The organism is Streptomyces sp. NPDC006602, assembly GCF_042870385.1.
In the GTDB taxonomy this organism is placed as follows: Bacteria; Actinomycetota; Actinomycetes; order Streptomycetales; family Streptomycetaceae; genus Streptomyces.
The window spans coordinates 1-56,508 of sequence record NZ_JBIAHG010000022.1; the positions used below are offsets into that span (position 1 = coordinate 1).

The following is a 56,508-nucleotide window of genomic DNA, read 5'->3' on the forward strand; positions in this document are numbered from 1 at the left end:
ACGCCCGGTTACATTCCGAACCCGGAAGCTAAGCCTTACAGCGCCGATGGTACTGCAGGGGGGACCCTGTGGGAGAGTAGGACGCCGCCGAACAATTTTTGGAAGGACCCCTGGTCCCCAGCGTTCAGCTGGGGCCAGGGGTCCTTTTTGTTTTTCCGGAGCGCGCCGGGTACTCGGCTGCGCGAGAATGACTTGCAGTACCGAAGACAGGAGTCACCCATGTCCACCAACTCTCCCGACGACCGACCGGAGCGCGACCAGCGGCCACGGGACAGTGGTGACCGGGGCGACCGCAGCGACCGGGGTGACCGAGGCGGTTCCCGCGGAGAGCGGGGCGGCCCCCGCCGCGGCAACGACCGCCGGGACAATGACCGTGCCGGTTCCGACCGTGGCAGCAATGACCGCGGCAGTTACGTCCGTCGAGATGATCGCCGTGATGGCGGTGACCGTGGAGACCGCGGTGGCTTCCGCCGTGATGACAATCGCGGCGGGCAACCGCGCCGTGACGACAGTCGTGGAGGGTTCCCGCGCCGGGACGACCGCCGTGACGACAGTCGTGGAGGGCTTCCTCGCCGAGACGACCGCCGTGATGACCGTCGGAGCGATGACCGTGGGGACCGCGGTGGCTTCCGCCGGGACGACAACCGCGGTGGGTACAGCGGTGGTCGGCGTGACGATCGGCGCGACGACAGCCGTGGGTCCCGCCCGGCGTTTCACCGCGACGACCGTCCCGCCGGCCCGCGCCGCGACGACCGTCCCGCCGGCCCGCGCCGCGACGACCGTCCCGCCGGCCCGCGTCGGGATGACCGTTCCGCTGGGCCGCGCAGGGACGACCGTCATGCTGGGCCGCGCAGGGACGACCGTGACCGTGGCTTCCGGCGAGACAGTGACCGTCCCTCCTTCCGCCGTGACGGTGACCGTCCTCCCTTCCGCCGTGACGACCGCCCCGACCGTGGGGATCGTGTAGAGCGTCGGGACGACAACCGCGGTGGGTTCAGCGGTGGTCGGCGTGACGACCGCCGGGGTGATGACCGTGGCGGCTTCGGTCGCCGCGATGACCGGCGTGACGATCGTCGTGATGACCGCCGTGACAGCGGTGACCGTGGTGGTTTCCGTCGTGATGACCGTGACCGTGACCGTCCCGCCTTCCGCACCGATGACCGTGACCGTGGTGTCCGCCGTGACGATCGTGGTGACCGTGGCGATCGCGGTGGTTTCCGCCGTGACGACCGGCGTGACGATCGCCGTGATGACCGTCGGAGCGACGACCGTGGGGACCGCGGTGGTTTCCGTCGCGACGACCGGCGTGATGATCGGCGCGACGACAGCCGTGGTGACCGGGGCGGTGAGCGGGGTGGATTCCGTGGTCGCGATGACCGTGGCGGCCCCGGTGGGCCCCGGCGCGACGACCGTGGTGGACGTCCCGGCGGCTTCCGTGGTCGTGACGACCGGCGCGGCGGTGACGACCGGCGTGGTGGCGGGCGTTTCCGGGACGAGCGCGACCGGGACAGGGAGCCGATCAGGCGGCTCCCGATCCCCGAGGACGTCACGGGCGAGGAGATCGACAAGGACGTACGGCAGGAGCTTCAGAGTCTGCCGAAGGGGCTCGCCGAGGACGTCGCCAAGAACCTGGTGATGGTGGCGCGGCTCATCGACGAGGACCCCGAGACGGCCTACGCCTACTCGAAGGTGGCCCTGCGGCTGGCGTCGCGCGTCGCTGCCGTACGAGAGGCCGGCGGGTTCGCGGCGTACGCGAACCAGAAGTACAGCGAGGCGCTCGCGGAGTTCCGGGCCGCGCGGCGGATGACCGGCGGTGTCGACCTGTGGCCCGTCATGGCGGACTGCGAGCGTGGGCTCGGGAGGCCGGAGAAGGCGCTGGAGATGGCCGGGGCGCCCGAGGTGCACAAGCTGGACAAGGCCGGGCAGGTCGAGATGCGGCTCGTCGCGGCCGGCGCCCGTCGGGACATGGACCAGCTCGACGCGGCCATCGTGACGCTGCAGAGCCCCGAGCTGGCCTCCAACTCCGTACAGCCGTGGACCGCGCGGCTGCGGTACGCGTACGCGGACGCACTGCTGGCGGCCGGTCGTGAAGGTGAAGCACGGGAGTGGTTCGCGAAGGCCGCGGAGGCCGACAAGGACGGCAGTACGGACGCGTCGGACAGGCTTGCCGAGATGGACGGTGTGGAGTTCGTCGACGCCTTCGACGAGAGTGAGGCGGAGGCCGAGGCGGAGGCTGAGGAGGACGTTGCGTCCCGGGAAGCGCCCGCGCAGGCCGTCGAGGTCGCTGCGGTTGCTGAGGACTCCGTGGACTCCCAGGACTCCGAGGCAGACCAGGACGACGACGAGGCCGACGAGGACGACCACAAGGACTGACGTTCCTGAGTGAAAGGGCGGGACCCCATGACCGGGGTCCCGCCCTTTCGCATGTCATGCGTCCAGCGCGCGCAGTACCAGGCCCGAGGCCGGCTTCGGGCCGAACGACGTCGACTTGCGGGGCATCGTGACGCCCTGTCGGGCGAGGTCGCGTACGACCTCCTCGAGGACCGGGTGCATCAGGACCGCCGTACCGCCGTCGCGTTCCGCTTTGTCGACCGTGGCGGCCGTGTCGTGGATGTAGGCGATGTGGGCGGGGGAGTCCTCGGGGATGTGCCAGACGTGGTCGAGGAGGGTGGCGTGCAGGACCGTGGCGTCCAGGGTGCGCCAGGCCGACGGGCGGTCCGCGGGGATCGTGCGGGCCAGCAGGGCCGGGTCCGGGCGGTCGACGAGGTGGAAGGCGCCGTCGCCGGCGAGCAGGAAGGCGTTGCCCGCGCAGGCCGCGTCGGCCAGGGCTTCCAGTGCCTCGGCCAGCGGGATTTCCAGGCGGCGGATGCGGAAGAGGTCCTCCAGGGGCGCCAGGGCCGCCGTGACCGGCAGGCCGTGCAGGAGGCGGTGGATGGCGCGGACGCGCAGGGGGTAGTGGGCCGTGTCGACGAGGAGGACCAGGCCGTAGTCCCAGGCGCTGGGAGAGGGGTGCTCCGCGCGTAGCCGCCGGTAGGTGGCCCAGCGGTGGTGGCCGTCGGCGATCAGGGCCTGGTGGTGGGCCAGGTCGGCGCGGACGCGGGCCAGGTCGGCGGGGTCGGTGACCGACCACAGGCGGTGGCTGAAGCCGTCCTCCGTGGTCGTCGCCAGCAGCGGCGGTAGTGCGGCCGTGCGCTCGACCACCTCGGCGGTGACGGACGCCGAACCGTTGCCGCGGTACGTCAGAAGCAGGGGCTCCAGGTTCGCGGAGGTGGCGCGCATCAGGGCGGCGCGGTCGGCGACGACGTGCGGTATGACGTCCTCGTGGGGCAGGACCACGCCCTCCGAGGGCTCCGACAGGCGCAGGGCGCCCATGATGCCGCGCTGGAGCAGGCCTTCGCCGTCGCGCTGTTCGTAGACGTACAGGCCCGGTTCGGTGTCGGTGGTCAGGACGCCCTCGGACAGCCAGCGGCGCAGGGTGTCGGCGGCTTGTTCGTTGCGGACACTGGGCGTGGCGGCCTGGGGCAGGATCAGCCGGACGATGTTGTACGGGTCGGCGGACTGGAGGTGGTGCAGGCCGTCGGGGCGGACCACGACGTCGTACGGCGGGGAGGTCACGGCGGCCAGGCTGCCGACCCGGTCGGGGTCGTAACGCAGGCCACGGAACGGGGTGAGCTCCAGGCCTCGGCGCGCCGTTGCTTCCGAGTGACCCGCTGTGTTCATCCCGGCATCGTACGTGTGTCAGTGGCATGCGCGATGATCGGGGGAAAGCGAGTGAACGAGGAGCGATGCGGAATGAGCCAGGGCGTCAGGACGAAGCCCGAGGGCAGTGGTCAGGCCCTGAGCGAGGCGTACGACACGGCCCTGCTCGACCTGGACGGGGTGGTGTACGCGGGCGGCAACGCGATCGCGTACGCGGTCGAGTCGCTCGCCACCGCGCGGGCGGGCGGGATGCATCTCGCGTACGTCACCAACAACGCGCTTCGGACGCCCGACGCCGTTGCCGACCACCTCACCGAGCTGGGCATACCGACGGGGGCGTCGGACGTGATCACCTCCGCGCAGGCGGTCGCCCGGCTGATCGCCGAGCAGGTGCCGGCGGGTGCGCGGGTGCTGGTGATCGGTGGGGAGGGGCTGCGGGTGGCGTTGCGCGAGCGCGGGCTTGAGCCGGTGGAATCGGCGGATGACGATCCTTTGGCGGTCGTGCAGGGGTACGGCGGGCCCGAGTTGCCGTGGGGGCGTTTCGCGGAGGCGTGTTACGCCATCGCGCGCGGGGTGCCGTGGTTCGCGTCCAACACGGATCTGACGATTCCCAGTGCGCGCGGGATCGCGCCGGGCAATGGCGCGGCGGTGGAGGTCGTACGCATCGCCACGGGTGCCGAGCCGCAGGTGGCGGGCAAGCCGTTGCCGCCGATGCACCGGGAGACGGTCCTGCGGACCGGGGCGAAGAGGCCGCTGGTGGTCGGGGACCGGCTGGACACGGACATCGAGGGCGCGTTCAACGGAGACGTGGACTCGCTGCTCGTCCTGACCGGGGTGACGGACGGCCGGCAGTTGCTCGCCGCGCCGCCGCAGCACCGGCCGACGTATGTCGACGCCGATCTGCGGGGGATGCTCACCGGGCAGCCGGAAATCACCGAGCAGGGTGACGGCTTCCGGTGCGGTGGGTGGACGGCGCGGGCCGGCGCCGAGTTGCTGGAACTCGACGGTGACGGCGAGGCTCTGGACGGCTTGCGCGCGCTGTGCGCGGCGGCCTGGACGGCGGCCGGTGAAGGTGTGTGCGAGCTGGACGGGGGGAAGGCGCTGGCACGACTGGGTTTGTGAGCCGTCGGGATGTCTACCCGAGCGGGGGCTCGACGGAGGCTCGTACCTGTGAGCCTATGGCCCTGCGAGCGTCCTGCACGGAATCGTGGCTGAATGCGAGGGTAGGCTAACCTAACTGCGTGTTGGTTGACAGTCCTCCCGAACAGCGCGCGGAGACCGCCCCCGCGCCACCGACCCGCCGGGCGATACGTGCTTTTGGGCTGCTCGTCTCCCTGCTGATCCTGATGCTCGTCGCGTTGGCGAGCATCGCGATCGGGGCGAAGGCGTTGTCCATGGGGCAGGTCTGGCACGGCCTGTTCCAGGACTCGGGAACCTATGGCGACGTCGTGGTCGCCGACCGGATCTCACGGACCGTGCTGGGACTGCTCGCCGGTGCCGCCCTCGGCCTGTCCGGGGCCGTGCTCCAGGTGCTCACGCGCAACCCGCTGGCCGATCCGGGGCTCCTCGGCATCAACGCGGGTGCGTCCGCCGCGGTCGTCACCGCCATCACGTTCTTCGGTGTCACCTCGCTGAGCGGCTACGTCTGGTTCGCGTTCGTCGGTGCGGCCGCGGTCGGGGCGCTGGTCTGGTTCCTCGGCGGCAGCCGGGGAGCGACACCGGTGCGCCTGGCCCTCGCCGGCACCGCGATCAGCGCCGCGCTCTACGGCTACCTCCAGGCTGTGATGATCATGGACGACGTGGCCCTGTCCAGGATGCGCTTCTGGACCGTCGGTTCGCTGGGCTCGGCGACCAACTCGGCCGTCCTGCAGGTGCTGCCGTTCCTCGCGGTGGGCACCCTCCTCGCGCTGACGCTCGCCCGGCCCCTGAACGCCATGGAGATGGGCGACGACACCGCCAAGGCGCTCGGCGCCAATCTCAACCGCACCCGGGCGCTGGCCATGCTCTCCGCGACCATGCTGTGCGGGGCGGCGACCGCCGCGTGCGGGCCGATCATGTTCGTAGGGCTGATGGTCCCGCACGTCGTACGGTCCTTCACCGGGCCCGACCTGCGCTGGATCCTGCCGTACGCGACCATCCTGTCGCCCGTGCTGCTGCTCGGTGCCGATGTCATCGGCCGGATCGTCGCCCGGCCCTCGGAGCTCCAGGTCGGCATCATCACCGCGATCATCGGCGGTCCGGTCTTCATCTATCTCGTACGACGGCGGAGGACGGCGCAGCTGTGAAGACCAACCGTGCCATCAGGACGCCGGGCGGGCTCTCGCTCCGTGTGGACCTCCGTGCCGTCACCGTCGTGGGCCTGCTGCTGCTCGCCGCGCTCGCCGCGAGCGTCGTGCTGATCGGTACCGGCGACTTCCCGATCCCTGCCGCCGACGTGCTGAAGACGCTCGCCGGCGACGGCAACGCGGGACAGGAGTTCATCGTCAACGAGCTGCGGCTGCCGCGGGTCCTCGTCGGGCTCCTGGTCGGCGCCTCGCTGGGGGTCGGGGGTGCGCTGTTCCAGGCCATCTCCCGCAATCCGCTGGGCAGTCCGGACGTGCTCGGGCTCGGGCAGGGGGCCACGGCCGGTGCGCTCGTGATGATCGTGCTGTTCTCCGGCAGCTCGCTGCAGGTCACCCTCGGTGCGCTCGTGGGCGGTCTCGCGACCGGGTTCGCCATCTATCTGCTCGCCTGGAAGCGGGGTGTACATGGTTACCGACTGGTCCTGGTCGGTATCGGTGTCTCCGCGATCGTCACCGCGATCAACGGCTATCTGCTCACCATGTCCGACATCGTCGACGCCGCCCGTGCGGTCGTCTGGATGACCGGATCGCTCAACGGGCGTGACTGGGACCAGGTCTGGCCGCTGCTCACGCTGTGCGCCGTGCTCGTGCCGCTCGTCCTCGCCAACGCGCGCGGGCTGCGGATGATGGAGATGGGCGACGACGTGTCGTACGCCCTCGGGGTGCGTGTCGAGCGCGTACGGATGCTGCTGCTGGTCGCCGCCGTGCTGCTGACCGCGACCGCCACCGCGGCCGCCGGACCCGTCAGCTTCGTGGCGCTCACCGCGCCGCAGCTGGCCCGCCGGCTGACCCGCTCCCCCGGCCCGAACCTGCTGCCGTCCCTGTGCATGGGCGCCGCCCTCCTGGTCGCCGCCGACTGGATCTCGCAGCGGACCTTCGGCGCCGACCAGGTGCCCGTCGGCGTGGTCACCGGTGTCCTCGGCGGCCTCTACCTGCTGTGGCTGCTGGTCACCGAGCGCAGGGCGGGCCGGATATGAGCCCGCGGAAGCCGCCGACGAGCCCGCAGCAGGAAACCCGGCCCGAGACGCGCGGCACGGCGAACGAGAACACCCGAAGGAGCCCTGTGAACCGCCTGTCCGCCGAGAACGTGACTCTCGCCTACGACCAGCGGGTCATCGCGGAGGAACTGTCGGTCGAGATACCCGACAACTCCTTCACCGTGATCGTCGGCCCGAACGCGTGCGGCAAGTCCACGCTGCTGCGGGCGCTGTCGCGGATGCTGAAGCCGAACCAGGGGCGGGTGCTCCTCGACGGCAACGTCATCCAGTCGATGCCGGCGAAGAAGGTCGCGCGCACCCTCGGGCTGCTCCCGCAGTCGTCGATCGCGCCCGACGGCATCACCGTCGCCGACCTCGTCGGCCGCGGCCGCTATCCGCACCAGGGCATCCTGCGCCAGTGGTCCACCGAGGACGAGCGGGTCGTACAGGAGTCGATGACCCAGACCGGGGTCGCCGAACTCGCCGACCGGTATGTCGACGAGCTGTCCGGCGGTCAGCGGCAGCGCGTGTGGATCGCGATGGCGCTCGCTCAGCAGACGCCGCTGCTGCTCCTCGACGAGCCGACGACCTTCCTCGACATCCAGCACCAGATCGACGTCCTCGACCTGTGCGCCGAGCTGCACGAGGAGCAGGGCCGCACACTGGTCGCGGTGCTGCACGACCTCAACCACGCCGCCCGGTACGCCACGCACCTGATCGCCCTGAAGGACGGCCGGATCATCGCCGAGGGCGCTCCGAACGACATCGTCACCGCCGGCCTCGTCGAGGAGGTCTTCGGGCTGCGCTGCCAGGTCATCGACGACCCGGAGACGGGGACGCCGCTGGTGGTGCCGGCGGCGCGGAAGGCGCGTACGGACGCGAAGGCCGACCTGGCGAAGGTGGCCGCTACAGAAGCTTCCTGAGGTGGAACAGGTCCCGTAGGGCCGCCTCCAGCTTCACCCGGCCCGAGCCCCAGGCCTTCGCGAAGTTCAGCTCGCCGTCGACCAGGGCCACCAGGTCGTCACCGGCCATGGTGAGTCTGATCTGGGCCTTCTCCGGCGGCGGGCCCTGCAGCGTGTCGTGGACGACGATCCGGCCGCCCGCCATGCGGCCGACGAACGTGATGTCCAGGTCGGTGATGCGGCAGCTGACCGAACGGTCCAGGGCGGCGGCCGTGGCGGCGTCGCCCTCGGCGGTCTGCATGTTGTCCGAGAGCTTCTCGAGTGCGGCGCGGCACTCCTCGATCGTGGCCATCGCGCTCGACGGTACCGCAGCGGTTCGAGGTAGCGTCTGGGCATGAACGACTCGGTTCCGGAGACGGAGACCTCCCAGGAGACGGCTCAGGCGCGGGCCGAGTACGACCCCGCCGCCCCCGCCCCGCTGGACGTGCCCCGCACGTCCACCGGCAACGCCGAGGTCGACGCCCAGCTCGAGCGGCTGGCCGATGCCGACCACCTCGCCACCGACGGACACGTCGAGGTGTACGAGGATGTACATCGGGGGCTGCGCGACGCGCTCACCGCGCTCGACGCCCGCCCGGGACCTCCGGCGCCCCCATCGCCGTACGGGAACAGGAGCTGAACCCAAGGTGGCAGGAGTCGCACGCCGTCGTCTCGACGCGGAGCTGGTCCGCCGGAAGCTGGCGCGCTCGCGCGAGCATGCGAGTCAGCTGATCGCCGCCGGGCGGGTCAGTGTCGGCAAGACCGTCGCGACCAAGCCCGCCACGCAGGTGGAGACCGCCGCGGCGATCGTGGTCGCGGCCGGCGACGGCGATCCCGACTACGTCTCGCGGGGCGGTCACAAGCTCGCCGGTGCGCTCAAGGCGTTCGTACCGGAGGGGCTGGTTGTCGAGGGGCGGCGGGCGCTGGACGCCGGTGCGTCCACCGGCGGTTTCACGGATGTGCTGCTGCGCGCGGGGGCCGCGCACGTCGTCGCTGTCGACGTCGGGTACGGGCAACTCGCGTGGTCTCTGCGGAGCGATGAACGCGTCACCGTCAAGGACCGTACGAACGTACGCGAGTTGACGCTTGAAGTGATCGATGGGGAGCCTGTGGATCTTGTCGTGGGGGATCTGTCCTTCATCCCGCTCGGGCTGGTGCTGCCCGCCCTGGTGCGGTGCGTGAAGCCGGACGCCGATCTGGTGATGATGGTCAAGCCGCAGTTCGAGGTGGGGAAGGAGCGGCTGGGCAGTGGGGGAGTCGTACGGAGTCCGCAGCTGCGCGCCGAGGCCGTGCGGGCGGTGGCCCGGCGGGCGTGGGATCTCGGGCTCGGCGTGAAGGGTGTCACCGCCAGCCCGTTGCCCGGGCCGTCCGGGAATGTCGAGTATTTTCTCTGGCTGCGGTCGGGTGCACCCGAACTGGACCCGGCCGACGTCGATCGTGCAGTGGCGGAGGGGCCGCGTTGACCCAGAACCGAGCTCGTACTGTTTTCCTGCTCGCCCACACCGGGCGGCCCGCGGCGATCCGCAGCGCCGAACTGGTGGTGAAGGGGCTGCTGCGCGAGGGCATCGGCGTGCGCGTCCTGGAGGCGGAGGCGCTGGATCTGCCGCTGCCGGAAGAAGTGGAGCTCGTCAAGGAGGCGACTCCGCAGTGCCTCGACGGGTGCGAGTTGCTCATCGTGCTGGGCGGTGACGGGACGCTGCTGCGCGGCGCCGAGTTCGCCCGTGCGTCCGGAGTGCCGATGCTCGGCGTCAACCTCGGGCGGGTCGGATTCCTCGCCGAGGCCGAGCGGGACGATCTCGACAAGGTCGTCGAGCGGGTGGCGACGAAGGCGTACGAGGTCGAGGAGCGGATGACCGTCGACGTCGTCGTGCATCGCAACGGCGACATCGTGCATACGGACTGGGCCTTGAACGAGGCGGCCGTGCAGAAGGCCGGCGCCGAGAAGCTGCTGGAAGTCGTGCTGGAGATCGACGGGCGGCCGGTCACCGGGTTCGGGTGTGACGGAATCGTGCTGTCGACTCCCACCGGTTCGACGGCTTACGCGTTCTCGGCGGGCGGGCCTGTGGTGTGGCCCGAGGTCGAGGCGTTGCTGATGGTGCCGATCAGTGCGCACGCGTTGTTCGCGAAGCCGTTGGTGACGTCGCCGGATTCTGTGCTGGCGGTGGAGGTTCTGCCGCATATCCCGCCGGGTGTGCTGTGGTGTGACGGGCGGCGGACTGTGGAGTTGCCGCCGGGGGCGCGGGTCGAGGTGCGGCGGGGGGCTGTGCCGGTGCGGCTGGCTCGACTGCATCACGCGTCGTTCACCGATCGGCTTGTGGCGAAGTTCGCGTTGCCGGTTTCTGGGTGGCGGGGGGCCCCGCACTAGCGCCGCCGGAGGGGGTGCGGGGTTGTTCACGCGGCTGCGGACCGGATGTGGCTTCTCGCGCCCACGCGGCGGAGCCGCATATCGATACAGCCCCGCGCCCCTGAGTACGTCCACTCACCTGGGTGACATGCGAGGTCGGTGCGCATTCGTTACCTGCACCTTCACATGTCAGGGGCGGGGGCCGTCGCACTTCCCCTCCCTGACCTCGTAAGGTCGTGTCCGTGTTGGAGGAGATGCGGATACGGTCGCTCGGAGTCATCGACGATGCGGTCGTCGAGCTGTCGCCGGGGTTCACCGCTGTCACGGGTGAGACGGGTGCGGGCAAGACCATGGTGGTCACCAGCCTCGGGCTGCTGCTCGGTGGGCGGGCCGACGCGGCGCTCGTGCGGATCGGGGCCAAGAACGCGGTCGTGGAGGGGCGGATCAGCATGTCCCCGGACGCCACGGCCGCCGTACGGGCCGAGGAGGCCGGCGCGGAGCTCGACGACGGGGCGCTGCTGATCAGCCGTACCGTTTCCGCCGAAGGGCGGTCCCGGGCACACCTGGGCGGGCGCAGCGTGCCCGTGGGGGTGCTTGCCGAGCTCGCCGACGAACTGGTGGCCGTGCACGGGCAGACCGATCAGCAGGGGCTGCTGAAGCTGTCCCGGCAGCGGCAGGCGCTGGACCGGTACGCGGGGGACGCGGTCGCCGGGCCGTTGGCCAAGTACACCGAGGCCTATCGGCGGCTGCGGGCCGTCTCCGTCGAGCTCGAGGAGATCACCACGCGCGCGCGGGAGCGGGTCCAGGAGGCCGACATGCTGCGCTACGGCCTCGACGAGATCGCCGGCGTCGAGCCGCGCGCCGGGGAGGACGTGGAGCTGGCGGAGGAGGCGGAGCGGCTCGGGCACGCGGAGGCCCTGGCGTCCGCCGCCACGGCCGCTCACGCCGCGGTTGCCGGTAATCCCGAGGACCCAGAGGGCATCGACGCCGCCACGCTCGTGGCGGGCGCGCAGCGGGCCCTGGACGCCGTGCGGTCGTACGACCCGGCGTTGGCCGGGCTCGCCGACCGGATCGGGGAGATCGGGATCCTGCTCGGTGATGTGGCGGGGGAGCTCGCCGGTTACGCCGACGACCTGGACGCCGATCCGCTGCGGCTGGCGGCCGTCGAGGAGCGGCGGGCCGCGCTGACCGCGCTGACGCGGAAGTACGGAGAGAACGTCGCCGCGGTGCTCGACTGGGCGGAGCGCAGTGCCGCCCGGCTCACCGAGCTGGACGGCGACGACGAGCGGATCGGGGAGCTGACCGCCGAGCGGGACGCGCTGCGGACCGAACTGGGCGGGCTGGCGCAGGCGTTGACGGACGCGCGCACGGAGGCCGCCGAGCACTTCGCCGCCGCCGTGACCGCCGAGCTGGCCTCGCTGGCGATGCCGCACGCGCGCGTGTCCTTCGACATCCGGCAGACCGAGGATCCGGAGGGTGTCGAGGTCGGCGGGCGCGCGGTCGCGTACGGGCCGGCCGGTGTCGACGAGGTCGAGCTGCTGCTGGCCCCGCATCCGGGGGCGCCGCCCCGGCCGATAGCCAAGGGCGCGTCGGGTGGTGAACTGTCGCGTGTGATGCTGGCGGTGGAGGTCGTCTTCGCCGGAACCGATCCCGTGCCGACCTATCTCTTCGACGAGGTCGACGCCGGTGTCGGTGGCAAGGCGGCGGTGGAGATCGGGCGGCGGCTGGCCAGGCTCGCGAAGACCGCGCAGGTCGTCGTCGTGACGCACCTGCCGCAGGTGGCCGCCTTCGCCGACCGGCAGCTGCTGGTGGAGAAGACCGACGACGGGTCCGTGACCCGGTCCGGCGTGAAGGTGCTGGAGGGCGAGGAGCGGGTCCGGGAGCTGTCCCGGATGCTGGCCGGGCAGGAGGACTCCCAGACGGCCCGGGCACATGCGGAGGAGTTGCTGGCGACGGCCAGGGCGGACTTGTGACGAGCTGACCGGACACGGTGGTCGCCCCGTCGTTCGGTCGATCCGACAGAGCACCACCAGCGCGGAGAACAGGTCGGCTCCGCGAACAGGGAGGGGCGCGTGGCCACCGAGATCCGGCAGAGCGTGATCCGGCTCGCCCGTGGGCTGAGCGCTGAGCGCCCCGCGGACGGTCCCAGCCTCGACAAGAGCAGTGTCCTGGGGCATCTGCGGCGCAACGGCCCCATGTCGGCCGGTGCCCTCGGCGCCGTCGACCACCGGCGGCCGCAATCGCTGACCCGGGTCTTCGCCGAGCCCGAACGCGACGGCCTGATCAGCCGGACCCGTGACAGCCGCGACGGGCGGCAGCGGGTGCCGAAGCTGTCGGAGGCGGGTCACGAGGTCCTCGCCCGGGGCTTGGCACAGCGGGACGTATGGCTCGAATTCGCCCTGGCCGACCTCGCCGGGACAAAGCGGCAGCTCCTGCTGCTCGCCGCCCGTCCGATGAACCGTCTCGCCGACCGGCCGTCCGCCGCGCCCGGCCGTACGATCCCACCCAGCTGACGGAGGCTGCCGTGTCCTGGTCCGACCACGCCATCTGGTGGCACGTCCATCCACTGGGCTTCCTCGGCGCGGAGCGCACCGCCCTGCCCCCGGACGAGCCGCCACGTCACCGGCTGCCTGCCCTCGCCGGCTGGCTGGACCACCTGATCGCGCTGGGCTGCAACGGCCTCGCCCTCGGCCCCGTCTTCGCCTCCGAGACCCATGGCTACGACACGACCGACCACTTCCGGATCGATCCCCGCCTGGGCACCGAGAAGGACCTGACCGAACTCGTCGAGCGCGCCGCCTCCCGCGGGGTGCGGGTCCTGCTGGACGGAGTCTTCAACCACGTGGGCCGGTCCTTCGGCCCCTTCGTCGACGTGGCGCGACACGGCACGGCTTCGGCGTACGCCGACTGGTTCGTCCCCGAAGGCGACGACTTCCGTGTCTTCGAGGGCCACCGTCACCTGGTGGCCCTCGACCATACGTCCCCCGTCGTCGCCGACCACGTCGTCGCCGTCCTCGACCACTGGCTCGACCGGGGTGTCTCCGGCTGGCGGCTGGACGCCGCGTACGCCGTCCCCCCGGCCTTCTGGCGCACCGTCACCGACCGCGTCCGGGCCCGCCATCCCGAAGCCTGGTTCAGCGGCGAGGTGATCCACGGCGACTATGCCGAGTACGTCACCGAGAGCGGGCTGGACTCCGTGACGCAGTACGAACTGTGGAAGGCGATCTGGAGTTCGCTGAACGACACCAACCCGCACGAGCTCGCCTGGGCGCTCCAGCGCCACAACGCCATGCTGGACGTCTTCGCCCCGCAGACGTTCGTCGGCAATCACGACGTCACCCGCATCGCCAGCCGCCTGCGTGAGTCCGGGCATCTGGCGCACGCCCTCACGGTGCTGTTCACGGTCGGTGGGATCCCGTCCGTCTACGCCGGCGACGAACGCGCGTGGCAGGGCGTCAAGGAGGAACGCGAGGGCGGGGACGACGCGATCCGGCCGGCCTTTCCCGCCGATCCGTCCGGTCTGGGCACCGAGGGGTTGTCCGTCGAGCGACTCCACCAGACCCTGGTCGGCATCCGGCGACGCCACGCGTGGCTCGTCCGCGCCCGGACCCAGGTCCACACCCTCGACAACGCCGTGCTCACCTACACCGCCGACGATCCCGGCACCGGCGCGGCCGTCGCCGTCGCGCTCAACTTCGGTACGACGCCCGCCGAGGGCCGCGTTCCCCCCGCTCACTGGACACACGCGGCGGGCGACCCCGTCATCGACCCCGCCACCGGTTCCGTGTCGCTGCGCCCGCTCGGCTGGTGCGTCGCCACGGTGTCGTAGACCGGCGCTGATCCTCCGAGAAGATGTCGCCGGAACAAGCGGGGGCGCACGCTCCCGAGACCGACATGCGCGGGCACATACGTGCGGAAACCACACCCTCCCTCACTCGTGTGGGTGAGCAGACCTGCCGTGTCTGCGGGCCGGCCGGTTGCCGGCGTTCCCGGAACACTCGTATGTCCTGGCATCCTTGGCGTAGAACGCAGTAACGCGTAGGAAGCGCGCGGTACACCCCTCCGCACGACACCTTCTGTACGTTTCCTCGTGACCGCCCGACGCCGAACCAGGAGCCCCGGCCACGTGACCCCCGTGAGCAGCCACTCACCGCACGGCCAGTCGCCGCTGCGCACCGTACAGGTGCTCGGCGGAGGCAACGCCGGCAGCAGCGCGCATGTGCGCTCCCTGACCTCGGGGCTGGTCGCGCGGGGCGTGCGGGTCACGGTGTGCGCCCCCGTCGAGGCGGATCACGCCTACGACTTCACCGGGGCCGGCGCCGAGCACGTACACGTGCCGCGCAGCAGCGACCCGGGCTCCGTGGCCGCACTGCGGGCGGCGTGCACGAACGCCGACCTGGTGCACGCGCACGGGTTGCACGCCTCCTTCCGCGCGGTGCTCGCGCTCAGCGGGCGGCGCACCCCGCTCATCGTCACCTGGCACGACCGGGCGTACGCCGAGGGCGCACGCGCCCATTTCCTACGCCTGTTGGAGCGGCGGGTGGTGAAGGCCGCCGCCGTGGTCCTCGGCACCACCTCAACCCTCGTGGACCGGGCCCGCCGCACGGGCGCGCGGGACGCCCGGCTCGCCGCCGTCGCACTGCCCGGGCCCCGCAGGACCGTCGAGCAGGATGATCCCGACCGGCTGCGGCCCAAGGTCCGGGCCGAACTCGGCGCCACCGGACGCCCGTTGCTGATGGCCGTCGGCTCCCTCGACCGGCACCGGGGCTACGGCCTGCTGCTGGACGCCACACGCGCGTGGCGCCGCCTCGACCCCGTGCCACTGGTGGTGATCGCGGGGGAGGGGCCGCTGCGCGCGGAGTTGCAGCGGCGGATCGAGGACGAGGGGCTGCCGGTCCGGCTCATCGGCCGGCGCGACGACGTCACCGAGCTGCTCGCCGCGGCCGACCTCGCGCTGCTGCCGAGCAGTGGGGAGTCGCGGGACGTCCTCGCGCAGGAGGCCCTCCGCGCGCGCGTGCCGCTCGTCGCCACCGACGCGGGCGGCATCCCCGAACTCGTCGGTGACGCGGCCGAACTCGTCCCGGACGGGGACGCGGAGGCCTTCGCGGACGCCGTCGAACGGCTGCTCGGCGACCCCGAGCGGCAGGAGCTGCTCAGGGACAAGGGCCACCGCCAGGCGGCCACTTGGCCGACCGAGGACGAGACGGTCGCCCAGGTGCTCAGCGTCTATGACGAGTTGACCAAGCCGCAGCCGCTGATCTAGGAGCGCCGGCCTGAGGCAGGACTAAGACACGAGCCGACGCGCCCGCAGGGCCAGGCTCAACGCCAGTACCGTCTGCGGGTCGTCGAGGTCGGTGCCCAGCAACTCGCCGATGCGGGCGAGGCGGTTGTACAGCGTCTGCCGGTTGAGGTGCAGTTCGCGAGCCGTCTCCGCCTTGCGGCCCGCGTGTGCCAGGTAGGTCTGCAGGGTGGGCAGCAGCGGCGGCTTGGAGCGGTCGTCGTGGTCGCGGACCGGGCCGATCGCGCGGTCCACGAAGGCCGCCAGGTCCGGATGGTCGCGCAGCCGCCACAGGAGCAGGTCGATGTCCAGGCGACGGGCGTCGTACCAGGGCCGGTCCGACAGCCCCTGTGCCGCCGTCGCCGTCTCCGCCGCATGCCTGAGGCCCGCCGAGGCCGCCGCCCAGCCGCCCGCCACCCCCACGACCACCACCGGCGGCTGCGCCCCCGGCCGTTGCATGCCGGCCCGCTCCACGCCCGCCCTGAGCGCCGCCGCGACCCGGTCCGCGACCGCCGACCGCTCCGACTCCGAACGCAGGCCCAGCAGCAGCGGGACACGGCCCTCGACGGGGCGTACGCCCAACAGGACCGGCACTCCCACGGCGGCCAGCTCCTCCGCGACCGCGCGCGCCAGGACCGCCCAGCCTCCCCCACTCTCGGCTCCGCTCGAGCGGGCGGTACCCCCATCCGAGGAAAGTGCGTCGCCCAGCCGCATCACCACGGGAAGCAGCGGGCTGTCCCCCGGTTTGAAGCCCAGCACGCGCGCCTGCGCGGGCGCGTCCTGCGCCGCGATGCGCCCCTCGGCGAGGTCGGTCAGGAAATCGCCCCGTCCCCGCGCCGCCAGTTCCTCCTCCTGCCGTGCCTGCATCAGGACCACGGCCAGGATGCCCGCGGCCCGTTCGGCGGCCATCCGGTGCACCGGCGCGAGTGGAGCCCGTACGGGCAGCAGGACGAGGCGGGCCCGGACCGAGCCCGTCCCGGGCCCGCCGCCCGGCACGTCCACCAGGACGGAGCCCGCGGGCGGGGTGTCCTTGTGCCGGAGGCGCAGCCCCTCCCACACCTGGAGCGGGTCCGCACCCTCGGGGCCGGCCCCGGCGGCGTACAGGAGCCGGCCGTCGGTCGTCTCCAGGAAGACGGGGTTGTCACCGAAGTCGGCCAGGATGCCGAGTACCTGGGGGATCCCGCCACCGCCCAGCAAGGCCTCGGTGCACCGGCGGTGCACCTCCTCCGCACGCTGGAGCAGGGCGTAGTGGCCGTTGACGATCTCGGTGTGGATCTCCTCGGTGACCGCCACGAAGGCCACCTCGCGGTGCAGTTGGACCAGCGGCAGACCGGTCGCGCGTGCCGTATCGACGAGGGCGGCGGGCAGCCGGGTGAAGCGCGGGCCGAGCTCCACGACGAGGGCCGCGATACCGCGCTCGGCGAGGGTGCGCACGAAGGCGCGCTGCTCGGCCGGACGCGTGCCGAGGCCGTAGCCCGTGGTCAGCAGCAGTTCGCCGCCCTTGAGCAGAGAGGCGATGTGGGGCACCTCGCCCGCGTGCACCCAGCGCACGGTGCGCCCCAGCCGGTCGGCGCCGGCGAGGATCTCGGGCAGCCCGCTGCGCAGGCCGGGCAGCTCCAGAGCGCGCTGGACGGTGATCCCGGCGCCCTGCGTCTCGAATCCGTGGTCCGTGCGGCTCTCCATGCAGCGGACGCTACCTGCGCGCACGCCCCGGCAACATCTCCGAGCGACCACGCAGACGATCATCCGGGTTGGGACGATCGCCGTCGGGTAGCGGCGGGGCATGGACATCAGCGTGGTCGCCGTGGGGCGTGAGGACGACAGTCCGGTCGACGAGCCGTTGCGGGTGGCGGTGCTCGCCGACCGGCTCGGATATCGCGAGGTGTGGGCCGGTGAGGGGCCCACCTGGGACTCCTTCGTCCTGGCCACGGCGATCGGGCGGGCCACCGAACGGGTCGCGCTCTCCGCCGGTCCGGTCCCGGTGTCCGTGCGCGACCCGTTCACGATCGCCCGGGGTGCCGCGGGCGTCGCGGCCGTCACCGGCCGCCCGGCCGGGGTGGCGCTGGGCACGTCGAGCAAGCGGGTGGTCGAGGGCGTGCACGGGCGGCCCCGGGTGCGGCCGGCGGTCGTGCTGGAGGAGAGCGCGGCGGCCGTACGGCGATTTCTGCACGGTGTGCCGGGGGAGCCGGTCGTGCCGGACAGCCCCTTCCGGCGCCGGCTCCCGCAGCCCGGCGGGCAGCTCACCGTGGCGGCGTTCGGGGACCGCGCGATCGCCACGGCCGCCGCGCACGCCGACCGCATGCTGCTGGACATCGTCTCGCCGGAGCAGGTGCGCGTGCTGCGGGCCAAGCTGCTCGCGGCGGCCGAGCGGGCGGGCCGTACCGCGCCCACACTGGCCGCCTGGCTGCCCGCGGCCGTCGATCCGGAGCCGGAGTCCCTCGCCCAGGTCCTGGGAAGCATCGCCGGCTATCTGACCGTGCCGGGCTACAGCGACATGTTCACCGCGGCGGGCCTCGGCGAGGCGGTACAACTGGCCGCGGCCGGCGCCGACCGCGACACCCTGCTGCGCGCCCTCCCGCCCGAGGCCGCGAGGGTGGTCGGCCTGGTCGGGGACCTCGACACCGTACGGGCCCGGATCGACGCCTACGCCGAGGCCGGGCTCGACGAGATCGCCCTGGTGCCGGCCACCGCGGGCGACCCGGCGGGGGAGCGGACGCTGACGGCTCTCAGGCCGGCCTGACGTCGTGAAGCGGAAGACGTTGTCCGGGGCGTACTCCGCTTCACCGCCGCCATCCGCCGGGCGTTCTCGACACCCAGGCCGGCCACCACGCGACGTCGTCCTCGTCCTCGCAATGCGCGATCACCGCGGGCCGCCGGTCGATCATGCAGTTGTGGACGGTCCGGGCCTCGGCGTAGCCGGGATCCCCGGGAGCGAACACTGCACCGGTCAGATCCTCGCGCAGCGCGGCGAAGCTGCGCCCGCCTTCGACAGGGAAGCCATGGCCGCCCCCCTTCCGCACGGGGGGTTGGTGGCTTCCAGTCAGGTGGGCGCGCCGGGTCGGTCCTGTTCAGCCGCCGTACGCCCCCGACGCCGTCAGACGCAGAGCCGTGTCGATCAGCGGGACGTGGCTGAAGGCCTGCGGGAAGTTGCCGACCTGGCGTTTCAGACGCGGGTCCCACTCCTCGGCCAGCAGGCCGAGGTCGTTGCGCAGGGCCAGCAGCTTCTCGAACAGCTTGCGGGCCTCGTCGACGCGGCCGATCATCGCGAGGTCGTCCGCCATCCAGAACGAGCAGGCGAGGAAGGCACCCTCGTCGCCGGGCAGGCCGTCGACGCCCGCGGCCTCCCCGTCCGTCGGGTAGCGCAGGATGAAACCGTCCGACGTGGACAGCTCGCGCTGGATCGCCTCGATCGTGCCGATCACGCGCTTGTCGTCGGGAGGCAGGAAGCCCATCTGGGGAATGAGGAGCAGAGAGGCGTCCAGCTCCTTCGAGCCGTACGACTGCGTGAAGGTGTTGCGCTCCTTGTCGTAGCCCCGCTCGCACACGTCCCGGTGGATGTCGTCGCGCAGCTCGCGCCACTTCTCGAGCGGGCCGTCCGCGTCACCGGACTCGATCAGCTTGATGGTGCGGTCGACGGCGACCCAGGCCATCACCTTGGAGTGCACGAAGTGGCGGCGCGGACCGCGCACCTCCCAGATGCCCTCGTCCGGCTCGTCCCAGTGGTCCTCCAGGTAGCGGATCAGCTTCAGCTGGAGCAGGGACGCGTAGTCGTTGCGGGCCAGACCCGTCATGTGGGCCAGGTGCAGGGCCTCGGTGACCTCGCCGTACACGTCCAGCTGGAGCTGGTGCGCGGCGCCGTTGCCGACCCGGACCGGCCCGGAGTTCTCGTAGCCCGGCAGCCAGTCCAGCTCCGCCTCGCCCAGCTCGCGCTCGCCCGCGATGCCGTACATGATCTGCAGGTTCTCCGGGTCGCCGGCGACTGCCCTGAGCAGCCACTCGCGCCAGGCGCGGGCCTCCTCGCGGTAGCCGGTGCGCAGCAGCGAGGAGAGGGTGATCGCCGCGTCCCGCAGCCAGGTGTAGCGGTAGTCCCAGTTGCGGACGCCGCCGATCTCCTCCGGCAGGGAGGTGGTGGGGGCGGCGACGATGCCGCCCGTCGGGGCGTAGGTCAGCGCCTTGAGCGTGATCAGCGAGCGGACCACCGCCTCGCGGTACGGGCCGTGGTACGTACAGTGCTCCACCCAGTCCCGCCAGAAGTCCTCCGTCGCCTCCAGCGACTGCTCGGGCTCCGGCAGCGGCGGCGGCTGCTTGTGCGAGGGCTCCCAGGAGATGGTGAACGCGATCCGCTCACCCGGGGCGATCGTGAAGTCCGCGTACGTGGTGAGCGACTTTCCGTAGGTCTCGGCCTCTGTGTCGAACCACACGGAATCCGGACCGGCGACGGCCACCGTACGGCCCTCGTGCTTGTGCACCCACGGCACGACCCGGCCGTAGGAGAACCGCATCCGCAGCGCCGAGCGCATCGGGACGCGGCCCGAGACGCCCTCCACGATTCGGATCAGCTGCGGGGCGCCGTCACGCGGCGGCATGAAGTCCGTCACACGGACCGTGCCGCGTGGTGTATCCCACTCGGATTCCAGGATCAGGGAGTCGCCGCGGTAGCTGCGCCGGGCAGCTGTGGGCGGTTCGGCGTCGGCCGCGTGCGCGGGTCCCAGCCGCCAGAAGCCGTGTTCCTCCGTGCCCAGCAGACCGGCGAAGATGGCATGCGAGTCGAAGCGGGGCAGGCACAGCCAGTCCACCGTGCCGTCCCGGCAGACCAGGGCAGCGGTCTGCATGTCTCCGATGAGTGCGTAGTCTTCGATGCGCCCGGCCACGTGCAACTCCAGTCGAACGGCCACGTCGCCCCCAGGGGAAAAGGGGGCTGTCGCTAGTGCGGTCAAGGGGTCTTTGTCATGCGTCGTTGAGCGATGAAGCAAAACAGTCCGTGCTGCCGTGAGGCAAAACGACAACTGTTCCTCAACGAACTGATGAGCTCTCGTTGTTCCGGTGCTTACGGGCGGGGGTGGTGCCGTGTTGCCGGCCTGGCTCCTCAACGAGTGTCCGAGCAGGATACGACGCACGTAGATGATCCGCGTGCCGCTCCCGGCAACGTAGGTGGGCCGAACGGGTGAGCACCGGGTGAGAAACGCGTGAGGTTGTGCGGGTCCGTGTCGACGCGTGTGCGGAGCGTGGCCGGAAGCCATCTCGTCCGGGCGCTGATACCCTGGTAGCCCGTGGACCGGTGGGCGAGAAACCCCCGAACCGCAGCGACGGCACCTCCAGAAAAACCCGGGTTCTCCGGGCCGGACAAGCCGCACCGCACCCACAGACCGCGACCACGGGAGCCCCCTCTTGGCCATGCCGCCCGCTGCTTATCGAAACAGCACAGCCACGACGACCAAGCACATCTTCGTCACCGGGGGTGTCGCCTCCTCGCTCGGCAAGGGCCTCACCGCCTCCAGCCTCGGCATGCTGCTCAAGGCCCGCGGCCTGCGGGTGGTCATGCAGAAGCTCGACCCCTATCTGAACGTCGACCCGGGCACGATGAACCCCTTCCAGCACGGTGAGGTGTTCGTCACCAACGACGGCGCCGAGACCGATCTGGACATCGGCCACTACGAGCGCTTCCTCGACCGCGACCTGGACGGCTCCGCCAACGTCACCACGGGGCAGATCTACTCGACGGTGATCGCCAAGGAGCGGCGCGGCGAGTACCTGGGCGACACCGTCCAGGTCATCCCGCACATCACCAACGAGATCAAGCACCGCATCCGCCGCATGGCGACGGACGAGGTCGACGTCGTGATCACCGAGGTCGGCGGCACCGTCGGCGACATCGAGTCGCTGCCGTTCCTGGAGACGGTCCGCCAGGTCCGTCACGAGGTCGGCCGCGACAACGTGTTTGTGGTGCATATCTCGCTCCTGCCGTACATCGGCCCCTCGGGGGAGCTGAAGACGAAGCCGACCCAGCACTCGGTTGCGGCGCTGCGGAACATCGGTATCCAGCCGGACGCCATCGTGCTGCGCTGCGACCGCGAGGTGCCGACCGCGATCAAGCGCAAGATCTCGCTGATGTGCGACGTCGACGAGGCCGCGGTGGTCGCCTGCCCCGACGCCCGCTCGATCTACGACATCCCGAAGACGGTGCACGGCGAGGGCCTGGACGCCTATGTCGTCCGCAAGTTGGACCTCGCGTTCCGCGACGTGGACTGGACGACCTGGGACGACCTGCTCGACCGCGTCCACAACCCCGACCACGAGATCACCCTCGCCCTGGTCGGCAAGTACATCGACCTGCCCGACGCCTACCTCTCGGTCACCGAGGCGCTGCGCGCCGGCGGCTTCGCCAACAAGGCCCGGGTGAAGATCAAGTGGGTCACCTCGGACGACTGCAAGACCCAGGCCGGCGCCGCCCAGCAGCTCGGTGACGTCGACGGCATCTGCATCCCGGGCGGCTTCGGTGACCGCGGGGTGCTCGGCAAGGTCGGGGCCATCCGCCACGCCCGCGAGAACAAGATCCCGCTGCTCGGCCTGTGCCTGGGCCTGCAGTGCATCGTGATCGAGGCGGCGCGCAACCTGGCCGACATCCCCGACGCCAACTCCACCGAGTTCGACGCGGCCACCGGCCACCCGGTCATCTCCACCATGGCCGAGCAGCTCGACATCGTCGCCGGCGAGGGCGACATGGGCGGCACCATGCGCCTGGGCATGTACCCGGCCAAGCTCGCCGAGGGCTCCATCGTGCGCGAGGTGTACGACGGCAAGGAGTACGTCGAGGAGCGCCACCGGCACCGCTACGAGGTGAACAACGCCTACCGCGCGGAGCTGGAGAAGAAGGCGGGCATCCTGTTCTCCGGCACCTCGCCGGACGGCAAGCTCGTCGAGTACGTGGAGTACCCGCGCGAGGTCCACCCCTACCTGGTCGCGACCCAGGCACACCCCGAGTTGCGCTCGCGTCCGACGCGTCCGCACCCGCTGTTCGCCGGGCTCGTGAAGGCGGCGGTCGAGCGCCAGAATTCGTAGCTGCACGACAGTTGTACGGTGGCCGGGGCGCGCGCATTCAAAAGGTGGGCGCCCCGGCCTCTTTTGCGCATGTGGAAGGACAGGGCATGACGATCAAGGACACCCCCGAGGCGTGGGAGATCCGGGCGACCGAGACCCCCTTCGTGGGCAACAAGACCTCCGTCCGCACGGACGAGGTGGTCATGCCCGACGGTTCGGTGGTCAAGCGCGACTACCAGGTCCACCCCGGCTCCGTGGCCGTCGTCGCCCTGGACGGCGAGGACCGTGTCCTGCTCATCAAGCAGTACCGGCACCCGGTGCGGCAGAAGCTGTGGGAGATCCCGGCCGGCCTGCTCGACGTGCCGGGCGAGAACCCGCTGCACGCCGCCCAGCGCGAGCTGTACGAGGAGGCGCACGTCAAGGCCGAGGAGTGGCGGGTGCTGACCGACGTCTACACCACGGCCGGCGGCTGCGACGAGGCCGTACGGATCTTCCTCGCCCGCGACCTGTCCGAGGCCGAGGGGGAGCGCTTCGAGGTGGAGGACGAGGAGGCCGACATGGAGCACGCGCGCGTGCCGGTCGACGAGCTCGTCCGGGGGGTGCTCGCGGGCGAGCTGCACAACAACTGCCTCGTCGTGGGCGTGCTGTCACTGGTCGCCGCGCGCGCCGGGGACGGGCTCGACGCCCTGCGCCCGGCGGAGGCGCCCTGGCCCGCGCGACCCTTCGAGTCCTGAACCCACGCACCGCACCGCTGATGTGACCATCGGCTGATCCGATCGGGGGACGTGTCCGCCGCGCTCCACACGGAACGTAGCAGAGCGTGAACTAGGCTCTGGAAACGCCCGAACCGGAGTCCCGGCGGGCTTGCGCGTGCGGTGGGACGGGAGTGTGGCCCGTGACGGATCAGGCGGTGGACACAGGCGGCGTGCAGCTGTCCGGAGACGCTGCTGCGAAGACACCGTTCCTGGGCCGCGCAAGGGAGTTGAAAGAACTCCGCGCGGACATCGAGCGCGCCGGCCTGGACACCATCTCCGGCCGCAAGGCCCCCCGCGCGCGCGTGCTCCTCATCGCGGGCAAACCCGGCTCCGGCCGTACGGCGCTCGCCGAGGAGCTCGTACGACAGGTTGCGGAACGTTACCGGGGCGGAGTGCTCCGGGCCCGGCTCAGCGAGCCCGACGGAACGCCCGTGCCGACCGAACTCACCGCCCGCGAGCTGCTCACCGCGATGGAACTGCCGACGCCCGCCGGAGCCGCCGAGGACGACCTCACGGCTGCGCTCCGCGAGGCCCTCGCCGACCGGCGGATGCTGCTCCTGCTCGACGACGCGGCCACCGCCGAACAGGTCGACGCCCTGCTGCCGGACACGCCGGACTGCCTGGTCGTGGCCGTCTCCGGGGGCCCGCTGACCGGGATCGCGGACGTCCGCCCGTGCACCCTGGGCGGCCTCGACACCAAGTCCGCCGTCGAACTGCTGTCCCGGCACACCGGCTCGGTCCGCATCACCGTCGACCCCCGTGCCGCCGAGGGACTGGTCGAGGAGTGCCAGGGCCAGCCCGCCGCGCTGACCCTGGCGGGCGGCTGGCTCGCCGCCCGCCCCAAGGCGGCCGTCGCCGACCTCGCCAAGCACCTGCACACCGACGGTGACGAAGGCACGACCCCGCTCGGCAGGGTCTTCCGGCTCGCCTACACGTCCCTGCCCACTCCCGCCGCCCGGATACTGCGACTGCTCTCCCTCGCCCCGGCCGGCCTGGTCGACCCGCACACCGCCGCCGCGCTCGCCGGCTGCTCGGTGGGCGGCGCCCGCACCACCCTGGACGACTTCGTCGCCCTCGGCCTGCTGCACGCCGTGGAGTCGCCGCTGCCCCAGTACGAGGTCCCCGGCTGCCTCCAGCCCCTGCTGAAGGCACTCGCCGAGTCGCAGGACCGCCCCGCCGAGCTGCAGCTGGCCCGCGCCCGGATGCTCGAGCGGGCCGTGCGGCTGCTGCAGTCCTGCCGGGCGATCACCGAGACCGACAGCCCCGAGGCCCGCGAGAAGCTGCAGGGCATGCCGCGCTCCCTGCGGTTTCCGAGCCCGAGGGCGGCCGCCGACTGGCTGAGCAACCGCAGGCCCGCCCTGCTGGCCGCGGCCCGGCTCGCGGTCGCCGACGGCGAGCTGGACACCCTCGCCCGGCGCCTGATGTCCCAGCTCGTGCGGGCGATGGTCGCCCACTTCGGCACCCAGGCCGCCGCGCCCGACCTGTACGGCATCCACCGCCTCGTCCTCGAGGTGGCCGAGCGGCGCGAACTGCCCCGCGAGAAGGCCGCCGCCCTGCTGAACCTCGCCGACCTGGACTCCCGGGCCGGCCGCACACAGGAGGCCCTGGCGCGCTACCGGGCGGCTCTGGACGCCGGACGGGAGGCGAACGATCCGTACGCGACCGGCCGCGCGATGGAATCCGTAGGCGGCGCGCACCTGGAGCTCGGGGACTACGACCGGGCCGCCGACTGGTACGGCCGGGCCCTCGTCCAGCGGCTCGCCCGGGACGAGCGGGCGGACGCCGCGCGGCTGTACGGCCGTATCGCCGCGGCCCACACCTACGCGGGCCGTTACGGCGAGGCGCAGCGCAACTGGCGGGCCGCGGTCGCCGGGCACCGCAAGAACGGCGATGTGGCCGCCCACGCACGGGCGTTGAGCGAACTCGCATGTGTCCAGGAGTACGCCGGGCGGCCCGAGGAGTCGCTGCGCACCTGCCAGGAGGCCGTGGAGTGGGCGCGTCGCGCCGAGGACGTACGCCTGCAGGCCGCGGTGCACTTGCGGGTCGCCGACGCGCTGGAGCGCCTCGGCGACCCCACGGCGGCGGCACTGCACCGAGGCACGGCCGAGCGGCTGCTGGGGGAGGAGCTCTAGGAGGGCGATACGGAGGCCGACACCGAGGCGGACGCGGAGGCGGACGCGGAGGCGGACGCGGAGGCGGACGCGGAGGCGGACGCGGAGGCGGACGGGGAGGCGGACGGGGAGGCCGCCCCGGAGCCCGATGCGGCGGCCCAAGCAGGGCCCGAAACAGAGCCCGAGCCGGTGCCGGAAACCCTCGATCTGCCGGAACACGGCGCTAACGCCTGCGAAATCCGTAGTACATCCGCTGAAGATTGATGCAATGAAAGGCTAGACAGCGGGAACGCCTTCATTAGACTGGCTCTGCCGCACCTTCTCCTGCGGTGTCTCCCGGTGTGCCCGTGCATGCCTGGGTATGTCTTGTAATGCCCCACACTCACTGAGCCAAGGACCGTGATCGACGTGAAGGTCGGCATCCCCCGCGAGGTCAAGAACAACGAGTTCCGGGTGGCCATCACCCCCGCCGGCGTGCACGAGCTGGTGCGCCATGGCCACCAGGTCGTCGTCGAGGGGGGCGCCGGCCTCGGCTCTTCGATCACGGACGACGAGTACGTCGCCGCCGGTGCGCAGATCCTCGAGACCGCCGACGAGGTCTGGGCCACCGCCGACCTGCTGCTGAAGGTCAAGGAGCCCATCGCCGAGGAGTACCACCGCCTCCGCAAGGACCAGACGCTCTTCACCTACCTGCACCTGGCGGCCTCCAAGGAGTGCACGGACGCGCTCGTCGAGTCCGGCACCACCGCGATCGCATACGAGACGGTCGAGCTGCCCAGCCGCGCGCTCCCGCTGCTCGCCCCCATGTCGGAGGTCGCGGGCAGGCTGGCCCCGCAGGTCGGCGCCTACCACCTGATGCGGGCCAACGGGGGCCGCGGTGTGCTTCCCGGCGGTGTCCCGGGCGTGCTGGCCGCCAGGGCCGTTGTCATCGGCGGCGGGGTCTCCGGGTGGAACGGCGCGCAGATCGCCATCGGTATGGGCTTCCACGTGACCCTGCTCGACAAGGACATCAACAAGCTCAAGGAGGCCGACAAGATCTTCGGTACGAAGATCCAGACCGTCGTCTCCAACGCCTTCGAACTCGAGAAGGCCTGCCTCGAGGCCGACCTCGTGATCGGTGCCGTCCTCATCCCGGGAGCCAAGGCCCCGAAGCTGGTCACCAACGAACTCGTGTCGCGCATGAAGCCGGGAAGTGTCCTTGTCGACATCGCGATCGATCAGGGCGGCTGCTTCGAGGACTCCCGCCCGACCACCCACGCCGAGCCGACCTTCCCGGTCCACAACTCGGTCTTCTACTGCGTCGCCAACATGCCCGGCGCGGTGCCCAACACCTCCACCTACGCGCTCACCAACGCGACGCTGCCGTACATCGTCGAACTCGCCGACCACGGCTGGGTGGAGGCGCTGCGCCGCGATTCCGCGCTCGCGAAGGGCCTCAACGCCCATGACGGCAAGGTCGTTTACCGCGAGGTCGCCGAGGCGCACGGGCTGGAGCACGTGGAGCTGGAGACGCTGCTCGGCTGAGCACCGACGGCGCGAAGCGGCAGGTCGCCGTCGCTAAGTCACCATTGGGTAAAAGGCGATACGTCAACACAGGTCGTCAACGCCCCGCACCCGGCCGGACCTTGCCCGACAAGGTCCGGCCGGGTGTGTGTATGGTCACTTTGCGGCTCTAGGTCAACTCGCCTCGAACGTAACCCTTGAACCGATTCGTACACCGGCGAAACCTACCGTGCGACGGCCGTACGCCCTTGACAGAGGGATGTTTCATTGCCGACACATCCTGCCGGGTCCGGCGGATTGTGTTGCTGCGAACGCCCGACACGCCATAGAGTCGCCAACCGTCGGCATGGTGCCACGCTGACCTGTCTAGAAGTTTCCTGGTCACCAAGGAGGTAAGACGACTTGTGAATGAGTCGACATTTTCTCCCGGGGGTGGTCAACCAGGAATGCCTGCACGGGCCGAGGGCCCCGCGGGGTTCGAGGCTGTCGGCTCCGTCGCGGTGCGCACCTTCGCAGCCCACCGGAGTCACCGGATCTCAGGGGTGACTCAGCCAGCACACCAGAGCATGGATGGCCATCACGTGAACGCCATGGCCGGCGACGGAAGTGGCGCGCCCCACAACCACTTCGCCGACTACGACGAACTGCCCGACGGGCACTTCTACGATCCCGACGCCGAGTACGAGCCCGACCCCGAGTACGCGGCCACGCTCGCGCCCGACGCTGCCCGTCAGCGCCGTGAGCGCATCGGCCCGACCGGCCGTCCGCTGCCGTACTTCCCGATCCCGGGTCCGCTGACCGATCACGGACCCGCGAAGATCATCGCGATGTGCAACCAGAAGGGCGGCGTCGGCAAGACGACGTCGACCATCAATCTGGGTGCCGCTCTCGCGGAGTACGGCCGTCGTGTGCTGCTCGTGGACTTCGACCCGCAGGGCGCGCTGTCGGTGGGTCTCGGTGTCAACCCGATGGAGCTCGACCTCACGGTCTACAACCTGCTCATGGAGCGGGGCATGGCGGCCGACGAGGTGCTCCTGAAGACGGCGGTCCCCAACATGGACCTGCTGCCCAGCAACATCGACCTGTCCGCCGCCGAGGTCCAGTTGGTCTCCGAGGTCGCGCGTGAGTCGACGCTGCAACGCGCCTTGAAGCCGCTCATGGCCGACTACGACTACATCGTCATCGACTGTCAGCCCTCGCTCGGCCTGCTCACGGTGAACGCCCTGACGGCCGCGCACAAGGTGATAGTGCCCCTGGAGTGCGAGTTCTTCGCCCTCCGCGGTGTCGCGCTGCTGACGGAGACCATCGAGAAGGTCCAGGAACGGCTCAACCCGGACCTGGAGCTCGACGGCATTCTCGCCACGATGTACGACTCGCGGACGGTGCACAGCCGTGAGGTGCTCGCACGGGTCGTCGAAGCCTTCGACGATCACGTCTACCACACGGTCATCGGGCGCACGGTCCGCTTCCCGGAGACCACGGTCGCCGGTGAGCCGATCACCACGTACGCCTCCAACTCCGTCGGTGCCGCCGCCTACCGCCAGCTCGCCAGGGAGGTGCTCGCCCGGTGTCACGCCGAGTGAGTCTGCCGGGGGCCGACGAACTGTTCCGTACGACAGGGGGAATGGCGCTCCAGGCGTCCACTCCCCGGCGGGGGGCCAACGGCGAGGCTCGGGTGCCGGCTCCCGCGGGGGAGTCCGACGGGGCCGCGGCCGGGTCGTCCTCGGGTGAGGACGCACCGCAGTCGGTGCCGGCCCAGGGTGGTGACGGCGACGGCGCGGAGCATGTGGCGACCGACGCCGAGCCGACCGAGGCGGGCGAGTCCCGCAGCCGGGGCGCCGACCGCTCGGGGCGTCGTCAGGGCCCGCAGGAAGGTTCGGCCTCCGTTGCGGCGGCCGCGCCGCGCGGCAAGCGCGGACGGGCGGCCTCGCGCCGGCCCAGCGGGCGTGAGCGGCACGACGAGAAGATCACGGTCTACGTCTCCGCCGAGGAGCTCATGGACCTGGAGCACGCGCGTCTGGTGCTACGGGGTGAGCACGGGCTGGCCGTCGACCGCGGGCGGATCGTGCGGGAGGCCGTTGCCGTGGTGCTGGCCGATCTGGAGTCCCGTGGGGACGCGAGCATCCTCGTTCGACGGCTGCGTGGGCGGTAGCGATAGCCTGCGGGGGCCATGACCTCGAACGACCTTCCGCCCGGCTCCGGCGCAACTGCCGGTCGTCGGCGTGCGCTGGGGAAGGGGCCGGGGGCGGCGCCGGTGGCCGAGGTCGAGGCTCCGACGCCCGCCAAAGATGTCGGCGGTGATCAAGAGGAGCCGCCTGCTGCCGAGCTCCAGCCCCAGCCTCGGCCCCAGGCGCCGCGCAGTGAGCCCGAGGCTGCCGAGCCCGAAGAGCGCGAAGCGTCCGAAGAGCCCCACGACGGTGTCTTCAAGGTGCGGCTCGCCAACTTCGAGGGGCCCTTCGACCTGCTCCTCCAGTTGATCTCCAAGCACAAGCTGGACGTCACCGAGGTCGCGCTGTCCAAGGTCACCGACGAGTTCATGGCGCACATCAGGGCGATGGGGCCGGACTGGGACCTCGATCAGACGACCGAGTTCCTGGTCGTCGCGGCGACGTTGCTGGACCTGAAGGCCGCGCGGCTGCTGCCCGCCGCCGAGGTGGAGGACGAGGCCGACCTGGCGTTGCTGGAGGCGCGGGACCTGCTGTTCGCGCGGCTCCTGCAGTACCGCGCCTACAAGCGGATCGCCGACATCTTCAGCGGACGGCTCGACGAGGAGGCCCGCCGCTACCCCCGTACCGTCGGACTCGAACCGCACCACGCCGAGCTGCTGCCCGAGGTGGTCATCAGCATCGGCGCGGAAGGGTTCGCGAAGCTCGCCGTCAAGGCGATGCAGCCGAGGCCCAAGCCGCAGGTGTACGTCGACCACATCCACGCGCCGCTGGTGAGTGTCCAGGAGCAGGCCGGGATCGTCGTCGCACGGCTCAGGGAGCTGGGAGAGGCGAGCTTCCGGACGCTGGTCGAGGACACCGACGACACCCTGACCGTCGTAGCGCGCTTCCTGGCCCTGCTGGAGCTGTACCGGGAGAAGGCCGTCGCCCTCGACCAGGAGACCGCCCTCGGGGAGCTGCTCGTGCGCTGGACCGGTGGCGAGGGGGAGGCCCAGCCCATGGTCACCGACGAGTTCGACCGGCCGCCCGAGCCGCCCAAGGAGGAGAAGAAGGCGTGAGCGAGGAGACCACCGACGTCCAGGACGGACCGCGCACCGTCGCCGATCTCGACCTCAAGCCGGCCCTGGAGGCCGTCCTCATGGTCGTGGACGAGCCCGCGACCGAGGAGCACCTGGCGAAGATCCTCCAGCGGCCCAGGCGGCAGATCGGGGACGCGCTGCGGGAGCTGGCCGACGACTACACCGTGCAGGGGCGCGGTTTCGAGCTGCGGCTGATCGCCGGCGGCTGGCGTTTCTACAGCCGCCCCGAGTACGCGGCGGCCGTCGAGGGCTTCGTCCTGGACGGCCAGCAGGCCCGGCTCACGCAGGCGGCACTGGAGACACTGGCGGTGGTCGCCTACCGCCAGCCGGTCAGCCGCAGCAGGGTCTCGGCGGTCCGCGGAGTCAACTGCGACGGTGTGATGCGCACCCTCCTCCAGCGGGGTCTGGTCGAGGAGGCGGGCACGGAACCCGAAACAGGTGCGATCCTTTACACGACGACGAACTATTTCCTGGAGCGGATGGGCCTGCGCGGTCTGGACGAGCTCCCGGAGCTCGCGCCCTTCCTCCCGGAGGCGGAGGCGATCGAGGCCGAGACCCAGGAAGCCGTCCCGTCGTTCGATCCGGATGCTCCGGAGCCGGACGACGGTCCCAGGACGAACACGCCGAATACGACAACGACGGAACTTTGATGCGAAGCAGTGGCAGCGGTAGCGGCAAGAGCGGCGGGCGCGGTAACCCCCGCGGGGCCGGCAACAACAGGGGCAAGGCCCAGGGCCCGGGCAAGGCTCAGGGCCAGGCCAAGAGCCAGGGCCAGGGTCAGGGCCGTCCCAGCAAGCCCCGCCCCGAGGAGCGCCGCTACGACGTGGGCCCCAGCGCGTCTCATGAGGGCCCGAAGGCGGGGCGCGGCGGCGCGGCCCGCGGCGGCGCCAAGGGCGGACCGAAGAAGCCCCAGCAGCGCGGACGGTCGGCCCCGGCGACCTCGCGCGAGTACGAGACGCGGGCCGAGGAGCGCAACCGGGAGCGGTACGCGGGCAAGAAGGATGTCAAGCTGCCCAAGACCTTCCCGGGCGCCGAGGAGGAGGGCGAGCGGCTGCAGAAGGTCCTCGCGCGCGCGGGCTACGGCTCCCGGCGGGCCTGCGAGGAGCTGATCGAGCAGGCGCGGGTCGAGGTCAACGGTGAGATCGTCCTGGAGCAGGGCAGGCGGGTCGACCCGGAGAACGACGAGGTCAAGGTCGACGGCCTGACGGTGGCGACCCAGTCGTACCAGTTCTTCTCGCTGAACAAGCCGGCCGGTGTCGTCTCGACGATGGAGGACACCGAGGGCCGGCAGTGCCTCGGCGACTACGTCACCAACCGCGAGACGCGGCTCTTCCACGTCGGGCGGCTCGACACCGAGACCGAGGGCGTCATCCTGCTCACCAACCACGGCGAGCTGGCGCACCGGCTGACCCACCCCAAGTACGGCGTGAAGAAGGTCTATCTCGCGCACATCGTGGGCCCGATCCCGCGCGACCTGGGCAAGCAGCTCAAGAACGGCATTCAGCTGGAGGACGGGTACGCGAAGGCGGACCACTTCCGGGTCGTCGAGCAGACCGGCAAGAACTACCTCGTCGAGGTCACCCTCCACGAGGGCCGCAAGCACATCGTCCGCCGCATGCTCGCCGAGGCGGGCTTCCCGGTAGACAAGCTGGTCCGCGTTGCCTTCGGTCCCATCACCCTGGGCGACCAGAAGTCGGGCTGGCTGCGGCGGCTGTCCAACACGGAGGTCGGCATGCTGATGAAGGAAGTCGATCTGTAGATCGCCGTGCACGGCGGCCGGTTCCGAAATCGACTCGGAACCGGCCGATTCCTTTTGGCCCTCCCGCCGGTCTGTATCGGTGACGGAGGGAGCGGGGATGACCGCGACGACGGACAGCGACGAGTTCGTACGACTGACGGATCCGTACCGGCGGGAGCTGCTCGCGCACTGCTACCGGATGCTGGGCTCGGTCGACGAGGCCGAGGACCTGGTGCAGGAGACGTACCTGCGGGCATGGCGGTCCTACGACGGTTACGAGGGGCGGGCCTCCCTGCGGACCTGGCTGCACCGGATCGCCACCAACACGTGTCTGACGGCCTTGGAGAGCCGCGCGCGGCGTCCGCTGCCGTCGGGGCTCGGCGGGCCGTCACAGGCGCCTGAGGGGCCGCTGCGGGCCCCTGCGACGGATGTTCCGTGGCTGCAGCCGCTGCCCGACTCCCTCGTCGACCCCGCGACCGTCGTGGCCGACCGCGGCACGCTGCGGCTCGCGCTGGTCGCCGCGCTGCAGGAGCTGCCGGCCCGGCAGCGGACCGTGCTCATCCTGCGGGACGTGCTGGCCTGGCGGGCGCCCGAGGTCGCCTCGCTCCTCGGCACCTCCACGGCGGCCGTCAAGAGCAGCCTCCAACGCGCGCGTGCCCGCCTCGACGAGGTCGCCCCGGACGAGGATCTCGTCGAGGAGCCGGCCGGCGCGGCGGACCGTGAGGTGCTCGACCGGTACGTGGCCGCCTTCGAGAAGGCCGACATGGAGGCGCTGCTCGAGCTCCTCCAGGACGGCGTCGAGTTGGAGATGCCCCCACACCTGGAGTGGTTCAGCGGAAAGAAGGACGTCCTGCGGTTCCTGGGCGCGCGTGTGCACGAGAAGGGCGGCATCCGGATGCTGCCCACGCGCGCGAACGGGCAGCCGGCCGTCGCGATGTACGTGCGCGAGCCGGACGGCGTCCTCAGGGCGCACTCCGTGCAGGTGCTCACCGTCGAGGAGGGTGCGGTCGCCCGGATCACGGCCTTCCTGGACCCGGATCTGGTCGACCGCTTCGGGTTGCCCCGGGTGCTGTCGTGAACGCCGGTGAGCTGCTGGAGCGTTCGCTCGCCTTTGCGCTGGGGAGTGTCTCCGACGTGCCGGCGGGGAGCCTCGGACGGGGCACGCCGTGCGCCGAGTGGGACCTGGGGGAGTTGCTCGGGCATCTCGACGACTCGTTGGACGCGCTGTACGAGGGGCTGACGGGAGGGCGGATCGGGCTGTTTCCCGGTGCGCCGGGAGCGGATCCCGCCTGCGTGTTCCGGCGGCGGGCGTGCGCGGTGCTCGGCGCCTGGGCTGCCGGGCACCAGGAGCGGGTGCTGGTGGGTGAACGGCCGCTGGACGTACGGCTGATGGCCGCCGTGGGGGCGATCGAGATCGCCGTGCACGGCTGGGACGTCGCCCAGGCGTGCGGGCGCCCGCGGCCCGTTCCGGCCTCGCTCGCGGCCGAGCTGCTGCCCGTGGCGCGATGCGTGGTCGGGGACGAGGATCGGGGCGTGCGGTTCGCCGCACCGCTTCAGGTGCCGCCACGCGCGCGCGGCGATGCCCGGCTGCTGGCCTTCCTGGGGCGGAGCGATTCCTTTCCGGGGTGAGGATGGTCTGCCTTCCGTGAGTGACCTCAAGACTCACGGAAGGCACGGTCATGACCGACACGCTCAAAGTCCCCCTCCGCACACCACCTGACCTCGCGCGCCCGCGGCGCGTGTGGACCGTGGCGCTCGCCGGGCTCGGGGCGCTGCTGTGCTCCCTCGACGTCGTGGTCGTCGCGACCGCGCTGCCCGCGCTGCGGGCCGACTTCGGGGCGAGCCTGTCCCAGCTGGAATGGACGATCAACGCCTACAACCTGGTCTTCGCCTGTCTGACCCTGACCGGCGCCGCGCTCGGCGACCGGTTCGGGCGGCGGCGCATGTACGTCGTCGGACTGGCCGTGTTCACCCTGGCCTCCGCCGCCGCGGCCCTCGCGGGCGGCCCGGGGCAGCTCATCACCGCGCGTGTGGTGCAGGGCGCGGGGGCCGCCGTACTCCTGCCGCTCACGCTGACCCTGATCAGCGAGGCGTTCCCGGCCGAGAAGCGGGGCATGGCGATCGGGGTGTGGGGCGGGGTGACCGGCCTGGGCGTGGCGGCCGGACCCGTACTCGGCGGGGCGGTCACCGAGGGCCTGTCCTGGCAGTGGATCTTCTGGTTGAACGTGCCCATCGGGCTCGCGATGCTGCCGCTCGCCGCCACGAAACTCCGTGAGAGCCGCGGCACGAGGCCCCAGCTGGACTTCGTGGGGCTGGTGTTGGCGGCTGTCGGGCTGACGGGCCTGGCCTGGGCGCCGGTACGGGCCCCTGAGGTGGGCTGGGGGAGCGGCGAGGTACTGACCGCGCTGCTGGTAGGGGCCGGGTTCGTTGCGGCCTTCCTCAGGTGGGAGCGGAACGGCGCCCGGTACCCGATGCTGCCGCTCGGGTACTTCCGGCGACGCGCCTTCTCCACCGCCAACGCCGCCGCCTTCCTCCTCTTCGGTTCGCTGCTCGGCGCGCTCTTCATGATCACGCAGCTCTTCCAGTACGGGCTCGGCTACTCCCCGCTGGAGGCCGGCGTGCGCATCCTCGTGTGGAACGCCATGCCCCTGCTGGTCGCCCCCGTCGCGGGCGCGCTCGCGGACCGGTTCGGGACCCGCCCCTTCATGCTGACCGGCCTCGTGTTGCAGGCGACGGGGCTCGGGCTGCTGGCCTGGCAGGTCGAAGCCGGCGTCGGATACGGGCAGATGGTGGTCCCGCTGATCATCGCGGGGATCGGCATCTCCATGGTCTTCCCGAGCGTCGCGAACGCCGTGACCTCGTCCGTGCCGCTGAGCGACGCGGGCGTCGCCGCCGGCGTCAACAACGCACTGCGCGAGCTGGGCGGGGTCTTCGGGGTCGCCGTCGCCGCTGCCGTGTTCACGACGTACGGCGGCTACGGCTCACCGTCCGCCTTCCTGGACGGGTGCGCCCCCGCGCTCTGGGTCTCCGCGGGGGCCGCGGCGGCGGGGGCGGTGGTGGCGGCGTTCGCACCGGGTCGCAAGTAGGGGGTTGTGGAGACGCGCCCGCCTTCTTTATAGTCGTACTGACTATTAAGGGGGTGGGTGCGGGTGGCCAGGGACAACGAGGTCTACGACAAGTACGCCTACGAGCCCTTCGCCGTCACCGTCGACCTCGCCGTACTCACCCTTCGCGCCGGCGCGCTGCACGTGCTGCTCGTCGAGCGTGGGCAGGAGCCGTACGCCGGGCAATGGGCGTTGCCCGGCGGGTTCGTGCAGCCTGACGAGTCGGCGGAGACGGCCGCTCGGCGGGAGCTCGCCGAGGAGACCGGGCTTGCGGACGTGTCCGGGCTGCACCTGGAGCAGCTGTGGACCTACAGCGAGCCCGACCGCGACCCCCGGATGCGGGTCGTGTCGGTCGCCTTCGCCGCGCTGCTGCCCGACCCTCCCGAACCGCACGGCGGCAGCGACGCGACGCAGGCCCGCTGGGTGCCGTACGCCTGGGCCCGGCCGCTCGCCTTCGATCACGACCGGATCCTGGCCGACGCCCATGAACGCGTCGGCGCCAAGCTCGAGTACACCTGCCTCGCCACCGCCTTCTGCCTGCCCGAGTTCACGCTCGGCGAATTGCAGCAGGTCTACGAGACGGTGTGGGGCACCACGCTCGACCGGCCCAACTTCCGGCGCAAGGTGCTCGCCACGCCCGGGTTTGTCGAAGCGGTTCCCGGCGCCGCCCGGCTGACCGGCGGCCGTGGCAAACCGGCCGCGCTGTACCGGGCGGGTCCGGCCACCGCCCTGCAACCGCCTCTCCTCCGACCGTCCCGGGAAGGACGCCCCGCATGACCACCACCCTCACCAAGCGCGCCGCCACGGGCTCGCTCATCGGGCTCGCCCTCGGTGACGCGCTCGGTTTTCCGACCGAGTTCAACGACGTGCCGTCGATCCTCGCCAAGTGCGGGCCGTGGCGGGAGATGGCGCTGCCGACGCCCGCGATCGTCACCGACGACACGCAGATGACGCTGGCGCTGGGGAAGGGGCTGCGGACGGCCATGGACCGGGGGGTGCTCGGGCCCGACATGGCCGAGCCCGTGCGGCGGGAGTTCATCGCCTGGAACCGCTCCCCGGAGAACAACCGGGCCCCGGGCAACACCTGCCTGCGGGCCTGCGCCCTCCTGGAGCGTGAGGACCTGCCCTGGCAGGACGCCAGCCAGATCGGCTCCAAGGGCTGCGGCGCCAACATGCGAGTCGCGCCCGTCGGGCTGGTCCCCGGGCTGAGCGACGAACAGCGCGCGGGTGCCGCCCAGCTGCAGTCCGCCCTCACCCACGGGCATCCGACGGCCCTCGCCGCCTCCGACCTCACCGCGCACGCCGTACGGCTGCTCGCGCACGGGGCCGAACCGGGCGAACTGGTCGGGCTGCTGCGGTCGTACGCCGAGGAGAACCGGAGCCGGTACCACGAGCGCTGGCTCGGCGACCTGTGGACGCGCAGCCAGGACCCCGGCCCCGAGCACTTCATCGCCCGGGGGTGGGACGAGTGCCTGGAGATCCTGGGGCGCCTCGGGGACGCCCTGCGCGCGCCCTCGCCGGAGACCGACCCGTGCCTGTTCACCGGTGAGGGGTGGATCGCCGAAGAGGCCATGGCGACCGGGCTGCTCAGCTTCCTGCTCTTCCCCGACGAGCCGGTGACGGCCCTGCGGCGGGCCGCCTGCACCGCCGGCGACTCGGACTCGATCGCGTGCCTGGCGGGTGCCTTCGCGGGCGCGTACCTGGGCGCGGACGCCTGGCCGGCCGAGTGGGCGGACCGGATCGAGTACCAGGGCGAGCTGGTGACACTCGGGGCGCTCTGGGATTCCTGACGTGTTCGGCTCACGTGTCCGGCTCACGTGTTCCGCCAGGGGCCTGGCCGACGTTCCGCGGCGGTCAGGCCACGGTGATCGAGTCCCCCGACACCTTGAGCTGCTTCGCGGGCAGCGGCTTCGTCGCCGGCGGGTGCTCCACCGCGCCGTCCGCGATGCTGAACTTGCTGCCGTGACAGGTGCAGTTGATGGTGCCGCCGGAGACGTTGGCCACCGGGCACTGCTGGTGTGTGCAGATGTTCGAGAAGGCCTTGAACTCGCCCTCCTTCGGCTGGGTGACGACGATCTTCTCGTCCGGGAAGATCTTGCCGCCGCCGACCGGGATGTCGCCCGTCTTCGCCAGTTCCTGTCCGGCGGAGGCCTCGACCGAGGAGGAACCCGAGTCGTTGTCGTCGCCGTACTCGCTGCATCCGACGGTGAGCGCCGCCGCACCCGTCGCGAGGAGAACCGTGCGCCGCGTCGGGCCTTGAGTCATGTCGTCACTCCGAAAGTGCGGAAGAACCAGAGGGCTGAGGTGAGCCAGATGACCGTGAGGGTGGTGAAGACCAGGCCACCGACGATGGGCAGCAGCCAGCCGGGGAGCCGCTCCCAGCGGAGCAGCAGCATCTTGGCGCTGAAGGCACCGAAGAAGAAGCAACCCAGCAGAGAATGCCACAAAACGCGCGTTTCGTACGTCTGATAGCCGAGCGCGTAGAGGCAGTGCACCGCGACCGGCACCGACACGAGGAACGCCACCCGCCCCGACCAGCGGTGCAGGGCCGGTGACCAGTGGGGGCCCGGCAGCCTGCCGTACACCATCGCCGCCGAGATCACCTGGACGAGGGCGAAGAAGAAGGCGACGGTCGCCAGCCACGACTTCACTGCCCCGGTGCTGCTGAAGCCGGCCAGGTTGAAGGCGGTCCCCGCCGGGTCGTGGACCTTGCCGTACGCGCCCAGGCCGACCGCCACCGCGGCGGCGACGAGCGCCGGGACCAGGTAGCGGGCCGGGTGCGGGCGGCGATGGTCGGGTTCCGGGGAGGGGAAGTTCTGGGTGGCGGCGTTCGGGTCGACGGTCATCAACGGCTCCGGGAAGGGTCAAGGGGTGACGGGGCGTGCCGTGAGCTGCTGTCCGTCGACCGTCACCGCGCCGGTCTCCGGGTCGATCCGCGGTGCCTGGGCGGGTTCTCCGTCGCGGGTGAGGATGCCGACCTGCCGGCCGTCCGGCAGGACGATCCAGCCGCCGTCGAGCTTCGCGCCGCGTACCGTCGCCGTGGCCCGGTACAGCCCGGACGGCTTCTTCGCCTTGTCGGCGGTGAAGGCGTACCGGCCGCCGTCGATGTCGACGGTGCCGCTGATCCGCTTGCCCTCCTTGAGGGTGCCGTTCAGCTCGGCGCCGTGCTTGCCGGTGAGCTTCATCGTGCCGTCTTCCTCGACGTCGCCCTTCAGCCAGGACTCCTTCGCGCGGCCGTCGCAGTAGTACGCGATCGCCTTGCCGTCGCGCAGCGTGACGGCGACGGAGGCGGAGTCGTCGGTGGTACGGCCCGCGTAGTCGGCGTCCGGGATCGGCGCGCGGGACGGGGACGGTGAGGAGGACGCGGTCGTTTTGGTGGGCGTCGGCGTCGGCGTCGGGGAGGCCGTGGCCGCCTCCGGTGACTCCTCGGCGTACGAGGTGGAGGCGCTCTTCGTCCCCGTGGTCGCGTTCAGCGACAGCATGAACAGGCCGAGCAGTAGTCCCGCGAGCAGAGTGACAACAGGTCCGGAACGCTTCATGAAAGGCCTCCCCCGAGGCGAGCTTCCTGCCATGAGAGCGGACCGGGAGCCCCGCGTCCAGAGGCGCACGGGGGTGTTCTCGCCCCAAGTAACGGAATTGAGCAATACGGGTGACATTGACAGGGTTCGCCGTGAGACGCGTCCGGCGTCTCAGCGGGCGGGCGCCGCGCACCGGCTCCGCACGGGCTGACTAGGCTGGATGTGCCAGGAGCCGACAGGTACACAGGTACATCAGCAAGGAGCGATCATCGTGGCGGTACGAGCGGTGAGGGGCGCCGTCCAACTCGAGCGGGACGAGGCCGGCCACATGGACGAGCAGGTCGGGGCCCTGCTCACCGCGGTCCTGGAGCGCAACGGCCTCACGCCGGACGACCTGATCAGCATCTGGTTCACGGCGACGCCCGACCTGCACAGCGACTTCCCGGCCGCCGCGGCCCGCAAGCTCGGCATCGTGGACGTCCCGTTGATCTGCGCCCAGGAGCTGGACATCGAGGGTGCCATGCCCCGCGTCGTCCGCGTCCTCGCGCACATCGAGTCGGACCTGCCCCGCGCCGACATCTCGCACGTCTACCTCGGCGCCGCGGCCGCCCTGCGCAAGGACATCGCCCAGTGAGGACCGCCCTCGTCATCGGCACCGGACTCATCGGTACGTCCGCCGCCCTGGCCCTGTCACAGCGGGGCGTCCTCGTCCACCTCGCCGACCACGACCCGGAGCAGGCCCGTACGGCGGCCGCGCTGGGCGCCGGCACCGACGAGGCGCCCGAGCAGCCCGTCGACCTCGCGATCGTCGCCGCTCCGCCCGCCCACGTGGCCGCGGTCCTGGCCGACGCGATGCGCCGGGGCGTCGCCCGCGGCTACCTCGACGTGGCCAGCGTCAAGGGCGGCCCGCGCCGCGAGCTGGAGGCGCTCGGCCTCGACCTGTCGTCGTACATCGGCAGTCACCCCATGTCGGGCCGCGAGAAGTCGGGCCCGCTGGCCGCCACCGGCGACCTCTTCGAGGGCCGCCCCTGGGTGCTCACGCCGACCCGGGACACCGACACCGAGGTGCTGAACCTCGCCCTGGAGCTGGTCTCGCACTGCCGTGCCGTGCCGGTGGTGATGGACGCCGACGCCCACGACCGTGCCGTCGCCCTCGTCTCCCACATGCCCCACCTGGTGTCCAGCATGGTCGCCGCGCGCCTGGAGCACGCCGAGGAGGCCGCCGTACGGCTGTGCGGGCAGGGAATCCGGGACGTGACCCGGATCGCCGCGTCCGACCCCGGGATGTGGATCGACATCCTGTCCGCGAACCCCGGTCCCGTTGCCGACCTCCTCGCGGACGTCTCCGCCGACCTCGACGAGACGGTCCGGGCGCTCAGGGCCCTGCAGTCCTCCGACGAGGACAAGCGGCGCGAGGGCACCGTCGGCATCGAGGGCGTCCTGCGGCGCGGCAACGCGGGCCAGGTCCGCGTCCCCGGCAAGCACGGGTCCGCTCCTCGGGCGTACGAGGTCGTGGCCGTCCTCATCGACGACCAGCCTGGACAGCTGGCCCGCATCTTCGCGGACGCGGGGATGGCCGGGGTCAACATCGAGGACGTACGCATCGAGCACGCGACCGGGCAGCAGGCCGGTCTGGTGCAGCTGATGGTGGAGCCGAAGGCGGCGCCGGTCCTGACGGCGGCGCTGCGGGAGCGGGGCTGGGCCATCCGCCAGTAGGAAGGCCATGCGGCACCAGGAGGGCCGTGCGGTACCCGGGAGGAAGGCGCTCGGCATCCGCCCGTAAGGAGGCCTCCGGCGAGCCAGTAACCTTGTGCGGGGCGCTTTTGCGTCCCCGCACACTCCCACCACGCACCAGGAAGGTGTCCCCCCGTGGAAAACGGCGCCGCCCAGCCCGTGATTGTCGCCATCGACGGCCCCTCCGGCACGGGCAAGTCGAGCACGTCGAAGGCCGTGGCGGCCCAGCTCGGCCTGAGCTACCTCGACACGGGCGCGCAGTACCGGGCGATCACCTGGTGGATGGTGACCAACGGGATCGATACCGACGACCCGTCGGCGATCGCCGCGGCGGCAGGCAAGCCCGACATCGTCTCCGGCACCGACCCGTCGAACCCCACGATCACGGTCGACGGCGCGGACGTGGCCGCCCCGATCCGCACCCAGGAGATCACCACCAAGGTCAGCGCGGTCAGCGCGGTGAGCGAGGTACGCGCCCGGATCACCGAGCTGCAGCGCTCCATCGCGGCCACCGCCGAGCAGGGCATCGTCGTCGAGGGCCGCGACATCGGTACGACCGTGCTGCCCGACGCCGACCTGAAGATCTTCCTCACCGCCTCGCCGGAGGCACGCGCCGCCCGCCGCAGCGGTGAGCTGAAGGGCGCCGACGTCAACGCCACCCGCGAGGCCCTGATCAAGCGGGACGCGGCCGACTCCAGCCGGAAGACCTCGCCGCTCGCCAAGGCCGACGACGCGGTGGAGGTGGACACCACCGCGCTCACGCTGGCGCAGGTCATCGAGTGTGTCGTCACGCTCGTCGAGGAGAAGCGGGCCGCGAAGTGAGCGTTGCGTCCGTACCCTCGGAGAAGGGTGCCGAAGTCGGCAGACGTATCGGCGTCGGCCTGATGTACGGGCTGTGGAAGCCGCGCGTGCTCGGCGCCTGGCGGGTCCCCGCGACCGGCCCGGTGATCCTCGCCGTCAACCACTCCCACGTCATCGACGGCCCGATGGTCATGGGCGTGGCGCCCCGGCCCACGCACTTCCTCGTCAAGAAGGAAGCCTTCATCGGGCCGCTCGACCCCTTCCTGCTCCGCATCGGGCAGGTCAAGGTGGACCGCGACACCACCGACCGCACGGCGATCATCCAGGCACTGGGCGTGCTGGCGGACGGCGGCGTCCTCGGGATCTTCCCGGAGGGCACCCGCGGCGAGGGCGACTTCGCCGCACTACGCGCCGGGCTCGCGTACTTCGCCGTACGCGGCGGTGCCCCGATCGTCCCGGTCGCCGTACTGGGAAGTTCCGACCGGCCCGGACGGTTGATAAAGGGGCTGCCCCCGCTGCGCAGCCGGGTCGACGTCGTCTTCGGCGACCCCTTCGAGGCAGGCGACGGCAGCGGACGACGTACGCGCAAGGCGCTCGACGAGGCGACCGAACGCATCCAGAAGCAGCTCACCGCACACCTGGAAAACGCCAGGCGCCTGACCGGGCGCTAGGCGACACTGAGTAGTGGATCAACCGGACAAATGAACCGGGTGTTCCACCGATCACCACGATGAACGAGGTACGGACTTCATGAACGACCACATCCACTCCGACGGCTCGGGCGAGGAGCACGACCACGGAGCGCTTGGCGATGCCGAGTACGCGGAGTTCATGGAGCTCGCCGCGGAAGAGGGCTTCGACGTCGAGGACGTCGAGGGGGCCATCGAGGCGGCCGGTCACGGACCGCTGCCCGTGCTCGCCGTCGTCGGCCGGCCGAACGTCGGCAAGTCGACTCTGGTGAACCGCATCATCGGCCGCCGCGAGGCCGTCGTCGAGGACAAGCCCGGCGTCACCCGCGACCGCGTGACCTATGAGGCCGAGTGGGCGGGCCGCCGCTTCAAGCTCGTCGACACCGGAGGCTGGGAGCAGGACGTCCTCGGCATCGACGCCTCCGTCGCCGCGCAGGCCGAGTACGCGATCGAGGCCGCCGACGCGGTCGTGTTCGTCGTGGACGCCAAGGTCGGCGCGACCGACACCGACGAGGCGGTCGTACGACTGCTGCGCAAGGCCGGCAAGCCCGTCGTGCTGGCCGCCAACAAGGTCGACGGCCAGAGCGGCGAGGCCGACGCGGCCTACCTGTGGTCCCTGGGCCTGGGCGAGCCGCACCCCATCTCCGCGTTGCACGGCCGCGGCACCGGCGACATGCTGGACGCCGTCCTGGAGGCCCTGCCGGAGGCGCCCGAGCAGACCTTCGGCACCGCTGTAGGCGGTCCGCGCCGTATCGCCCTCATCGGCCGCCCGAACGTCGGCAAGTCCTCGCTGCTGAACAAGGTGGCGAACGAGGAGCGCGTCGTGGTCAACGAAGTCGCGGGCACCACGCGCGACCCGGTCGACGAGCTGATCGAACTCGGCGGCGTCACCTGGAAGTTCGTCGACACGGCGGGTATCCGCAAGCGCGTCCACCTCCAGCAGGGCGCCGACTACTACGCCTCGCTGCGCACCGCGGCCGCCGTCGAGAAGGCCGAGGTGGCGGTCATCCTGATCGACGCCTCCGAGTCCATCTCGGTGCAGGACCAGCGCATCGTCACCATGGCCGTGGACGCGGGCCGCGCGCTCGTCCTCGCGTTCAACAAGTGGGACACCCTCGACGAGGAGCGCCGCTACTACCTGGAGCGCGAGATCGAGACCGAGCTCGCCCAGGTCGCGTGGGCGCCGCGGGTGAACGTCTCGGCGCGCACCGGACGCCACATGGAGAAGCTGGTCCCGGCGATCGAGACGGCCCTGGCCGGCTGGGAGACCCGCGTCCCCACGGGCCGCCTGAACGCCTTCCTCGGCGAACTGGTCGCCGCCCACCCGCACCCGGTCCGGGGCGGCAAGCAGCCGCGCATCCTGTTCGGCACCCAGGCCGGCACCAAGCCGCCGCGGTTCGTGCTCTTCGCCTCCGGCTTCATCGAGGCGGGCTACCGGCGCTTCATCGAGCGCCGCCTGCGCGAGGAGTTCGCCTTCGAGGGCACCCCGATCCACATCTCGGTGCGGGTGCGCGAGAAGCGCGGCAAGAAGAAGTGACGTACGCATGAGGAGGGGCGGCCCCGAACGGGGCCGCCCCTCCTCATGTCTCAGACGCCTCTGCGCGGCCCCGGCGGCAGTGCCGCCGGAACGTGCTGCATCCCGGTGCTGTGCTGCGCCCCGATCTGTCCCACGCGCTGCCACTGCGACTGCTGGCGGGCACTGTAGGCCCCCGCGCTGTAGGCGCTGTACGCGTTGCTGAACGAGCCCGTAGCGTGCGGGATGTTCCCGAAGGCGGTGAAGCCCAGCTCGTCCTCACCGCTGCGGTCACCCGGCAGCGAGCGGAACGACTTGACGTACTCGGCGTAGAGCGCGTCGTAGATCGGCGTGGCCGAGGGGCCGCCCGAAGAATCCTGAGCCACTCGCGCAGACGGGAGCGACGGGAACTGGCGGCGCGGAACATCGTAGGTGTGCACGTATGTCCAAACGACCCCGAGCCTCATGAGATGCGGTTGTCCAGCGGGCTTTAGGGCGCGGGGCCGCATCGATGTGCGGCTCCGCCGCGTGGGCGCGACACGTCACGGACCACCCGCAGCCGCCGACGCATCCGCAGCCCCCTCCCACCAGGCGCAATCACGTACCGGCAAGCGGCATCGCGGCCGCGACCAACTTCCCGTTCGCCGCGGCCTTGTCCAGCGCGTCCCGCAGCAGATCCTCCCGGGGCTGCCGACCGATGGACCCCACCGGCGCGGCGAACATCAGCACCTGCTGGTGCTTGTTCGCGGCGGCCCGCCAGCTCTCCGTGACCTGAAGCGGCTGGTGCGCCTGCCACCACGCCACCGGCTGCCCGCCGTTCGCCGAAGGCTGAAGCACCGCGTGCAGCTGCCCCGCGGCCAACAGCACCGACCACCCGTGCAGCACGGACGGCGCGGAGTCGATCGCCATCAGCGGCATGAAGCCCTGCTCGATGAGCAGCGGCAGGAAGTCGTCGCCGGCCCCCGTGGCACCGGGTCGCACGATCGGCGCGGTCGGCTCGACCACCAAGGCCGGGTGCAACTCCCCGGCGATCAGGACAAGTCCGCTGGTCACGCCGAGCACGGCCTGCTCGGGTGCGATCTTGTCCGGCTCCAGGTCGACGGTGTCGCCGGTGATGGACTTCACCGCCCCCTGGAGCTGCTCCTCCGTGACCTGGACGACCTGGGAGGGCAGACAGCTGGCGTGGGCGAACGCGAGGACGGCGGTCTCGTCGCCGATGAACAGGACGGTGCTGGTGCGCTCCTGTTCGGAGTTGCCCTGGGTGCGGCAGGACGTGCAGTCGTAACTGCCGGGGGTGTTCTCTCCGGCGAGCAGCCGGTCGGCTTCTTCGTCGCCGATCTCGGCGCGTACCTCGTCGCTGACGTCGAGCATGCGCGGCACGGGTGGCTCCCTCGGGATGTGGTGCGTGACGGGACCGGGTGGCTCCCGGCCCGTGAACCGGGTGGGTCCCGGGCTCATGAAGAAGACAACGGCCGATATGTGGCGGGGGTCACGCTCCACGGCGAACGGAATCGAACCAGCCACAGCGCAGCGTCACCCTTGGTGCGGAATCCGGCACTCATCGTCAATTCCTCGGATGTCCAAGGAAGTTGCTTCGGTGAGGTGAGTCACAGATCACCGAGGTGGCTGGTCGATAAATCAGGAAATCGGCGGATGAAGTGGGTGGCCGAAAAGTGCCGATACCCAAGGTAACGGCGTACTGGCCTGGAGTGACAAGCGGTTGGTTGATACCGGGCGGTCACCCTCTCTACATTCCTCGGCCGTGTGCAACGAGCACCGCTCGGGTTCGTCCGCCGGCCGTACCAAGCCAGCTCACAGCACAGCCTCCGGCGGACGGGGCGGAGCACGACGAACGCGTACGACACGCGGGCGTCGCGCCTCGCCTTGGGGGACCCCGGGTCCGTCGGGAGGGAACTTCATGTCCGAATGTGCCGATACCACTCGCGACAACGTTCGCAAGACCCGTACGACGGCGGTCCTCGCCGGGGCGGCACTGTTCGCCCCGCTCGGGCTGCTGGCCGCGACCGGCAACGCCGCGGCGGCGGACGGCGGGGTGTGGGACCGCATCGCCCGGTGCGAGAGCGGCGGCAACTGGCACATCAACACCGGAAACGGCTACTACGGAGGACTCCAGTTCTCCGCGTCCACCTGGCGCGCGTACGGCGGCACGGTCTACGCCCCGACCGCCGACCAGGCATCCAAGTCCCAGCAGATCGCCGTCGCCACCGAGGTCCAGCGCGCCCAGGGGTGGGGCGCGTGGCCGACCTGTTCGGCGCGGGCCCAAGCGGCCGGGAGCGCACCGGCGGCTCCCGCGGCCGGCTCGGCCTCCGGGTCGGGATCGGGATCCGCGACCTCTGGGGCGGCCACCACCAAGTCGGCTCCGTCGAAGGCGCCGGAGCGCTCGACCCAGAACACGACCCGCGGCTCGTCCCGCGGTGACTACACCGTCCGCGCGGGTGACACGCTGAGCACCATCGCCGCCCGGCACGGGACCACCTGGCAGCGGCTCTACGCAGCCAACAAGGCCGTCGTCGGCGGGGACCCCGACGTGATCGTGCCCGGGCAGCGCCTCGACCTCTGAGCCGCTCCCCCTCCCCGGGTACGGGGCCCCACCCGGTCCGCCGACCGGGTGGGGCCCCTGGGCGCACCGGACGCGCCGCAACGGCCGTGCGGCACGGGCTGCCTAGCTTGGGCCGATGCACCCGAAGCCGATCAAGTTCGCTCTGGCCACGGCCCTGCTCTCCGTCCTCGCGTCCGGGGTCGCGTCCGCGGCGCAGCCACCGGCTCCCGGTACGCCCTCGAAGCGTGCGTCCTCCGCGTGCGCCGCCGACCAGTGGCCCTGGGGCTGCATCGCCGAGTGCGAGAGCGGCGGGCGCTGGCACATCAACACCGGAAACGGCTACTACGGAGGTCTCCAGTTCGGACAGCCGACCTGGCAGCACTTCGGCGGCCTGGAGTACGCCCCGCGCGCGGACCTCGCCACCCGGAGGGAGCAGATCGCCGTCGCTCAGAAGGTGCTGGCCGTGCAGGGGTGGGAGGCGTGGCCGGTCTGCTCCAGGAGGTGCGGGCTCAGGGGCCTTATGGACACGGTGAAACACGGCGACACGCTCTCGTTGATCGCCCGCAAGTATGGTGTGAAGGGCGGCTGGCAGGCGCTGTACCAGGCCAACAAGGACACCATCGGCCGAGTTCCGGATCGGCTGATCGTCGGCACACTCCTGGTCATCCCGAAGGGCTCTGCCCGAGCCTCCGCTGTGTTCGGTCCGCCGCTTCCCGCATCCGGAACTCGCCGGCCTCTCCGCTGAACACCACGCTCCCGCGGCGCAGTTCGTACACCACCGCCGCCCGCCCGTGCAGGACGGGCGGCAGCCGCTGCTCGGCTACGACCACGCACGCGTCGAGCGCGGCCAGCAACGTGTATGTGCGGGCCGCGACCGCGGGTGACATGCCCTGCGTGGGCTCGTCGACGAGCACCGCGCGCGCGCGTGCCAGCAGCGCACGGGAGAGGGCGAGCATGCGCTGCTCTCCGCCGGAGAGGGTGCCGGCGCGGCGCCCGAGCAGAGGCCCGAGCTGCGGATAGGCGTCCACGGCGATGTCGTATGCCGGGGCCACGAGTTCGAGGTTCTCGCGCACGGTGAGGGAGCCGAACACCGCCTGCCGTTCGGGGACCAGGCAGAGGCCGCGGCGGGCCCGCTCGAACGCCGGTACGCGGGTCACGTCGGTTCCGTCCCAGAGCACCGCGCCGCCGGACAGCGGCACGGTTCCGGCCAACGCGCGCAGGACGGTCGTACGGCCGGAGCCGTTGCGGCCCAGCAGGACGGTGACGCCGGGGCCCGGGGCGGCGAGGGTGACGCCGTGCAGGGCTTCCAGGGGGCCGTAGCGCACGCGCGCGTGGCGCAGTTCCAGGGCCGCGGTCATGCGGGCGCCTCCTGGGCGCGGAGGGCGTCGAGGACGCGGGCGGGCGGGCCCGAGGCGATGATGCGGCCCGCTGCCATCACGTGCACGACGTCGGCCAGGTCGGCCACCAGGTCGAGGTCGTGCTCGACGACGAGCAGAGCGGTGCCGTCGGCGGCGAGAGCCCTCAGGACCTTGGTGAGTGCGGCGACTTCGGCGGTGTCCAGGCCGGCGGCGGGTTCGTCGAGCAGCAGCACACGCGGGCCGCCCGCCAGGGCTCTGGCCAGTTCTACGCGGCGCAGGGTGCCGGTCGGCAGGTCGGCGGCGGGGAGCGCGCGGACGGGTCCGTCGAGCCCGAGCAGCCTGAGCGCCCGCTCCACTGCGCCGGGATCGGTGACGCGTCCCTGCTCCGCACCTACCCGAACGTTTTCGGCCACGGTCAGCGACGGGAAAACGGCCAGTTGCTGGAAGGTGCGGGCGATGCCGAGCCGTGTGCGCGCGTGCGCGGCGAGTCGGGTGACGTCCCGTCCGTCGAGCAGAACCTGCCCGTGCGAGGGGCGGTGCGTGCCGGCGAGGCAGTGGAAGAGGGTGCTCTTTCCGGCGCCGTTGGGGCCGACGATCGCGGTGACCCGGCCGGGGGATACGTCGAGGTCGACTCCGTCGAGGGCGGTGAAGCCGTCATAGCGGGCGTGGAGGTGGCGGGCCGTGAGGGTGGGTGCGGGTGCGGGTGGCCCTGGTGGGGGCGGAGCACCGTCGGCGGGTTCGGGTGGCCCGTGTGGGTGGTCGGCGCCTTCGGTGGGCGCTGCATCCCTGGGGACGGCGGCCGCCGTCCGCCCCGTCGGCCTGGCGGCAGGCGGTTGCTGCGCCGGTCGCAGTCTCGCCCGTACCCGCTCCCCCAGCGGGGTCAGCGTCGTCCTTCGCCGCAACCGCAGCCGTCCCGCCGCCGTCCGCAGCGCCTCGTACGGGCCTCCGGGGAACCGCCCGACCAGCACCGCCAGCACCCCGATCAGCGCCGCCGCCACCCCGCCCCGGGCGCCGGCGTCGAGCCCCACCAGCAGTGCCGCCGCGGCCAGGGCGCCCAGGGTGCTGTCGGCGCCCAGGACGACGACCGCGGCGAACCAGAGCAGGCCGCGGACGGGGTCGTAGGCGCCGGGGTCGAAGGCGCGCAGGCCCATGCCGAGCATGCCGCCGCCGAGCGCGGCCAGGGCGGCGCCCGCGACGAAGGCGAAGAGCTTCAGGGACGGGACTTGGACGCCCGCCGCCGACGCGCCCGCCTCGTGGTCGCGCATGGCGGCGAGGGCCCGGCCGGTGCGGCCCCTGCGCAGGGCGTGCGTCGCCAGCAGGGCGGCCGTGAGCAGGAGCAGTTCCAGGACGTAGTACGCGCGGTCGCCGTCGAAGCCGGCCGGGCGGCCCGGCGACAACCCGGAGACGGCGTACGGCTGGGCGAAGACGAAGCGGCTCACCCCGACGCCCACCGCGAAGGTCGCGAGCGCGAGGGCCAGGCCCCGGCGACTGATCGCCGGCCAGCCCGTCAACAAGCCCAACGGGGCGACCAGGAGGACCGCCACGGCCAGCGCGGCCAGTTCGGGGAGGCGAGGCAGTCCCGGGAAGCGCCCGGCCGCCAGCAGGGCCGTGAAGAGCGCGCCCAGGCCCGCGTACGCCGCCTGCCCCAGGGAGATCTGGCCGCCGCGGCCGGTGACCACCACCAGGGACAGCAGCACCACGCCCAGCGCCGGCACCTGGACCGCCGTATGCAGGTCCGAGCCCGCGAGGCCGAGCGGCAGCAGGAACAGCACGGCGGCCACGATCCAGGCGCCCGGCGGCGTCGGCACGCGCGCGGTGGCCGTGCGCGGCAGCGCGTCGCGTGTGCCGATCCGGGGGAGTGCCAGCGCCGCGATCAGCAGGGCCACGACGAAGAGGTTGGCGCCGACCGCCTGGAGCAGGGGTTCGCGCCAGCCCGAGGGGTGCAGTCTCGTCAGCTGGCTCTGCGCCACCCCGATGCCGAGGGCCACCGCGACCGCGACCGACAGGCTGCGCATCCGGGCGGCCACCGCGACCGCCACCACCTCCATGACCAGCAGCGGCAGACCGTACGGGTCCAGGCGTACGTACGGCGCCAGCAGCACGCCCGTCAGACCCGCCGTGAAAGAGCCGAACGCCCAGCCCGCCGCGGCCACCCGGTCTGCGTCGATCCCGCCGAGCACGGCGAGTCGCCGGTCGTCCACCACGGCCCGCAGCTCCCGCCCGAAGCGGGTCCAGCGGATCACCGTACCGACGCCGACGGCCAGCACCACGACCACCGCCAGCTGCCCCCACGGGTCCGCCGACACCAGCTCCGGAGCGTCGTCCCGGGCGCCCTGTCCCCACACCAGCGCGGCCCCGCCCACCAGCAGCACGAACACGCCGATGGACGCGACCAGCGTCTGTGCCGGGTCGCTGCCCAGCTCCGACAGCGGACGGAAGACGAAACGTTCCAACGCCATACCGAGGCCCGGCGCCAGCACGAGCAGCGTGAGAGCCGCCCCCGCCCACAGCGGCCAGTCCCACTCGACCACGCACTGCCGCAGCACGTACGCGCACACCATCGCGATCGCGCCGTGCGCGAAGTTGAGCACGCCGGTCGCGCGGTACGTCACGATCAGGCCGATCCCGGTGAGGGCGGCGGCGCTGCCGACCGAGAGACCGGCGAGCGTGAGGTCGTACGTCAGGGAGGACATCAGGGCGGACATCAGTCGGTTTCTTCTGTGGGCTCGCAGATGGGGCACGGGCCCAGTTCGCCGCTCGCCACCAGCTTGGAGTCGACCGGCACGGCCTCCGCCTTCCCCGCGACCAGTGGACAGTCCGCGCGGTGCCACAGCGTGCCGCCGGGCACCATCAGCAGGTCCCCGCTGACCAGGGGCGCGAACGCCGCCTGCCCGGGCTCCTCGGCGTCGGCGGGCTCCGCGGCCACCAGGAGGCCGTACAGCTCCTCCACGCGGGCGGCGGCGAGCGCGCCCCGGCCGTGGGTGAGGAGCACGGCCCCGGCGATGATCAGCGCCGCTCCGGGGACCGTGCAGGAGGCGAGGTAGGGCAGCTGGCGCTCGGCGTAGCGCTCGCCCGAGACGCCGTACCAGCCGAGGACGCACAGCACCGCGCCCGCGGCGAGCGCGGCCCAGCCGGCCCACAGGACGGGATGTACGGTCCGCAGTCGGGCTGTCCGCATCTCTGGCTCCCACACGTCGTGTGTCTGGCTGCCTGGCCAAGTGCGCCGATGGCTTGCACTATGCCTTCTGGAAGCTGACCCTGAAAGCACCGGGCGCCCATGGCCCGGACCGACACCCGGTGGTGAGCCAGATGGTTCTCGGGAGCGACCTCAGGCGGGGCAACGGCAGCCGATGGCTGGTGGCGGTGGTGTTCCTTCTCGCCTCGGCCCTCACGGCGTGTTCGGACGACAGCGGCGGCGACGAGACCACCCCGCCCTCGCCCTCGGTGGAGACGTCCACCAGCGCGGAGCCGAGCGCGACAACTCCGGACGACCCCGCGGCGGCCGAGCGGCAGATCAAGCAGAACTGGCAGAAGTTCTTCGATCCGGCCACGTCCACGAAGGACAAGCAGGCCGTCCTGGAGAACGGCGACCGGATGGGCCCCGTCCTGCAGGCGTTCAGCGGTGACCAGCGCGGCGGGCAGGTGCAGGCCGAGGTGACGAAGGTCGAGTTCACCTCGTCGACCGAGGCGACGGTGACGTACACCCTGATGCTGAACGGCGCCACCGCCCTGCCGAACGCCTCCGGGACGGCCGTCGAGCAGAACGGCACGTGGAAGGTGTCCGTCAACACGCTCTGCGCGCTGGTCGGCATGAGCGGCAATGCCTCGGCGTCGGCTCTCCCCGGCTGCTGAGACCGCTGCCGCGCTGCTGTTGCTCCTCGTGGGCACGGCCTGCGGCAGCCGTCTGCCGGAGAGCGACTTCGAGCGCGACGGCCGGACGAACGCCCCCGGCCGGGCGACGCCGATCCGGGTCGGCATCATCACCAGTGCCACCAGCCCGGTCGGCGGCAACGCCTTCACCGGCCCCCGCGACGGAGCCAAGGCCTACTTCGAGCGACTCAACGCGCGCGGGGGCATCGACGGCCGCCCGGTGGAGGTGCGCCTGTGCGACGACGGCGGCAGCGGCGTCGGCGACAACACCTGCGTCCACAAGCTGATCGACGAGGACAAGGTCGTCGCCCTGGTCGCCACCACCGCCCTCGACTACGAGGGCGCCTCCCGCGTCTCACGCGCGCGTGTGCCCGACATCGGCGGCCAGCCCATCGGTGCCGCCTACGACACCTGGCCGCACCTGTACGGCATCTACGGCAGCCTCGCGCCCCGCGACGGCACGACCGGGTGGGACGGCGAGCAGTACGGCGGCACCGAGGTGTACCGCTACTTCAAACGCGAACACGGCGCCCGCACTGCCGCCGTCGTCTCCTACAACCAGGCCGCGTCCGCCGCCTACGCCTCGCTCGTCGAGCGGGGGCTGAAGGCCGAGGGCTACCAGGTGGTCACCGAGCAGGTCGACTTCGCGTTGCCCAACTTCCGTGCCGTGGCGGCCGACTTGAAGGAACAGGGCGCCGACCTCGTCTTCGACGCCATCGACAGCCACGGCAACGCCCGGCTGTGCGAGGCGATGGACGACGCCGGAGTCGAGGTCACCGCCAAGGTCACGAACGTACAGAACTGGACGTCCACCGTCCCCGAGGACTACAAGGACGCCCCGCGCTGCCGCAACGCCCTGTGGGCGACCGCGTCCAGCCGCAACTACGAGGACACCGGCCACAAGGCCGTACAGGAGTTCCGGTACGCCACGAAGGGCCTGAAGACGCACTCACAGTGGCAGTTGGAGGGCTGGGCCGCCGCGATGTGGTTCACGGACGCGGCACGGTCCTGCCCCCGAACGGGCGTCACGCGCGCGTGCGTGGACGCCTTCATGAACCGCGGCGAGGCATACACCGCGGACGGCTTGCTCGTCCCGGTCGTGTTCGAGCGGCAGCCCGAACCGCCGAAGACCCGCAGGACCTGTCTGTCGGTGGCCCGCTGGCAGGACGGCCGGGGATGGGTGTCCCAAGGGGACATGGACAACACCTGCTTCGACGTTCCACAGCTGCCGTATCGGCCGTGACGGCGATGGCAAGGAGGCCGTGACAGGCAACCAAAACGTTCGGACGGCGGTCTAACCCGACAGTACTGATCCAAGGGAGGATCCCCGTCGCATGACGATGCCCGCTCCGCGGGTCGCACCGCTGCGCGCCGACTGCGTCGCCGACTCTGCGGGCGGACTGACGTTCGACGTCACCGCGCGCGGGACGAACGGCGTGGCGCACCTGGTGCTGCGCCGGCGGTCGGGCTCGAGCCCGACCAAGGGCGGGGGAGGGGACGAGGAGGTCAGTCTGCCGCTGACCCCGGCCGCGGACGGCCGGCTGCGGGCCGCCCTGCCCAGCACTGTCGCCCTGCCCGAGGGCCGCTGGGACGCCTACGCCTGCTTCGCCGGGGGCGAGCCCGAGCGCCTCGCCCCCGGCGCCACCGACCTGCGCTCACTCGCCGCCCGCACCCCGAGCGGATCCCGCGGTCACGTCGCCGTCCGTATCCCGTACGAGACCCGGAAGGGCAACCTCACCGTCCGCAGCTGGCTGCGCGCCCCGCATGCCGAGGCCGGCGAACTGCGCGTCGGCCGCGCCGGGTTGACCGTCCAGGGACGGGTGTACGGCACCGGCTTCGCCCCGGACGCGTACGCCGAACTGCGCGACCGGCACGGCCCGGACCCCGCCCGGCGCACCGAAGTCGCCGTCGACCAGACGACGTTCGGTTTCTCGGTGGCGTACGCGCGCCTGGCGCCCGGCATCTGGGACCTGTGGCTCAGGCCCGGCGGAGAGGCCGGGCCGCGGGTACGCATCGCACGGCTGCTCGACGACGTCGCCGACAAGAAGCCCGTGTTCACCTATCCACGCGCACGCGTGCCGACACCGGACGGACCGGTGGAGGCGGGGCCGTACTACACGCGCGACAACGACCTGTCGGTGTCCGTGAGCCGAGCCCGCTCCTGCTGACGCCCCTTGCGGACAGACACTGTCCGCGATCGCTGGCAGACTCGCCCGCATGTTGGAGACCTCGGCACGACTGCTGCGCCTGCTCTCGCTCCTCCAGGCCCACCGCGAATGGTCCGGCGCCGACCTGGCCGACCGCCTCGGCGTCACCCCACGCACGGTCCGCCGGGACGTGGACCGGCTGCGCGAGCTGGGCTACCCCGTCAACGCCAGCCCCGGCACCGGCGGCGGCTACCAGCTGGGCGCGGGCGCCGAGCTGCCGCCGCTGCTCCTGGACGACGACGAGGCCGTGGCGGTCGCCGTGGGGCTGCGCACGGCCGCCGGACAGGGCATCGACGGCATCGGCGAGACCTCGGTCCGGGCCCTCGCCAAGCTGGAACAGGTCCTGCCGGGCCGGCTGCGCCGCCGGGTGAGCGCCCTGAACGCCTTCACCGTGCCGATGCTGCGCGGCCCTGTGCCCTCGTCCGTCGACCCGGCCGTCCTCACCGAGCTCGCCAACCTCTGCCGGGACGCCGAGCGGCTGCGCTTCGAGTACCGCGATCATGACGGCACCCCGACCCGCCGCAGCGTCGAACCGCACCGCCTGGTGTGCAGTGAGCGTCGCTGGTACCTCGTCGCCTGGGACCTCGACCGCGACGACTGGCGTACGTTCCGCGTCGACCGCGTCACCCCCAGGCCGCCGCACGGGCCGCGCTTCGAACCGCGCCGGCCGCCCGCCGACGACCTCGCCGCGTACGTCTCCAAGGGCGTCTCCACGCGCGCGTACGCCTCACACGCGGTCATCCGGCTGCTGGTGCCCCTGGAGGAGGCGGTGGAGCGGGTCTCGCCCTCGGCGGGCACGCTGGAGGCCTCCGACGAGCACAGCTGCATCCTGCGCACCGGAGCCGCGAGCCTCGACGTGATGGTGATCCACGTGATGATGCTGGGCTTCGAGTTCGAAGTGCTGGAGCCGGCCGAGCTGACCGAGGCGGTCAGGACGGCTCGCGACCGGCTTGCTCGCTCTTTGGCTCGGGCTGGGGAGTCACCGCGGCGTACTCCGGATGATGCAGATCGAACGCCGGGGACTCGGAGCGGATCCGGGGCAGTGTGGTGAAGTTGTGCCGGGGCGGCGGGCAGGAGGTCGCCCACTCCAGGGAGCGGCCGAAGCCCCAGGGGTCGTCGACCTCGACCTTCTCGCCGTACTTGGCGGTCTTCCAGACGTTGTAGAGGAACGGCAGTGTCGAGATGCCGAGCAGGAACGCGCCGATCGTCGAGATCGTGTTGAGCGCGGTGAAGCCGTCGGCGGCGAGGTAGTCGGCGTACCGGCGTGGCATGCCCTCCGCGCCCAGCCAGTGCTGCACCAGGAACGTGGTGTGGAAGCCGATGAACAGCGTCCAGAACTGGATCTTGCCAAGCCGTTCGTCGAGCATCTTGCCGGTGAACTTCGGCCACCAGAAGTAGAAGCCGGCGAAGGTCGCGAAGACGACCGTGCCGAAGACGACGTAGTGGAAGTGCGCGACCACGAAGTACGTGTCGGTGACATGGAAGTCCAGCGGTGGCGAGGCCAGGATCACCCCGGTCAGACCGCCGAACAAGAACGACACCAGGAAGCCGGTCGCCCACAGCATCGGCGTCTCGAAGGACAGTGAGCCCTTGAGCATGGTGCCGGTCCAGTTGAAGAACTTCACGCCCGTGGGCACCGCGATCAGGAAGCTCATGAACGAGAAGAACGGCAGCAGCACCGCGCCGGTGGCGAACATGTGGTGCGCCCACACCACCATCGACAGGCCGGTGATCGCCATCGTGGCCGCGACCAGCGTCAGATAGCCGAACAAGGGCTTGCGGCTGAAGACCGGGATGACCTCGCTGATGATGCCGAAGAACGGCAGCGCGATGATGTACACCTCGGGGTGCCCGAAGAACCAGAACAGGTGCTGCCACAGGATCGCCCCGCCGTTGGTCGCGTCGAACACCTGTGCGCCGAACCGCCGGTCCGCCTCCAGGACCAGCAGCGCGGCGGCGAGCACGGGGAACGCCATGAGGATCAGGATCGACGTGAACAGCGTGTTCCAGACGAAGATCGGCATCCGGAACATCGTCATGCCGGGGGCGCGCATCCCGACGATGGTGGTGATGAAGTTGACCGCGCCGAGGATCGTGCCGAAGCCGGCCAGCGCCAGACCCATGATCCACAGATCCGGGCCCACGCCGGGGGAGTGCACGGAGTCGTTGAGCGGCGCGTAGGCGAACCAGCCGTAGGCGGCCGGGCCGGACGGCACCGCGAGCGAGCCGAGCACGATCAGGCCGCCGAAGAGGAACAGCCAGTACGACAGCATGTTCAACCGCGGGAAGGCGACGTCCGGTGCGCCGATCTGCAACGGCATCAGCTCGTTGGCGAAACCCGCGAAGCTCGGGGTCGCGAACAGCAGGAGCATGATCGTGCCGTGCATCGTGAAGAGCTGGTTGAACTGCTGGTTGTCCACGATCTGCAGACCGGGCCGGGCGAGTTCGGCGCGCATCAGCAGCGCCATCACACCGGCGATCAGGAAGAACGCGAACGACGTGATCAGGTAGAGATGGCCGATCTTCTTGTGGTCGGTGGTGGTAAGCCAGTCGACGACCAGCCGCCCGTGCTGCTTGGTCGCCACGGGTCCTGCCGTCGCCTGCACGGTCTGCGTCCCCATCGCTCGCTCGCCCCTTCGCTCGCCCTGCCCCGGGCCCGCTGAAGCCCGCGCCACGCGTACCCACGACCTCACGCCATGATGCGCGCGTCGTCGCGTGCTCCGACAGGGGGGTACGGGGGGTCTGTGCCAAAACCGTGCATTTCTTATGCGGCATCAGCGCCCGCGGGCCCCCGGCGGAATCGGGCGGGGAAAGGGGTCGGGAACGGTACTCCCGGAACTTTCCGCCGGTATTTTCCCGCAGTCCGCGCGACACGCGAGAATTGCGTTCGAATACCTGCGGAAGGACTACGGAACCGCTCGAACGTGTGACGGCCCGCCGTGGCAGCGGCTGATGTCGCGGCGGCCGAATGGGGCGTCGTGATTCTGTGACAGAAGCGTGACAGGGGAGGGATACATGACTCCGGGTGCGCGGCCCGGGCTTCCCCCGGCCGCCGGACAGCGCCTAGCGTGGCCGTATGGCACCCATTCCGACTCCTCCAGCCGAACCCCAGGACAGTCCGGACACCTATGTCGGCCTCGACGCCGACCGAGCCGAACGGCTCGCGCGCGAGCGGGGGTGGTCG

53 protein-coding genes, 1 rRNA gene and 2 pseudogenes (1 of these 56 only partly in view) are annotated in these 56,508 nt (G+C 71.6%); 42 read left to right on the top strand and 14 right to left on the bottom strand.

Annotated features, from left to right (window positions below; all coding sequences use genetic code 11):
* From rrf to ACFYO2_RS35840, 4 genes are all read left to right on the top strand, one after another.
* Nucleotides 1–93 (top strand): 5S ribosomal RNA (rrf, locus tag ACFYO2_RS35825); the annotation flags it as partial.
* A gap of 304 nt (nt 94–397) precedes the next feature.
* On the top strand, nt 398–967 hold the full coding sequence (locus ACFYO2_RS35830; protein WP_388358075.1) for a hypothetical protein: 570 nt from the start codon (nt 398–400) through the stop codon (nt 965–967).
* Nucleotides 968–1,009: 42 nt separating this feature from the next.
* Nucleotides 1,010–1,636, top strand: coding sequence for a hypothetical protein (locus tag ACFYO2_RS35835; RefSeq protein WP_388358078.1), 627 nt, complete (start codon nt 1,010–1,012; stop codon nt 1,634–1,636).
* Nucleotides 1,519–2,373, top strand: a complete 855-nt coding sequence (locus ACFYO2_RS35840; protein WP_388358058.1) for a hypothetical protein — start codon at nt 1,519–1,521, stop codon at nt 2,371–2,373. Before ACFYO2_RS35835 ends, ACFYO2_RS35840 begins: the two co-directional genes overlap by 118 nt.
* A gap of 54 nt (nt 2,374–2,427) precedes the next feature.
* Here the strand turns inward: ACFYO2_RS35840 and ACFYO2_RS35845 are convergent, their stop codons facing one another.
* On the bottom strand, nt 2,428–3,720 hold the full coding sequence (locus ACFYO2_RS35845) for a DUF1015 family protein (protein ID WP_388357735.1): 1,293 nt from the start codon (nt 3,718–3,720) through the stop codon (nt 2,428–2,430).
* A 72-nt stretch (nt 3,721–3,792) separates the two neighbouring features.
* Here ACFYO2_RS35845 and ACFYO2_RS35850 point away from each other — a divergent pair, with 72 nt between their 5' ends.
* From ACFYO2_RS35850 to ACFYO2_RS35865, 4 genes are all read left to right on the top strand, one after another.
* Nucleotides 3,793–4,821: an HAD hydrolase-like protein gene (locus tag ACFYO2_RS35850; protein WP_388357738.1), complete on the top strand. Its 1,029-nt coding sequence runs from the start codon at nt 3,793–3,795 to the stop codon at nt 4,819–4,821.
* A gap of 119 nt (nt 4,822–4,940) precedes the next feature.
* Nucleotides 4,941–5,984, top strand: a complete 1,044-nt coding sequence (locus ACFYO2_RS35855; protein ID WP_388357741.1) for a FecCD family ABC transporter permease — start codon at nt 4,941–4,943, stop codon at nt 5,982–5,984.
* Nucleotides 5,981–7,018: a FecCD family ABC transporter permease gene (locus tag ACFYO2_RS35860; protein WP_388357744.1), complete on the top strand. Its 1,038-nt coding sequence runs from the start codon at nt 5,981–5,983 to the stop codon at nt 7,016–7,018. Before ACFYO2_RS35855 ends, ACFYO2_RS35860 begins: the two co-directional genes overlap by 4 nt.
* An 86-nt stretch (nt 7,019–7,104) precedes the next feature.
* Nucleotides 7,105–7,941 (top strand): ABC transporter ATP-binding protein, encoded by an 837-nt coding sequence (locus ACFYO2_RS35865; RefSeq protein ID WP_388357746.1) that lies wholly within the window; start codon nt 7,105–7,107, stop codon nt 7,939–7,941.
* Here the strand turns inward: ACFYO2_RS35865 and ACFYO2_RS35870 are convergent.
* On the bottom strand, nt 7,925–8,272 hold the full coding sequence (locus ACFYO2_RS35870; protein ID WP_388357749.1) for an SCP2 sterol-binding domain-containing protein: 348 nt from the start codon (nt 8,270–8,272) through the stop codon (nt 7,925–7,927). The genes ACFYO2_RS35865 and ACFYO2_RS35870 overlap by 17 nt on opposite strands.
* Nucleotides 8,273–8,314: 42 nt before the next feature.
* On the opposite strand from ACFYO2_RS35870, the gene ACFYO2_RS35875 reads away from it, so the two are divergent.
* The 7 genes from ACFYO2_RS35875 to ACFYO2_RS35905 all read left to right on the top strand — a co-directional run bounded on the left by ACFYO2_RS35875 (nt 8,315) and on the right by ACFYO2_RS35905 (nt 15,566).
* Nucleotides 8,315–8,599, top strand: coding sequence for a hypothetical protein (locus tag ACFYO2_RS35875; protein ID WP_388357752.1), 285 nt, complete (start codon nt 8,315–8,317; stop codon nt 8,597–8,599).
* A 7-nt stretch (nt 8,600–8,606) separates the two neighbouring features.
* The gene (locus tag ACFYO2_RS35880) at nt 8,607–9,422 is read left to right on the top strand and encodes a TlyA family RNA methyltransferase (RefSeq protein WP_388357755.1); all 816 of its coding nucleotides are present in this window, start codon (nt 8,607–8,609) and stop codon (nt 9,420–9,422) included.
* Nucleotides 9,419–10,324 (top strand): NAD kinase, encoded by a 906-nt coding sequence (locus ACFYO2_RS35885; protein ID WP_266442047.1) that lies wholly within the window; start codon nt 9,419–9,421, stop codon nt 10,322–10,324. The genes ACFYO2_RS35880 and ACFYO2_RS35885 overlap by 4 nt, the downstream gene beginning before the upstream one ends.
* Nucleotides 10,325–10,557: 233 nt before the next feature.
* Nucleotides 10,558–12,276 (top strand): DNA repair protein RecN, encoded by a 1,719-nt coding sequence (gene recN, locus ACFYO2_RS35890; RefSeq protein ID WP_388358060.1) that lies wholly within the window; start codon nt 10,558–10,560, stop codon nt 12,274–12,276.
* 99 nt (nt 12,277–12,375) lie between these two features.
* A complete protein-coding gene (locus ACFYO2_RS35895; RefSeq protein ID WP_388357758.1) occupies nt 12,376–12,816 on the top strand; it encodes a MarR family transcriptional regulator in 441 nt (146 codons plus the stop codon).
* An 11-nt stretch (nt 12,817–12,827) separates the two neighbouring features.
* The gene (locus ACFYO2_RS35900) at nt 12,828–14,132 is read left to right on the top strand and encodes an alpha-amylase family protein (protein WP_388357761.1); all 1,305 of its coding nucleotides are present in this window, start codon (nt 12,828–12,830) and stop codon (nt 14,130–14,132) included.
* 297 nt (nt 14,133–14,429) lie between these two features.
* Nucleotides 14,430–15,566 (top strand): glycosyltransferase family 4 protein, encoded by a 1,137-nt coding sequence (locus ACFYO2_RS35905; protein WP_388357763.1) that lies wholly within the window; start codon nt 14,430–14,432, stop codon nt 15,564–15,566.
* Nucleotides 15,567–15,587: 21 nt separating this feature from the next.
* On the opposite strand, the gene ACFYO2_RS35910 is transcribed toward ACFYO2_RS35905, so the two are convergent.
* Nucleotides 15,588–17,264 (bottom strand): PucR family transcriptional regulator, encoded by a 1,677-nt coding sequence (locus ACFYO2_RS35910; RefSeq protein WP_388357766.1) that lies wholly within the window; start codon nt 17,262–17,264, stop codon nt 15,588–15,590.
* A gap of 100 nt (nt 17,265–17,364) precedes the next feature.
* Here ACFYO2_RS35910 and ACFYO2_RS35915 point away from each other — a divergent pair, with 100 nt between their 5' ends.
* Nucleotides 17,365–18,321, top strand: a complete 957-nt coding sequence (locus tag ACFYO2_RS35915; RefSeq protein WP_388357769.1) for an LLM class F420-dependent oxidoreductase — start codon at nt 17,365–17,367, stop codon at nt 18,319–18,321.
* Nucleotides 18,322–18,412: 91 nt separating this feature from the next.
* Here the strand turns inward: ACFYO2_RS35915 and ACFYO2_RS35920 are convergent.
* Nucleotides 18,413–18,582: pseudogene (locus ACFYO2_RS35920) on the bottom strand (FAD-binding protein); the annotation flags it as partial.
* A 67-nt stretch (nt 18,583–18,649) separates the two neighbouring features.
* Entirely contained in the window at nt 18,650–20,452 is a 1,803-nt protein-coding gene (locus tag ACFYO2_RS35925; RefSeq protein ID WP_388358063.1) for a glycoside hydrolase family 15 protein, read from the bottom strand.
* A 523-nt stretch (nt 20,453–20,975) separates the two neighbouring features.
* On the opposite strand from ACFYO2_RS35925, the gene ACFYO2_RS35930 reads away from it, so the two are divergent.
* The 14 genes from ACFYO2_RS35930 (at nt 20,976) to ACFYO2_RS35995 (ending at nt 36,864) form a co-directional block, all read left to right on the top strand.
* Complete coding sequence (locus tag ACFYO2_RS35930) at nt 20,976–22,640, top strand: CTP synthase (RefSeq protein WP_388357772.1); 1,665 nt, start codon at nt 20,976–20,978, stop codon at nt 22,638–22,640.
* An 86-nt stretch (nt 22,641–22,726) separates the two neighbouring features.
* Nucleotides 22,727–23,353, top strand: coding sequence for an NUDIX domain-containing protein (locus ACFYO2_RS35935; RefSeq protein ID WP_388357775.1), 627 nt, complete (start codon nt 22,727–22,729; stop codon nt 23,351–23,353).
* 161 nt (nt 23,354–23,514) lie between these two features.
* Nucleotides 23,515–25,506 carry a tetratricopeptide repeat protein gene (locus ACFYO2_RS35940; protein WP_388357777.1) on the top strand — a complete coding sequence of 664 codons (1,992 nt, stop codon included), beginning with the start codon at nt 23,515–23,517 and terminating at the stop codon, nt 25,504–25,506.
* 378 nt (nt 25,507–25,884) lie between these two features.
* A complete protein-coding gene (ald, locus tag ACFYO2_RS35945; protein WP_388357780.1) occupies nt 25,885–27,009 on the top strand; it encodes an alanine dehydrogenase in 1,125 nt (374 codons plus the stop codon).
* 425 nt (nt 27,010–27,434) lie between these two features.
* Nucleotides 27,435–28,571, top strand: coding sequence for a ParA family protein (locus ACFYO2_RS35950; RefSeq protein WP_388357783.1), 1,137 nt, complete (start codon nt 27,435–27,437; stop codon nt 28,569–28,571).
* Nucleotides 28,556–29,140, top strand: coding sequence for a hypothetical protein (locus ACFYO2_RS35955; RefSeq protein ID WP_388357785.1), 585 nt, complete (start codon nt 28,556–28,558; stop codon nt 29,138–29,140). The genes ACFYO2_RS35950 and ACFYO2_RS35955 overlap by 16 nt, the downstream gene beginning before the upstream one ends.
* An 18-nt stretch (nt 29,141–29,158) precedes the next feature.
* A complete protein-coding gene (locus tag ACFYO2_RS35960; protein ID WP_388357788.1) occupies nt 29,159–30,211 on the top strand; it encodes a segregation and condensation protein A in 1,053 nt (350 codons plus the stop codon).
* Nucleotides 30,208–30,882, top strand: a complete 675-nt coding sequence (scpB, locus tag ACFYO2_RS35965; protein WP_388357790.1) for an SMC-Scp complex subunit ScpB — start codon at nt 30,208–30,210, stop codon at nt 30,880–30,882. The genes ACFYO2_RS35960 and scpB overlap by 4 nt, the downstream gene beginning before the upstream one ends.
* A complete protein-coding gene (locus ACFYO2_RS35970) occupies nt 30,882–31,991 on the top strand; it encodes a pseudouridine synthase (RefSeq protein ID WP_388357793.1) in 1,110 nt (369 codons plus the stop codon). The genes scpB and ACFYO2_RS35970 overlap by 1 nt, the downstream gene beginning before the upstream one ends.
* A gap of 97 nt (nt 31,992–32,088) precedes the next feature.
* The gene (locus tag ACFYO2_RS35975) at nt 32,089–33,048 is read left to right on the top strand and encodes a sigma-70 family RNA polymerase sigma factor (protein WP_388357796.1); all 960 of its coding nucleotides are present in this window, start codon (nt 32,089–32,091) and stop codon (nt 33,046–33,048) included.
* Complete coding sequence (locus ACFYO2_RS35980) at nt 33,045–33,599, top strand: TIGR03086 family metal-binding protein (protein ID WP_388357799.1); 555 nt, start codon at nt 33,045–33,047, stop codon at nt 33,597–33,599. Before ACFYO2_RS35975 ends, ACFYO2_RS35980 begins: the two co-directional genes overlap by 4 nt.
* A 50-nt stretch (nt 33,600–33,649) precedes the next feature.
* Entirely contained in the window at nt 33,650–35,056 is a 1,407-nt protein-coding gene (locus tag ACFYO2_RS35985; RefSeq protein ID WP_388357802.1) for a DHA2 family efflux MFS transporter permease subunit, read from the top strand.
* A 63-nt stretch (nt 35,057–35,119) separates the two neighbouring features.
* Nucleotides 35,120–35,851, top strand: coding sequence for an NUDIX domain-containing protein (locus ACFYO2_RS35990; RefSeq protein WP_388357805.1), 732 nt, complete (start codon nt 35,120–35,122; stop codon nt 35,849–35,851).
* The gene (locus ACFYO2_RS35995) at nt 35,848–36,864 is read left to right on the top strand and encodes an ADP-ribosylglycohydrolase family protein (RefSeq protein ID WP_388357807.1); all 1,017 of its coding nucleotides are present in this window, start codon (nt 35,848–35,850) and stop codon (nt 36,862–36,864) included. Before ACFYO2_RS35990 ends, ACFYO2_RS35995 begins: the two co-directional genes overlap by 4 nt.
* Nucleotides 36,865–36,928: 64 nt before the next feature.
* Here ACFYO2_RS35995 and ACFYO2_RS36000 read toward each other — a convergent pair whose 3' ends face one another.
* The 3 genes from ACFYO2_RS36000 to ACFYO2_RS36010 are packed head-to-tail and all read right to left on the bottom strand — an operon-like array spanning nt 36,929 to nt 38,613.
* The gene (locus tag ACFYO2_RS36000) at nt 36,929–37,339 is read right to left on the bottom strand and encodes a Rieske (2Fe-2S) protein (protein ID WP_388357809.1); all 411 of its coding nucleotides are present in this window, start codon (nt 37,337–37,339) and stop codon (nt 36,929–36,931) included.
* Nucleotides 37,336–37,920 carry a DUF6529 family protein gene (locus tag ACFYO2_RS36005; RefSeq protein ID WP_388357812.1) on the bottom strand — a complete coding sequence of 195 codons (585 nt, stop codon included), beginning with the start codon at nt 37,918–37,920 and terminating at the stop codon, nt 37,336–37,338. The genes ACFYO2_RS36000 and ACFYO2_RS36005 overlap by 4 nt, the downstream gene beginning before the upstream one ends.
* Nucleotides 37,921–37,938: 18 nt before the next feature.
* Nucleotides 37,939–38,613 (bottom strand): hypothetical protein, encoded by a 675-nt coding sequence (locus ACFYO2_RS36010; protein ID WP_388357815.1) that lies wholly within the window; start codon nt 38,611–38,613, stop codon nt 37,939–37,941.
* A 250-nt stretch (nt 38,614–38,863) separates the two neighbouring features.
* On the opposite strand from ACFYO2_RS36010, the gene aroH reads away from it, so the two are divergent.
* The 5 genes from aroH (at nt 38,864) to der (ending at nt 43,353) form a co-directional block, all read left to right on the top strand.
* Nucleotides 38,864–39,226: a chorismate mutase gene (gene aroH, locus ACFYO2_RS36015; RefSeq protein ID WP_388357817.1), complete on the top strand. Its 363-nt coding sequence runs from the start codon at nt 38,864–38,866 to the stop codon at nt 39,224–39,226.
* Nucleotides 39,223–40,308 carry a prephenate dehydrogenase gene (locus tag ACFYO2_RS36020; RefSeq protein WP_388357820.1) on the top strand — a complete coding sequence of 362 codons (1,086 nt, stop codon included), beginning with the start codon at nt 39,223–39,225 and terminating at the stop codon, nt 40,306–40,308. The genes aroH and ACFYO2_RS36020 overlap by 4 nt, the downstream gene beginning before the upstream one ends.
* 153 nt (nt 40,309–40,461) lie before the next feature.
* Complete coding sequence (cmk, locus tag ACFYO2_RS36025) at nt 40,462–41,148, top strand: (d)CMP kinase (protein ID WP_388357823.1); 687 nt, start codon at nt 40,462–40,464, stop codon at nt 41,146–41,148.
* Nucleotides 41,149–41,210: 62 nt separating this feature from the next.
* Nucleotides 41,211–41,798 carry a lysophospholipid acyltransferase family protein gene (locus ACFYO2_RS36030; protein WP_388358066.1) on the top strand — a complete coding sequence of 196 codons (588 nt, stop codon included), beginning with the start codon at nt 41,211–41,213 and terminating at the stop codon, nt 41,796–41,798.
* A gap of 79 nt (nt 41,799–41,877) precedes the next feature.
* Nucleotides 41,878–43,353, top strand: coding sequence for a ribosome biogenesis GTPase Der (gene der, locus ACFYO2_RS36035; protein ID WP_388357826.1), 1,476 nt, complete (start codon nt 41,878–41,880; stop codon nt 43,351–43,353).
* A 50-nt stretch (nt 43,354–43,403) separates the two neighbouring features.
* On the opposite strand, the gene ACFYO2_RS36040 is transcribed toward der, so the two are convergent.
* Both ACFYO2_RS36040 and ACFYO2_RS36045 read right to left on the bottom strand, forming a co-directional pair.
* Entirely contained in the window at nt 43,404–43,769 is a 366-nt protein-coding gene (locus tag ACFYO2_RS36040) for a hypothetical protein (RefSeq protein ID WP_388357829.1), read from the bottom strand.
* Nucleotides 43,770–43,926: 157 nt separating this feature from the next.
* Nucleotides 43,927–44,709: a hypothetical protein gene (locus tag ACFYO2_RS36045; protein WP_388357832.1), complete on the bottom strand. Its 783-nt coding sequence runs from the start codon at nt 44,707–44,709 to the stop codon at nt 43,927–43,929.
* A gap of 538 nt (nt 44,710–45,247) precedes the next feature.
* Between ACFYO2_RS36045 and ACFYO2_RS36050 the strand changes: the two genes are divergently transcribed.
* Entirely contained in the window at nt 45,248–45,910 is a 663-nt protein-coding gene (locus ACFYO2_RS36050) for a transglycosylase family protein (RefSeq protein ID WP_388357835.1), read from the top strand.
* Nucleotides 45,911–46,025: 115 nt separating this feature from the next.
* Nucleotides 46,026–46,634 (top strand): transglycosylase family protein, encoded by a 609-nt coding sequence (locus ACFYO2_RS36055; RefSeq protein WP_388357838.1) that lies wholly within the window; start codon nt 46,026–46,028, stop codon nt 46,632–46,634.
* Here the strand turns inward: ACFYO2_RS36055 and ACFYO2_RS36060 are convergent.
* The 3 genes from ACFYO2_RS36060 to ACFYO2_RS36070 are packed head-to-tail and all read right to left on the bottom strand — an operon-like array spanning nt 46,552 to nt 50,425.
* Nucleotides 46,552–47,247: an ATP-binding cassette domain-containing protein gene (locus tag ACFYO2_RS36060; protein ID WP_388357841.1), complete on the bottom strand. Its 696-nt coding sequence runs from the start codon at nt 47,245–47,247 to the stop codon at nt 46,552–46,554. The two genes, ACFYO2_RS36055 and ACFYO2_RS36060, sit on opposite strands and share 83 nt — an antisense overlap.
* Nucleotides 47,244–49,940, bottom strand: coding sequence for an ATP-binding cassette domain-containing protein (locus tag ACFYO2_RS36065; RefSeq protein ID WP_388358069.1), 2,697 nt, complete (start codon nt 49,938–49,940; stop codon nt 47,244–47,246). The genes ACFYO2_RS36060 and ACFYO2_RS36065 overlap by 4 nt, the downstream gene beginning before the upstream one ends.
* Before the next feature lie 11 nt (nt 49,941–49,951).
* Nucleotides 49,952–50,425: a hypothetical protein gene (locus ACFYO2_RS36070; protein ID WP_388357844.1), complete on the bottom strand. Its 474-nt coding sequence runs from the start codon at nt 50,423–50,425 to the stop codon at nt 49,952–49,954.
* 131 nt (nt 50,426–50,556) lie between these two features.
* Between ACFYO2_RS36070 and ACFYO2_RS36075 the strand changes: the two genes are divergently transcribed.
* From ACFYO2_RS36075 to ACFYO2_RS36090, 4 genes are all read left to right on the top strand, one after another.
* A complete protein-coding gene (locus tag ACFYO2_RS36075; RefSeq protein ID WP_388357847.1) occupies nt 50,557–51,099 on the top strand; it encodes a hypothetical protein in 543 nt (180 codons plus the stop codon).
* Nucleotides 51,068–52,360 carry an ABC transporter substrate-binding protein gene (locus ACFYO2_RS36080; RefSeq protein ID WP_388357849.1) on the top strand — a complete coding sequence of 431 codons (1,293 nt, stop codon included), beginning with the start codon at nt 51,068–51,070 and terminating at the stop codon, nt 52,358–52,360. The genes ACFYO2_RS36075 and ACFYO2_RS36080 overlap by 32 nt, the downstream gene beginning before the upstream one ends.
* Before the next feature lie 91 nt (nt 52,361–52,451).
* Complete coding sequence (locus tag ACFYO2_RS36085; RefSeq protein WP_388357852.1) at nt 52,452–53,285, top strand: hypothetical protein; 834 nt, start codon at nt 52,452–52,454, stop codon at nt 53,283–53,285.
* Nucleotides 53,286–53,334: 49 nt separating this feature from the next.
* Nucleotides 53,335–54,375 (top strand): helix-turn-helix transcriptional regulator, encoded by a 1,041-nt coding sequence (locus ACFYO2_RS36090; protein WP_388357855.1) that lies wholly within the window; start codon nt 53,335–53,337, stop codon nt 54,373–54,375.
* A gap of 43 nt (nt 54,376–54,418) precedes the next feature.
* On the opposite strand, the pseudogene ctaD reads toward ACFYO2_RS36090, so the two are convergent.
* A pseudogene (gene ctaD, locus ACFYO2_RS36095) lies at nt 54,419–55,945 on the bottom strand (cytochrome c oxidase subunit I); the annotation flags it as partial.
* A 455-nt stretch (nt 55,946–56,400) separates the two neighbouring features.
* Between ctaD and ACFYO2_RS36100 the strand changes: the two are divergent.
* On the top strand, nt 56,401–56,508 hold the start of the coding sequence (locus tag ACFYO2_RS36100) for an I78 family peptidase inhibitor (RefSeq protein WP_388357857.1). Its footprint extends 108 nt past the window's final position; only the first 108 of its 216 coding nucleotides appear in the window; its start codon is at nt 56,401–56,403; the stop codon falls past the right edge of the window.

What these genes read in the sequence shown, in the direction of transcription:
- ACFYO2_RS36055 (WP_388357838.1), top strand. Translation starts at nt 46,026, where the DNA reads ATGCACCCGAAGCCGATCAAGTTCGCTCTGGCCACGGCCCTGCTCTCC.
- ACFYO2_RS36090 (WP_388357855.1), top strand. Translation starts at nt 53,335, where the DNA reads ATGTTGGAGACCTCGGCACGACTGCTGCGCCTGCTCTCGCTCCTCCAG.
- ACFYO2_RS36070 (WP_388357844.1), bottom strand. Translation starts at nt 50,425, where the DNA reads ATGCGGACAGCCCGACTGCGGACCGTACATCCCGTCCTGTGGGCCGGC.
- ACFYO2_RS35875 (WP_388357752.1), top strand. Translation starts at nt 8,315, where the DNA reads ATGAACGACTCGGTTCCGGAGACGGAGACCTCCCAGGAGACGGCTCAG.
- ACFYO2_RS36000 (WP_388357809.1), bottom strand. Translation starts at nt 37,339, where the DNA reads ATGACTCAAGGCCCGACGCGGCGCACGGTTCTCCTCGCGACGGGTGCG.
- ACFYO2_RS35845 (WP_388357735.1), bottom strand. Translation starts at nt 3,720, where the DNA reads ATGAACACAGCGGGTCACTCGGAAGCAACGGCGCGCCGAGGCCTGGAG.
- ACFYO2_RS36005 (WP_388357812.1), bottom strand. Translation starts at nt 37,920, where the DNA reads ATGACCGTCGACCCGAACGCCGCCACCCAGAACTTCCCCTCCCCGGAA.
- ACFYO2_RS35985 (WP_388357802.1), top strand. Translation starts at nt 33,650, where the DNA reads ATGACCGACACGCTCAAAGTCCCCCTCCGCACACCACCTGACCTCGCG.
- ACFYO2_RS35915 (WP_388357769.1), top strand. Translation starts at nt 17,365, where the DNA reads ATGGACATCAGCGTGGTCGCCGTGGGGCGTGAGGACGACAGTCCGGTC.
- ACFYO2_RS36050 (WP_388357835.1), top strand. Translation starts at nt 45,248, where the DNA reads ATGTCCGAATGTGCCGATACCACTCGCGACAACGTTCGCAAGACCCGT.
- ACFYO2_RS36010 (WP_388357815.1), bottom strand. Translation starts at nt 38,613, where the DNA reads ATGAAGCGTTCCGGACCTGTTGTCACTCTGCTCGCGGGACTACTGCTC.
- ACFYO2_RS35850 (WP_388357738.1), top strand. Translation starts at nt 3,793, where the DNA reads ATGAGCCAGGGCGTCAGGACGAAGCCCGAGGGCAGTGGTCAGGCCCTG.
- ACFYO2_RS35870 (WP_388357749.1), bottom strand. Translation starts at nt 8,272, where the DNA reads ATGGCCACGATCGAGGAGTGCCGCGCCGCACTCGAGAAGCTCTCGGAC.
- ACFYO2_RS36085 (WP_388357852.1), top strand. Translation starts at nt 52,452, where the DNA reads ATGACGATGCCCGCTCCGCGGGTCGCACCGCTGCGCGCCGACTGCGTC.
- recN (WP_388358060.1), top strand. Translation starts at nt 10,558, where the DNA reads ATGCGGATACGGTCGCTCGGAGTCATCGACGATGCGGTCGTCGAGCTG.
- ACFYO2_RS35910 (WP_388357766.1), bottom strand. Translation starts at nt 17,264, where the DNA reads ATGGAGAGCCGCACGGACCACGGATTCGAGACGCAGGGCGCCGGGATC.
- ACFYO2_RS35950 (WP_388357783.1), top strand. Translation starts at nt 27,435, where the DNA reads ATGCCTGCACGGGCCGAGGGCCCCGCGGGGTTCGAGGCTGTCGGCTCC.
- ACFYO2_RS35960 (WP_388357788.1), top strand. Translation starts at nt 29,159, where the DNA reads ATGACCTCGAACGACCTTCCGCCCGGCTCCGGCGCAACTGCCGGTCGT.
- ACFYO2_RS36065 (WP_388358069.1), bottom strand. Translation starts at nt 49,940, where the DNA reads ATGTCCTCCCTGACGTACGACCTCACGCTCGCCGGTCTCTCGGTCGGC.
- ACFYO2_RS35935 (WP_388357775.1), top strand. Translation starts at nt 22,727, where the DNA reads ATGACGATCAAGGACACCCCCGAGGCGTGGGAGATCCGGGCGACCGAG.
- ACFYO2_RS36060 (WP_388357841.1), bottom strand. Translation starts at nt 47,247, where the DNA reads ATGACCGCGGCCCTGGAACTGCGCCACGCGCGCGTGCGCTACGGCCCC.
- ACFYO2_RS36075 (WP_388357847.1), top strand. Translation starts at nt 50,557, where the DNA reads ATGGTTCTCGGGAGCGACCTCAGGCGGGGCAACGGCAGCCGATGGCTG.
- ACFYO2_RS36030 (WP_388358066.1), top strand. Translation starts at nt 41,211, where the DNA reads ATGTACGGGCTGTGGAAGCCGCGCGTGCTCGGCGCCTGGCGGGTCCCC.
- ACFYO2_RS36080 (WP_388357849.1), top strand. Translation starts at nt 51,068, where the DNA reads ATGCCTCGGCGTCGGCTCTCCCCGGCTGCTGAGACCGCTGCCGCGCTG.
- ACFYO2_RS35970 (WP_388357793.1), top strand. Translation starts at nt 30,882, where the DNA reads ATGCGAAGCAGTGGCAGCGGTAGCGGCAAGAGCGGCGGGCGCGGTAAC.
- ACFYO2_RS35975 (WP_388357796.1), top strand. Translation starts at nt 32,089, where the DNA reads ATGACCGCGACGACGGACAGCGACGAGTTCGTACGACTGACGGATCCG.
- ACFYO2_RS35995 (WP_388357807.1), top strand. Translation starts at nt 35,848, where the DNA reads ATGACCACCACCCTCACCAAGCGCGCCGCCACGGGCTCGCTCATCGGG.
- ACFYO2_RS35830 (WP_388358075.1), top strand. Translation starts at nt 398, where the DNA reads ATGACCGCGGCAGTTACGTCCGTCGAGATGATCGCCGTGATGGCGGTG.
- ACFYO2_RS35930 (WP_388357772.1), top strand. Translation starts at nt 20,976, where the DNA reads ATGCCGCCCGCTGCTTATCGAAACAGCACAGCCACGACGACCAAGCAC.
- der (WP_388357826.1), top strand. Translation starts at nt 41,878, where the DNA reads ATGAACGACCACATCCACTCCGACGGCTCGGGCGAGGAGCACGACCAC.